At 73.3% G+C, this 57,199-nt stretch carries 48 protein-coding genes (2 of these 48 cut by a window edge); 16 read left to right on the top strand and 32 right to left on the bottom strand.

The window, feature by feature from the left end; translation table 11 throughout:
* Nucleotides 1–248, top strand: partial view of a 1,4-alpha-glucan branching protein GlgB gene (gene glgB, locus J2S44_RS42155; RefSeq protein WP_310429183.1) — the end only. The gene continues 1,858 nt to the left of window position 1, outside the view; 248 of the gene's 2,106 nt are visible here — the last part of the coding sequence; its start codon lies beyond the left edge, outside the window; it ends in the stop codon at nt 246–248.
* Nucleotides 249–509: 261 nt separating this feature from the next.
* Nucleotides 510–980 carry a DUF1877 family protein gene (locus J2S44_RS42150; RefSeq protein ID WP_310429181.1) on the top strand — a complete coding sequence of 157 codons (471 nt, stop codon included), beginning with the start codon at nt 510–512 and terminating at the stop codon, nt 978–980.
* 473 nt (nt 981–1,453) lie between these two features.
* Here J2S44_RS42150 and J2S44_RS42145 read toward each other — a convergent pair whose 3' ends face one another.
* Both J2S44_RS42145 and J2S44_RS42140 read right to left on the bottom strand, forming a co-directional pair.
* Nucleotides 1,454–2,311, bottom strand: coding sequence for a hypothetical protein (locus J2S44_RS42145; protein WP_310429180.1), 858 nt, complete (start codon nt 2,309–2,311; stop codon nt 1,454–1,456).
* 304 nt (nt 2,312–2,615) lie between these two features.
* Nucleotides 2,616–3,005: a YccF domain-containing protein gene (locus tag J2S44_RS42140; RefSeq protein WP_310429178.1), complete on the bottom strand. Its 390-nt coding sequence runs from the start codon at nt 3,003–3,005 to the stop codon at nt 2,616–2,618.
* Nucleotides 3,006–3,219: 214 nt separating this feature from the next.
* Between J2S44_RS42140 and mbhE the strand changes: the two genes are divergently transcribed.
* The 6 genes from mbhE to mnhG are packed head-to-tail and all read left to right on the top strand — an operon-like array spanning nt 3,220 to nt 9,814.
* On the top strand, nt 3,220–6,327 hold the full coding sequence (mbhE, locus tag J2S44_RS42135) for a hydrogen gas-evolving membrane-bound hydrogenase subunit E (RefSeq protein WP_310429176.1): 3,108 nt from the start codon (nt 3,220–3,222) through the stop codon (nt 6,325–6,327).
* A complete protein-coding gene (locus J2S44_RS42130) occupies nt 6,324–6,749 on the top strand; it encodes a Na(+)/H(+) antiporter subunit C (protein WP_310429174.1) in 426 nt (141 codons plus the stop codon). Before mbhE ends, J2S44_RS42130 begins: the two co-directional genes overlap by 4 nt.
* Entirely contained in the window at nt 6,746–8,422 is a 1,677-nt protein-coding gene (locus J2S44_RS42125; RefSeq protein WP_310429172.1) for a Na+/H+ antiporter subunit D, read from the top strand. Before J2S44_RS42130 ends, J2S44_RS42125 begins: the two co-directional genes overlap by 4 nt.
* Complete coding sequence (locus tag J2S44_RS42120) at nt 8,419–9,114, top strand: Na+/H+ antiporter subunit E (RefSeq protein WP_310429170.1); 696 nt, start codon at nt 8,419–8,421, stop codon at nt 9,112–9,114. The genes J2S44_RS42125 and J2S44_RS42120 overlap by 4 nt, the downstream gene beginning before the upstream one ends.
* Nucleotides 9,111–9,455, top strand: a complete 345-nt coding sequence (locus J2S44_RS42115; RefSeq protein ID WP_374727953.1) for an MrpF/PhaF family protein — start codon at nt 9,111–9,113, stop codon at nt 9,453–9,455. The genes J2S44_RS42120 and J2S44_RS42115 overlap by 4 nt, the downstream gene beginning before the upstream one ends.
* A complete protein-coding gene (mnhG, locus tag J2S44_RS42110; protein ID WP_310429168.1) occupies nt 9,452–9,814 on the top strand; it encodes a monovalent cation/H(+) antiporter subunit G in 363 nt (120 codons plus the stop codon). Before J2S44_RS42115 ends, mnhG begins: the two co-directional genes overlap by 4 nt.
* A gap of 224 nt (nt 9,815–10,038) precedes the next feature.
* Here mnhG and J2S44_RS42105 read toward each other — a convergent pair whose 3' ends face one another.
* Both J2S44_RS42105 and J2S44_RS42100 read right to left on the bottom strand, forming a co-directional pair.
* On the bottom strand, nt 10,039–11,931 hold the full coding sequence (locus J2S44_RS42105; RefSeq protein WP_310429166.1) for an NACHT domain-containing protein: 1,893 nt from the start codon (nt 11,929–11,931) through the stop codon (nt 10,039–10,041).
* 88 nt (nt 11,932–12,019) lie between these two features.
* Nucleotides 12,020–12,808: an alpha/beta fold hydrolase gene (locus tag J2S44_RS42100; RefSeq protein ID WP_310429164.1), complete on the bottom strand. Its 789-nt coding sequence runs from the start codon at nt 12,806–12,808 to the stop codon at nt 12,020–12,022.
* Between the two features lie 86 nt (nt 12,809–12,894).
* Between J2S44_RS42100 and J2S44_RS42095 the strand changes: the two genes are divergently transcribed.
* A complete protein-coding gene (locus J2S44_RS42095; protein WP_310429162.1) occupies nt 12,895–13,836 on the top strand; it encodes a sigma-70 family RNA polymerase sigma factor in 942 nt (313 codons plus the stop codon).
* Nucleotides 13,837–14,168: 332 nt separating this feature from the next.
* Here the strand turns inward: J2S44_RS42095 and J2S44_RS42090 are convergent, their stop codons facing one another.
* From J2S44_RS42090 to J2S44_RS42045, 10 genes are all read right to left on the bottom strand, one after another.
* A complete protein-coding gene (locus J2S44_RS42090) occupies nt 14,169–14,891 on the bottom strand; it encodes a ZIP family metal transporter (RefSeq protein ID WP_310429160.1) in 723 nt (240 codons plus the stop codon).
* A 52-nt stretch (nt 14,892–14,943) separates the two neighbouring features.
* Nucleotides 14,944–16,287, bottom strand: coding sequence for a hypothetical protein (locus tag J2S44_RS42085; RefSeq protein WP_310429158.1), 1,344 nt, complete (start codon nt 16,285–16,287; stop codon nt 14,944–14,946).
* 173 nt (nt 16,288–16,460) lie between these two features.
* Complete coding sequence (locus tag J2S44_RS42080) at nt 16,461–18,587, bottom strand: chemotaxis protein CheA (RefSeq protein WP_310429156.1); 2,127 nt, start codon at nt 18,585–18,587, stop codon at nt 16,461–16,463.
* Entirely contained in the window at nt 18,584–18,856 is a 273-nt protein-coding gene (locus J2S44_RS42075; protein WP_310429153.1) for an STAS domain-containing protein, read from the bottom strand. The genes J2S44_RS42080 and J2S44_RS42075 overlap by 4 nt, the downstream gene beginning before the upstream one ends.
* Nucleotides 18,857–18,917: 61 nt before the next feature.
* Nucleotides 18,918–19,286 (bottom strand): response regulator, encoded by a 369-nt coding sequence (locus J2S44_RS42070; protein WP_307248257.1) that lies wholly within the window; start codon nt 19,284–19,286, stop codon nt 18,918–18,920.
* A gap of 9 nt (nt 19,287–19,295) precedes the next feature.
* Nucleotides 19,296–20,339 (bottom strand): methyl-accepting chemotaxis protein, encoded by a 1,044-nt coding sequence (locus tag J2S44_RS42065; protein WP_310429152.1) that lies wholly within the window; start codon nt 20,337–20,339, stop codon nt 19,296–19,298.
* Entirely contained in the window at nt 20,332–21,591 is a 1,260-nt protein-coding gene (locus tag J2S44_RS42060) for a protein-glutamate methylesterase/protein-glutamine glutaminase (RefSeq protein ID WP_310429150.1), read from the bottom strand. Before J2S44_RS42060 ends, J2S44_RS42065 begins: the two co-directional genes overlap by 8 nt.
* 23 nt (nt 21,592–21,614) lie before the next feature.
* Nucleotides 21,615–22,103 (bottom strand): chemotaxis protein CheD, encoded by a 489-nt coding sequence (locus J2S44_RS42055; protein WP_310429148.1) that lies wholly within the window; start codon nt 22,101–22,103, stop codon nt 21,615–21,617.
* Nucleotides 22,096–22,932 carry a CheR family methyltransferase gene (locus J2S44_RS42050; protein WP_310429145.1) on the bottom strand — a complete coding sequence of 279 codons (837 nt, stop codon included), beginning with the start codon at nt 22,930–22,932 and terminating at the stop codon, nt 22,096–22,098. Before J2S44_RS42050 ends, J2S44_RS42055 begins: the two co-directional genes overlap by 8 nt.
* Complete coding sequence (locus tag J2S44_RS42045) at nt 22,932–23,516, bottom strand: chemotaxis protein CheW (protein WP_310429143.1); 585 nt, start codon at nt 23,514–23,516, stop codon at nt 22,932–22,934. Before J2S44_RS42045 ends, J2S44_RS42050 begins: the two co-directional genes overlap by 1 nt.
* A gap of 149 nt (nt 23,517–23,665) precedes the next feature.
* Between J2S44_RS42045 and J2S44_RS42040 the strand changes: the two genes are divergently transcribed.
* Nucleotides 23,666–25,399, top strand: coding sequence for a methyl-accepting chemotaxis protein (locus tag J2S44_RS42040; RefSeq protein ID WP_310429141.1), 1,734 nt, complete (start codon nt 23,666–23,668; stop codon nt 25,397–25,399).
* Between the two features lie 164 nt (nt 25,400–25,563).
* Nucleotides 25,564–26,412 carry a DUF4394 domain-containing protein gene (locus tag J2S44_RS42035; RefSeq protein WP_310429138.1) on the top strand — a complete coding sequence of 283 codons (849 nt, stop codon included), beginning with the start codon at nt 25,564–25,566 and terminating at the stop codon, nt 26,410–26,412.
* 45 nt (nt 26,413–26,457) lie between these two features.
* Here the strand turns inward: J2S44_RS42035 and J2S44_RS42030 are convergent, their stop codons facing one another.
* Complete coding sequence (locus J2S44_RS42030; RefSeq protein WP_310429135.1) at nt 26,458–27,318, bottom strand: sigma-70 family RNA polymerase sigma factor; 861 nt, start codon at nt 27,316–27,318, stop codon at nt 26,458–26,460.
* 200 nt (nt 27,319–27,518) lie between these two features.
* On the opposite strand from J2S44_RS42030, the gene J2S44_RS42025 reads away from it, so the two are divergent.
* The 4 genes from J2S44_RS42025 (at nt 27,519) to J2S44_RS42010 (ending at nt 31,644) form a co-directional block, all read left to right on the top strand.
* Nucleotides 27,519–28,487 carry a lysylphosphatidylglycerol synthase transmembrane domain-containing protein gene (locus tag J2S44_RS42025; RefSeq protein ID WP_310429133.1) on the top strand — a complete coding sequence of 323 codons (969 nt, stop codon included), beginning with the start codon at nt 27,519–27,521 and terminating at the stop codon, nt 28,485–28,487.
* A gap of 86 nt (nt 28,488–28,573) precedes the next feature.
* Entirely contained in the window at nt 28,574–30,040 is a 1,467-nt protein-coding gene (locus J2S44_RS42020; protein ID WP_310429131.1) for a diguanylate cyclase domain-containing protein, read from the top strand.
* Between the two features lie 51 nt (nt 30,041–30,091).
* The gene (locus tag J2S44_RS42015; protein ID WP_310429129.1) at nt 30,092–30,913 is read left to right on the top strand and encodes a hypothetical protein; all 822 of its coding nucleotides are present in this window, start codon (nt 30,092–30,094) and stop codon (nt 30,911–30,913) included.
* Nucleotides 30,910–31,644 carry a hypothetical protein gene (locus tag J2S44_RS42010; RefSeq protein WP_310429127.1) on the top strand — a complete coding sequence of 245 codons (735 nt, stop codon included), beginning with the start codon at nt 30,910–30,912 and terminating at the stop codon, nt 31,642–31,644. Before J2S44_RS42015 ends, J2S44_RS42010 begins: the two co-directional genes overlap by 4 nt.
* Before the next feature lie 159 nt (nt 31,645–31,803).
* On the opposite strand, the gene J2S44_RS42005 is transcribed toward J2S44_RS42010, so the two are convergent.
* From J2S44_RS42005 to J2S44_RS41925, 17 genes are all read right to left on the bottom strand, one after another.
* Nucleotides 31,804–32,385, bottom strand: a complete 582-nt coding sequence (locus J2S44_RS42005) for a DUF6082 family protein (protein ID WP_310429125.1) — start codon at nt 32,383–32,385, stop codon at nt 31,804–31,806.
* A gap of 95 nt (nt 32,386–32,480) precedes the next feature.
* A complete protein-coding gene (locus J2S44_RS42000) occupies nt 32,481–33,173 on the bottom strand; it encodes an endo alpha-1,4 polygalactosaminidase (protein ID WP_310429123.1) in 693 nt (230 codons plus the stop codon).
* Complete coding sequence (locus tag J2S44_RS41995) at nt 33,170–34,135, bottom strand: NAD-dependent epimerase/dehydratase family protein (protein WP_310429121.1); 966 nt, start codon at nt 34,133–34,135, stop codon at nt 33,170–33,172. Before J2S44_RS41995 ends, J2S44_RS42000 begins: the two co-directional genes overlap by 4 nt.
* Nucleotides 34,132–35,442 (bottom strand): nucleotide sugar dehydrogenase, encoded by a 1,311-nt coding sequence (locus tag J2S44_RS41990; protein ID WP_310429118.1) that lies wholly within the window; start codon nt 35,440–35,442, stop codon nt 34,132–34,134. The genes J2S44_RS41995 and J2S44_RS41990 overlap by 4 nt, the downstream gene beginning before the upstream one ends.
* 29 nt (nt 35,443–35,471) lie before the next feature.
* The gene (locus tag J2S44_RS41985; RefSeq protein ID WP_310429116.1) at nt 35,472–36,548 is read right to left on the bottom strand and encodes a glycoside hydrolase family 191 protein; all 1,077 of its coding nucleotides are present in this window, start codon (nt 36,546–36,548) and stop codon (nt 35,472–35,474) included.
* Nucleotides 36,545–37,432, bottom strand: coding sequence for an NAD-dependent epimerase/dehydratase family protein (locus J2S44_RS41980; protein WP_310429115.1), 888 nt, complete (start codon nt 37,430–37,432; stop codon nt 36,545–36,547). The genes J2S44_RS41985 and J2S44_RS41980 overlap by 4 nt, the downstream gene beginning before the upstream one ends.
* A complete protein-coding gene (locus tag J2S44_RS41975) occupies nt 37,429–38,280 on the bottom strand; it encodes a sugar phosphate nucleotidyltransferase (RefSeq protein ID WP_310429113.1) in 852 nt (283 codons plus the stop codon). Before J2S44_RS41975 ends, J2S44_RS41980 begins: the two co-directional genes overlap by 4 nt.
* Nucleotides 38,281–38,313: 33 nt before the next feature.
* Complete coding sequence (locus J2S44_RS41970) at nt 38,314–39,849, bottom strand: hypothetical protein (protein WP_310429111.1); 1,536 nt, start codon at nt 39,847–39,849, stop codon at nt 38,314–38,316.
* A complete protein-coding gene (gene pelF, locus J2S44_RS41965) occupies nt 39,846–41,654 on the bottom strand; it encodes a GT4 family glycosyltransferase PelF (protein WP_310429109.1) in 1,809 nt (602 codons plus the stop codon). The genes J2S44_RS41970 and pelF overlap by 4 nt, the downstream gene beginning before the upstream one ends.
* Nucleotides 41,655–41,740: 86 nt before the next feature.
* Nucleotides 41,741–43,870: an Agd3-related carbohydrate-binding protein gene (locus J2S44_RS41960; protein ID WP_310429107.1), complete on the bottom strand. Its 2,130-nt coding sequence runs from the start codon at nt 43,868–43,870 to the stop codon at nt 41,741–41,743.
* A 748-nt stretch (nt 43,871–44,618) separates the two neighbouring features.
* Nucleotides 44,619–45,611 (bottom strand): FHA domain-containing protein, encoded by a 993-nt coding sequence (locus tag J2S44_RS41955; RefSeq protein WP_310429105.1) that lies wholly within the window; start codon nt 45,609–45,611, stop codon nt 44,619–44,621.
* Between the two features lie 8 nt (nt 45,612–45,619).
* Nucleotides 45,620–46,927, bottom strand: coding sequence for a VWA domain-containing protein (locus J2S44_RS41950; RefSeq protein WP_310429103.1), 1,308 nt, complete (start codon nt 46,925–46,927; stop codon nt 45,620–45,622).
* Nucleotides 46,927–47,970 (bottom strand): PP2C family protein-serine/threonine phosphatase, encoded by a 1,044-nt coding sequence (locus J2S44_RS41945; protein WP_310429101.1) that lies wholly within the window; start codon nt 47,968–47,970, stop codon nt 46,927–46,929. The genes J2S44_RS41950 and J2S44_RS41945 overlap by 1 nt, the downstream gene beginning before the upstream one ends.
* 719 nt (nt 47,971–48,689) lie before the next feature.
* Entirely contained in the window at nt 48,690–51,200 is a 2,511-nt protein-coding gene (locus J2S44_RS41940; protein ID WP_310429099.1) for a serine/threonine-protein kinase, read from the bottom strand.
* Nucleotides 51,197–52,660: a hypothetical protein gene (locus tag J2S44_RS41935; protein ID WP_310429097.1), complete on the bottom strand. Its 1,464-nt coding sequence runs from the start codon at nt 52,658–52,660 to the stop codon at nt 51,197–51,199. Before J2S44_RS41935 ends, J2S44_RS41940 begins: the two co-directional genes overlap by 4 nt.
* Before the next feature lie 8 nt (nt 52,661–52,668).
* The gene (locus J2S44_RS41930) at nt 52,669–53,661 is read right to left on the bottom strand and encodes a glutamate ABC transporter substrate-binding protein (protein ID WP_310429094.1); all 993 of its coding nucleotides are present in this window, start codon (nt 53,659–53,661) and stop codon (nt 52,669–52,671) included.
* The gene (locus J2S44_RS41925; RefSeq protein ID WP_310429092.1) at nt 53,658–54,950 is read right to left on the bottom strand and encodes a GlnX family signal transduction membrane protein; all 1,293 of its coding nucleotides are present in this window, start codon (nt 54,948–54,950) and stop codon (nt 53,658–53,660) included. The genes J2S44_RS41930 and J2S44_RS41925 overlap by 4 nt, the downstream gene beginning before the upstream one ends.
* A 213-nt stretch (nt 54,951–55,163) precedes the next feature.
* Between J2S44_RS41925 and J2S44_RS41920 the strand changes: the two genes are divergently transcribed.
* Nucleotides 55,164–57,199, top strand: the 5' portion of a protein-coding gene (locus J2S44_RS41920; RefSeq protein WP_310429090.1) for a DEAD/DEAH box helicase. It continues 487 nt past the right edge of the window; 2,036 of the gene's 2,523 nt are visible here — the first part of the coding sequence; its start codon is at nt 55,164–55,166; the stop codon falls past the right edge of the window.

Genomic DNA, 57,199 nt, shown 5'->3' with positions numbered 1-57,199 from the left:
CCCCGGACGGCGGCACGCTCGCCTGCGTCGCCAACTTCTCCGGCGGCCCGCTCGACGACTACCGCATCGGCCTGCCCTTCGCCGGCCGCTGGACCGAACTCGTCAACACGGACGCCCACGTCTACGGCGGCTCCGGCGTCGGCAACCTCGGCGGCATCTACACCGACGACATCCCCTGGCACGGCTACCCGGTCTCGGCCGTCCTCCGCGTACCCCCGCTCGGCGTCCTCTGGCTCACACCCGCATAAGGATCCACCCCATCCGCCGGTACGCGCGTCCCGCGCGCACCGGCGAGGGCGCTTCGCGGTCCGGTCGCGCGACGGCTCGGTGGCCGCGGCCTCTCGCCGTGACCGGGTCCGCGGCGCGCGCCACGCCGCGCACCCGGCGCGGCTCCCCGCCGTGGCCACTTCCCCGGCACCGGGGCCGCGGTGGCGCCGCCCCGCTCCGCCGGATCGATGATCGTCCGCACGCCGGATTCTTGTCGTACCTGTGTTCTAAGGTCTGCGGCCATGGGACTCTTTGGAGAGTGGATGCGGGCCGCACCCGCCGACCTGAAACCGTTGCGCGGTGACCTGACCGCGGTCCGCAAGTTCATCGCCGACGGCGAGGGCCCGCGCTGCGGCCTCGAGGGCGACTGGGCCGGCATCGACTTCCTGCTGCGCCGCCGCGACTTCCCGGTCGACATCGTGTTCGGCGAGGAGCCGTTCGCCGCACCGTCCGCGGAGGACAAGGAGTGGGACTCCGACCCGCCCGCCTACCTCACGCCCGCGCAGGTGCGCACGGCCGCCGCCGCGCTGCGCGACCTGACCGCGGAGGAGTTCGTCCACGGCGTCACCGCCGCCGAGCTGCGCCGCGCCGGCCTCTACCACCTCTACACCCCGGCCGCGCTCCCCACGCTCGCCGCCCGCCTCCCGGCCGTCCGCGACTACTTCACCCGCGCCGCCGCCTGCGGCGACGCCATCATCTGCTGGCTCTCGTGACCCACCACCGCCACGGCCGCGTGCGCCCGCACCCCCACCTCCGCGCCCGCCCACCCCCCGGACCCACCCGACTTCAACAGCCACCCCGGCCACCCCGCGCCCCACCCCAGCCGCCGGGCACCATCCCCGAACCCACCGCCACCCCGCGCTGGCGCCGGCTCCGCGTCGATTCGGCGCTGGCGGCTGCTTTCGCGCTGGCGGCTGTTCCCGCGCGGAGGGCCGCTTCCGCGCTGAGTGCCACCCCTGCTGGGCCGCCATCCCCGCTGGGCCGCGACCGCGGTGGCGCCGGCTCCGCGCTGGCGACTGGCGGCTGGCGGTGATCCACGCCCTGGCGCTGCGACGCTGGCTGGCGCTGCGACGCCTGTCGGCGGATGGGGCATTCGGCGGCCTGGCCGGCACCACGACGGGGCTGGGGCTGCGGCCGGACAGCCGCTGGGGTTGCGATGGTGCCAGGGCCGGTGACGCGACGGATGCTAGGGCTGTGACGGTGCTGGGGCCGCGGCTGCGGCCGTCGGCGCGACGAGGACTGGCGCTGCGACGGCGACTGATGGAGCGCCGGCGGCCGACGCCACGACGACGGCCGGAGCCGCGTGGGCCGGCGACGGCGCCGCGGTGACCCGCGCCGTGACGTGGGCTGGTGGTGTGCGCGTGGCGGGCGTCGTGGCGAGGGCTGGCGGTGCCCCGGCGGTTGGCGGTGTCTCAGAAACTGGCGCGGCGGTGGTCCGCGACGTTGCCGGAGCTGGCGGCGCGGCGGGGGACGCCGGTGCGGCGGTGTTCAGCGGTGCCTCGAGGTCCGCCGGCGTGCCTGGATCCGGCGGTGCGGCGAGGGCTGGCGGCGCGGCGGCATCCGGCGGCGCGGCCGGATCCGGCGGCGTGACAGGGTCCGGCGGCGTGACAGGGTCCGGCGGCGTGACAGGGTCCGGCGGTGCGGCGAGGGCCGGTGGTGTGGCGCGGGTCGGTGGTGTGGCCGGGGCCGGGGCCGTGGTGTGGGTGGTCGACGGGCGGGACGGTGGGCGGCCGAACATGGAGTCGTGGAGCCAGGTGAGGTCGTCGTGATCGGGGAAGCGGGCGTGGGCGGCCCGGAGCAGTGCGCGGACCTTGCCGGCGCGTCGGGCGCGGGTGAGGAGGCGCTGGAGGAGGTCGCCGCCGCGTATGTCGATCATGTTGATGCGGACGTCGGCGGCCAGGTCGAGGATGTCCTGGGCGGTGCGGCACGCGTCCGCGAGGCAGTCGTCGAGCACCACCACCCGCAGTTCCGGCGGCAGGTCACGGCGGTCGGCGGCGGGTTCCCGGCGTGGCTGCCGGCCCGACTCGTCAGGCGAGGGGATCATCGGTGCGGGTCCTTCCGGGCGTCACCCGGCGCGTGCGCTGCCGGTGGACGCCCAACGAGCGACACGCGGCACGGTATCGGCCGGGCCCGCCCGGTCCACCGCGCGGGTACCCGGCTCCGGCCGCGGGCGCCCGCCCCGCGGCGGTGCCGGCCCCCGGTGACGCGGTGGCCCGGGACGTGTGTGGTGGTCGCGGCACTGATCGGCCCCCCGCTGGCTCCCGGCTCCGGTCCATCGTGCGCGCAGGCACGGCTGCCGGCCGCGCGAAAGACGGATTGTGCACAGCCCGCGGCGGGCCGACGGTGCGTCAGGCGCGGTCGTCGATGTCGACGATCTCCTGGCCGAGCGGCCAGAACGCGGCCGGCACCAGCTTGAAGTTGGCGATGCCGAACGGGATGCCGATGATGGTGACGCACTGCGCGATGCCGGCCGTGATGTGGGTCAGCGCCAGCCACCAGCCGGCCACGACCACCCAGATCACGTTCGCCACGCCGGACGCGACGCCGGCGCTCGGCTTCGGGACGATCGTGCGGCCGAACGGCCACAGCGAGTAGACGGCGAGGCGGAGCGAGGCCACGCCGAACGGGATCGTCACGATCAGCGCGAAACAGATCAGCGCGGCGATGCCGTAGCCGATGGCGAGCAGGATGCCGCTGCCGAAGATCAGCCACAGGACGTTGAGCAGAAAGCGGATCATGTGGTCGATTGTGGTACCCCGCGTCCAGACCCGCCGCGTTCGGTGAAGCAGGTCTCAGCACCCGGTTTTGATTGTCATGTAACTGACATCTCGCTGAGTGTGTACCGTCAAGCCGTCCGGAAAGGCTTGCCGCTGTCATCGTTCGGCGCCGGGTGGCGCGTTCGCCACCTGCGGCATGGGTGCGGCGCACAGTCGGCACGACCCCGGGGGGCCCGTGCTCGTTCTGCTGGTGATCCACGCCGTTGTGGCTGCCGTCGCGCCGTGGCTGGTGCGCGCGATCGGCGGCCGTGGTCTCTACCTGGTCGCGCTGGCGCCCGCGAGCGCCGCCGTCTGGGCCGCGACGCGGACCGGGCGCCGCACCGCCGAGACGATCGAGTGGATCCCGCAGCTCGGGCTCGACCTGGCATTCCGGCTGGACGCGCTGTCCTGGCTGCTGGTGCTGCTGGTCGGCGGCGTCGGCGCGCTCGTGCTGGCCTACTCCGCCCACTACTTCGACGACCGTGCCGAGCAGGCCCGGCACGCCGGCCTGCTGGTCGCGTTCGCCGGTGCGATGCTCGGCCTGGTGCTCGCGGACGACCTGCTGCTGCTCTACGTGTTCTGGGAGCTGACCAGCGTCCTGTCCTACCTGCTGATCGCGTCCGATCCGGGCCGCCGGGCCGCCCGTCGCGCGGCCATGCAGGCACTGCTGGTCACCACGCTCGGCGGCCTCGCCATGCTGGTCGGCATCGTCATGCTCGGCGCCGGTGCGGGCACGCACCGCTGGTCGCAGCTCGCGCAGGACCCGCCGGCCGGCGCGTGGGGCACGACCGCGGTGGTGCTGATCCTGGCCGGTGCGCTGGCGAAGTCCGCGATCCTGCCGTTCGGCGCGTGGCTGCCGGCCGCGATGGCCGCGCCCACGCCGGTCAGCGCCTACCTGCACGCGGCCGCGATGGTCAAGGCCGGCGTGTTCCTGGTCGCGCTGCTCGCGCCCGCGTTCGCCGGCGTGCTCGCCTGGCAGCTGCTCACGGTCGGCGCGGGCCTGGCCACGACGCTGCTGGCCGGCCTCGCGGCGCTGCGCCAGTACGACCTGAAACTGCTGCTGGCCTACGGTACGGTCAGCCAGCTCGGCCTGCTGGTGGCCGTGCTCGGCGCCGGCACCCGGGCCGCCGCGCTGGCCGGCCTGACGTTGCTGCTCGCGCACGCGCTGTTCAAGTCCGCGCTGTTCCTCACGGTCGGCGCCGTCGACCACGCCACCGGCACCCGCGACCTGCGCGGACTGTCCGGCGTCGGCCGCCGGCTGCCGGTGCTCGCGATCGCGGCCACGCTCGCGGCCGCGTCGATGGCCGGTGTGCCGCCGCTGCTCGGCTTTCTCGGCAAGGAGGCGATGTTCGCCGCGTTCGCCACCGGCGAGCCCGCGGACACGCTCGCGCTCGTCGCCATGGTCGCCGGCGCCACCCTCACGGTCGCCTACAGCCTGCGCTTCCTGTGGGGCGCCTTCGCCACCAAGCCCACCGCCGTCGGCACAGAGCTCGCCACCGCAGGCGGCACCATACCGGCCGTCACCAAGCCCGCCGCCAGCGGCGGCACGACACCGGCCGTCACCGGACCGGCCGTCGACGACGGCACCGCACTCGCCGTCAACGACGGCACCGCATCCGCCGTCAACGACGGCACCGCATCCGCCGTCAACGACGGCACGACACCGGCCGTTACCCGGCCCGCCGCCACCGGGGGCATCGGCCGCACCGGACCGGCCGCCCGGAGCGGCACCGCGACGACCGCCCCGGCCGGTGCCGGCGGTGAACACTTCCACCCGCCCGGCCCCGGTCTGCTCGCCGCTCCCGTGCTGCTCGCCCTGGCCGGGCTGGCCGGCGGCCTGGCGGCCCCGGTCGTGGAGCGCGGGCTCGTCGCGTACCCGCGCGGGCTTGCCGGTGTGGAGGTTCATCTGGCCCTCTGGCACGGGCTGAGCCTGCCGCTGGGGCTGTCCGTGCTGGCGATCGTGGCCGGTGCCGGCCTGTTCCGGCTCACCCGCGACCGCATCCACGCGCCGGGCCGGATCAGCGCCGGTGCCTGGGTCTACGAGCGGGCGCTGCGCGGCGTCGACCGGCTGTCCGTCGAGCTGACCGGTGCGACGCAGCGTGGTTCGCTGCCCGCGTACCTCGGCGTGATCCTGGTCGTGCTCGTCGTGATCGCCGGTACCGCGCTGGTGGCCGGTGCGCCGTGGCCGACCGGCTACCGGGTCTGGGACACGCCGTTGCAGGCGGTCGCGGGCGTCGCGATCGTCGCGGCCGCGATCGGCGCGGTCCGGGCGCAGCGGCGGCTGGCCGCGTTCGTGCTGGCCGGTGTCGCGGGTTATGCCGTGTCGGTGCTGTTCATCCTGCACGGCGCGCCGGATCTGGCGCTCACCCAGGCGCTGGTGGAGACGGCCAGCATCGTGATGGCCGTGCTGGTGCTGCGCCGGCTGCCGGCGAAGTTCTCCGAGCGTCCGCTGCGCGTGTCCCGGCACTGGCGGATCGTGCTCGGCGTGGCGGTCGGGCTGGCCGCGGCCGGGATGGCGTTCGTGGCCGGTGGCGGCCGTGTCGCCGCGCCGATCTCCGAGGGCTTTCCCGAGCTGTCGGTCAGTTACGGCGGCGGCACGAACATCGTGAACGTGATCCTGGTCGACATCCGGGCCTGGGACACGATGGGCGAGATCTCGGTGCTGGTGGTGGCCGCGACCGGCGTCGCCAGCCTGATCTTCCAGCGCACGTCCGCGCTGCGCCGCCGGGCCGAGACGCCCACGCCGAAACGGCCGCCGCCGGCGGTGTGGACCGGCAAGGAGGACAGCGTGATCCTCCAGGTCGTCACCCGGCTGATCTTCCACACGATCGTGCTGTTCTCGGTGTACCTGCTGCTCTCCGGCCACAACGCGCCGGGCGGCGGGTTCGCCGGCGGGCTGGTCGCGGCGCTCGCGCTGACCGTGCGCTACCTGGCCGGCGGCCGTCGCGAGCTGAACCGGGCCGCGCCGGTCGACGCGGGCGCGGTGCTCGGCACCGGGCTGCTGATCGCGGTCGGCACCGGCGTGACCGCGATGTTCCTCGGCGGTCAGGTGCTGCAGACCGCGATCGTGGACGTGCACGCGCCGGTCCTCGGTGACCTGCACGTGGCCACGTCCACGATCTTCGACGTGGGCGTCTACCTGATCGTCATCGGGCTGGTGCTGGACATCCTGCGCAGCCTCGGCGCGGAGCCGCAGGGCGGGCCGGACGAGTCCCCGCCGGAGGACGAGCCGGACCAGCGGCAGGACCGAGACCAGGACCGAGACCGAGACCAAGATCAAGATCGGGAGAAGGTGACCGCGTGACCCCGAACCTCGTGTACATCGTGCTCGTCGGCGTGCTCTTCGCGGCCGGCGTGGTGCTGCTGCTGGAACGCAGCCTGACCCGCATCCTGGTCGGCGTCATCCTGCTCGGCCACGGCGCGAACGTGCTCATCCTCTCCGGTGGCCGGGCCGGCGGCCCGCCGATCGTCGGCACGGTCGCGGACGAGGAGATGAGCGACCCGCTGCCGCAGGCCATGATCCTGACCGCCATCGTGATCACGCTGGCCGTGACCGCGTTCCTGCTCGCGCTCGCCTACCGCAGCCGGGACATCACCGGCCACGACGAGGTCCAGGACGACGCCGAGGACCGCCGGATCGTGGTGCTCGCCGAGCGCGACGACGTCCAGATCGGCGACGACCAGGACCAGGATCAGGACCAGGACTCCCCGGCGGTACGGGCATGACGTTCCTCGTACCGCTGCCGGTCGTCATCCCGCTGCTCGGCGCGGCCGTCACGCTGCTGCTCACCAGGCGCCCGCGCGCCCAGCGCACGGTCAGCCTGACCGCGCTCTCCACCACGCTGATCGTGTCGCTGGCACTGCTGGTGCTGTCCACGCAGGACGGCGCGCTCGCGGTCGCGGTCGGCGGCTGGGGGCCGCTCGGCATCGTGCTGGTCGCGGACCAGCTGGCCGCGCTGATGCTGGTGGTGTCGTCCGCGGTGACGCTGTGCGTGCTGATCTACTCGATCGGCCAGGGCATGGTCGACGGCGTGGAGGACACGCCGCTGTCCGTCTACCACCCGACGTACCTGATCCTGACCGCGGGCGTGACGAACGCGTTCCTGTCCGGGGACCTGTTCAACCTGTACGTCGGCTTCGAGATCCTGCTCGTCGCGTCGTACGTGCTGCTCACGCTGGGCAGCACGGAGAACCGGATCCGCGCCGGTACGACGTACGTGGTGGTCTCGCTGCTCTCCTCGCTGATCTTCCTGACCGCGCTCGGCCTGGTCTACGCCGCGACCGGCACGCTCAACATGGCGCAGCTGGTGACGCGCCTGGACGCGCTGCCGGACAACCTGCGCCTGGTGCTGCAGGGCATGTTGCTGCTCGCGTTCGGCATCAAGGCCGCGGTGTTCCCGCTGTCGTCCTGGCTGCCGGACAGCTACCCGACCGCGCCCGCGCCGGTCACCGCGGTCTTCGCCGGCCTGCTCACCAAGGTCGGCGTCTACGCGATCATCCGGACCGAGACGCTGCTGTTCCCGGAGGGGCGGGTCACCGACCTGCTGCTGATCGTGGCGCTGCTGACCATGGTGGTCGGCATCCTCGGCGCGGTCGCCCAGTCGGACATCAAGCGTCTGCTGTCCTTCACGCTGATCAGCCACATCGGGTACCTGCTGCTCGGGATCGGGCTGTCCACGCCGGCCGGCCTGTCCGCGTCGATCTTCTACACCGCGCACCACATCGTCGTGCAGACCACGCTGTTCCTGGTGGCGGGCCTGATCGAGATGCGCGCCGGGTCGACCGCGCTGGACCGGCTGGGCGGGCTGGCCCGGCTGTCACCGATCCTCGGCGTGCTGTTCCTGGTGCCGGCGCTGAACCTGGCCGGCATCCCGCCGTTCTCCGGCTTCCTCGGCAAGGTCGGGCTGTTCCAGGCCGCGGCCGGGGTGGGCGGCTGGCTGGCCTGGACGCTGGTCGCCGGCGGCGCGGTCACCAGCCTGCTGACGCTGTACGCGATCGCGCGCGTGTGGAACCTCGCGTTCTGGCGCACGCCGAACCCGGCGATGCCCGGTGTCGCACCGGCGGACGTGACCGCGGTCGACTGCGTGCCGGCCGTGTCCGTCCCGGTCACCGGGCCGTCGGTGCCGGTGTCCGCCGGCGACGAGCGCGGCGCGTACGCGTCGGCGCGCGCGGGGCGAGCACCGTCGGCCGTACCGCCGGATGATCATGATCCGGACGAGTCCGCGGTGCGCCTGCCCGCGATGATGGTCGGCCCGACGGTCGCGCTGGTCGCGCTCGGCACGGCGCTGACCGTGGCGGCGGGACCGCTGTTCAGCGTCGCGGCCACGTCCGCCGCGGACCTGATCGGACGCGACGCGTACGTGCGGACCGTCGCCGACCTGCCGGAGGTGGGGGAGTGAGGCGCGCGACGCTGCGCGAACGCGCGGTGGCCGTGGCCGGCATGGTGGCGGTCTGGCTGCTGCTCTGGGGCAACGCCGGCCCGTTCACGATCCTCGGCGGCGTGCTGGTCGCGGTCCTGGCGCTGATGATGTTCCCGCTGCCGTCCGTGCCGTTCGGCGGCCGGGTCAGCCCGGCCGGGACCGTGCTGTTCGCCGTCTGCTTCCTGCGCGACCTGGTGCTGGCCAGCGCGCAGGTCGCGTGGCTGGCGATCCGGCCCGGCCCGGTGCCGGCCAGCGCCATCGTCGCGGTCCCGCTGCGGGCCCGTACCGACCTGCACATCACGCTCACCGCGGCCGCGCTGTCGCTGATCCCGGGCAGCCTGATCGTGGAGGCCGATCGCGCCCGCGCGATCCTCTACGTGCACGTCATCGGCGTGTCCACCCGGGAGGACGTGGAGCGGGCGCGGGCGGCGGTGGTCCGCCTGGAGACCCGTGTCCTGCACGCGACCGGCGTGCCCCGGACCGGCCGCGCGGGCGACCCGGCCACCCCCGCCTCCGTGCCCGGTCACGTCGCGGCCGCCCGGCCGGGACCGGCGGAGAGAGCGGGCCGGCGGTTCACGGCCGGCCGCGACGTGCAGGAGCGGCGCGTCACCCCGGCCGCCGAACCGGTGGTCGACACCGCCGTCCGTACCGACGAGGAGGAGCGCGCATGACCGTGTCCGGCGTGATTCTGACCGTGCTGCTCTGTGCGGCCGCCGGCCTGACGCTCTACCGCATCCTGCGCGGGCCGGCCGTGCTCGACCGGGTCATCGCCACCGACGTGCTGCTCGCGGTCGTGGTGGCCGCGATCGCCGCGGAGGCCGCGTTCAGCCGGGACGCGACCGCGCTGCCGGTGCTGGTGGTGCTGTCGATCCTCGGCTTCGTCGGCTCGGTCGGCGTGGCCCGTCTCGGCTCGTCCACCGCGGAACCGGACACCGCCGCGTCGGCCGCGGCCGGGCAGTCCGACACCGACCCGGCCGCGCTCAACGTCCCCACCCACGGAGGCCGGTCATGATCGACGTCATCGCGGTCGTCCTGATGATCGGCGGCGCACTGCTCTGCCTCGCCGCCGGCATCGCGCTGCTCCGCTTCCCCGACCTGCTCAGCCGCATGCACGCCACCGCGAAACCCCAGGTCCTCGGCCTACTGCTGATCCTGATCGGCTGTGGCCTGCGACTGCGCGACCCGGTCGACGTGACCACACTGGTCCTCGTCGCGGTCTTCCAGCTGGCCACCGCACCGGTGGCCGCGCACATGGTGGCCCGCTCCGCCTACCGCACCCACCGCTTCCGCGCCGACCTGCTCGTCGTGGACGAACTCGCGCCCGCCATCACCCCGGCAGCCGACACCCCGGCCGGCCACGGCCCCCGATGAGCACGATCCCCGCGTCACCGGTGCGGAAGGGGCAACGGCCCGCCCCGCGGACCGTTTCCGCACCACAGGTCCGGGTGCCCGGCACACGTGCACCCGGGTGCCGGGCACCCGGCCCGCGCGGCGCGCTCCTCGCCGGGCTGCGCGAGCCGGGCTGCGCGAGCCGGGCCGCCACGGCGGGCCGACGGGATCGTGAGGATCGACCGGCCCGCGCGTCGACACCGGCGCTAACGCGGGGCCGAGGGCGCGGCGCGGGCCGGGTCCGGCGGCGCGGCGAGGTAGCGGAGCAGCGTGGTGTGGCGGAATTCCAGACCGGCTCCGGAACGGCGCAGGATTCCGCGCCGGTGCGCGTCGTCGAGGAAGTGACGCAGGCGGAACGGGGTCCGGCCGGTGAGGGCCAGCAGCAGCCGCGCCCAGGCGAACCGGAGCCACGGCACGCCCACCCGCGCGATCCCCAGCGCGGTCAGCAGGATGACGGCGGTGCGACCGAACTGCTGGGTGCCCATCCACCAGTTCCACTGCAGACCGGACCGCAGCCCCGTGATCGCCGCGACGGCCAGCACGGCCAGCAGGACGTTCCGGTCGTCGCGGAGCGCCCGGCCGTCGTCGACGCGGTCGTCGTGGACGCGGCCGAACGCGACGCCGGTGAGCAACGCGGTGGTCAGCCCGATGCCCAGCCCGGACAGCGCCGGGACGAGGACGTCCTCGTCCGGCACCACGAGCAGGCCGATCGCGGCCGCCCACGCGCCGCCGACGACCAGCCCCACCGCGGCGTGGGCGGGCCGGAACGCCGTTCTGACCGGCCGGGGCCCGGTCACCGGAGCGCCGACCGCACGGCTGGCGACGACCGCGGTGATCAGGCCGACCGGCAGGCCGAACCGGATGCTCATGAACACCGACCCGAGCACGCCGACCAGGAGGCGAAGGGACCCGGCCGTGGCCGGGTTGAGGTCGGGCAGCTGCCACCAGTGGAGCACCGGCCGGTCCCGCGCGACCATCCGCCGGGCCAGGTATCGCAGCCACCGGCCGGCCCGCGCCGCCGGGTACGGCCCGGCCCGGCGCCCGTAGACGGCCGGGAGGAAGGCGTCCAGCAGCGCGGCCCGCGCCTCGGGGTTGGTCATGGTGAGCAGCTCGCCGGGATCGGTGCGGGGATCGTCGTACGCGACGCGGGCCAGGTAGATCATGAGCGGCGAGGAGAGCAGCACCGCCAGGCGTCCGCGTGGGGTGCGCTCGATGTGGTCGACGACGTCCCGCCAGCGTTCCGTACCCCGGTGCTGGCCGACCGGCAGGTAACGCGCCGCCTCGTCCGGCCGCAGCGGCTGCACGGTGATCTCGGAGGCGCGGGCCAGCGTCACCCCGGACCGCTGCACCGCCTCCCGGAACGGCTTCTCCTGGGAGACCAGCACGAGTGGGCGGCCCGCGGCGAGCTCGGTACGGAGCCGGCGCAGCACCGCCACCCGGTGCGCCGGATGCGCCTCGTCGAAGCCGTCCAGGACCGGCAGCACCCGGCCGGCCGCGACCGTGGCGGCCGACCTGCCGAATCGGCGTCCGTCGCGCAGATCGGGGTGGACCTGCAGGAGCGTCGAGGCGAGCCAGTCGTCCAGGCTCCGCTCCGGATCCCAGGCCGGCACGGACAGCAGCACCGGCACCCGCGTGTCACCGTCGAGCAGGTCGAGGGCCAGCCGGAGCGCCATCGAACTCTTGCCGCTGCCCGGCGCGCCCAGCACGACCAGCTGCCGGACCGGCAGGTCCGCGACGTGCCGGGCGAGATCCTCGATGGTGCCGGACCCGCCCGCGCCGGACCAGCGGGTCGGCTGCAGGTACGGCGGGTGCAAATCCCGGGCGGTCGCCTCCTCCTCCAGGCTTCGCCTCGTCCGACGCACGAGGTGGTCGTGGATCACGTCGGTCGCGTCCGCCGGGGCGGCGGCGCGCCAGGTGACGACCAGGCTGATCACGGAAACCACCAGGCTCAGCACGCCGACCGCGAGGCTGAGCACGCTGGCCCGCTGGTCCGCGTGTTCGAGGCCGGTGCCGGAGAGCAGGCGCGCCCAGTTGACGAACGCCAGCACCGACACCGGGAGAGCCACGATCAGCAGGGTCCGCGTCCACGCTCGCCGCATCGGCACATTGTCCGGCACGGACCCGCCGGAACGCGGTAGGCCGAACGGGTACGCGGTGGCCCCGCACCGCGTACCGCCGGACCGGCCTTCAGGACCTGGCCAGGAAGTCCAGGGTGACCTGGGCGAACAGCGGGGAGTCGACCAGGTTGTAGTGGGTGAGGCCGGGAAGGATCGCCAGCGCGTGACCGCCCTTCGGCCGGCCCGAACCGTCCCACCCGCCGTCCCGCACGCCGCCGTCGAGCAGCGCGAAGACCTCCGCGAAGTGGCTGACCGGGCACATGTCGGCGTCCGCCGCGACGATCAGCGTGGGCACCTGGAGGCCGCGGACCTCCTCGGTGAAGTCGTAGTCGACGGCCATCGACTCGCCGATCTTGTCGAGCAGGCGCGGGAAGTCCTCCGGGCGGGGCGCCACCCGCTGGTACAGCTCGTACATCGGCGTGTCCTTCATGAACTCCACCGCGGCCCCGGTCAACTGGCCCTGCTGGGCGAGGATCTCCGGGTCGGTGGCGTCGCGGCGGATGCCGGCCGACGCGGCGACCAGGCGGCCGACCGCGCCCGGGTGGCGGATCGCGAGCTGCAGCGCGACGCCGCCGCCCAGCGAGTAGCCGGCCACGTCCGGCCGGTCCAGGCCCAGGTGGGCGATGAGCGCGGCGATGTCGTCCGCCATCGTGCGGATGTCGATCGGCCGGTCGATGTCCGCGGTCCGGCCGTGGCCCTGCAGGTCCGGCAGGATCACCCGGTGCCGCGCGGACAGCGCCGGCAGGATCGCCCCGAACATCTCACCGCTGCCGAGCCCGCCGTGCAACAGGACCAGCGGGCTGCCCTCGCCGACCTCTTCGAAGTACAGGTTGATGCCGTTGACCTCGGCGTACGTCATGTGCTGCCTCCTCGTTGATGCTTCTTACCTCCCTAGGACCGGGCGGGTGACGGAAACTCATCGGTCCCCGGATAGATTTTTCGTCCATGACCGACGTGCTGACCGAACTCGAGGCCTACCGGCCGGAGCTGACCGGGTACTGCTACCGCATGCTCGGCTCCGCGTTCGAGGCCGACGACGCGGTCCAGGACACGATGGTCCGGGCCTGGCGCGGCCTCGACCGCTTCGAGGGCCGGTCCGCGCTGCGCTCCTGGCTCTACCGGATCGCCACGAACGTGTGCCTGAGCATGCTGACCGGCGCGCAGCGACGCGTCCGCCCGATGGACCTCGGTCCGGCCGGCTCCGGTCACGCCACGTCACCGGGCACGCCGCTCGAGGACGCCACCTGGCTCGGCCCGATCCCGGACGACCCGGCCGTCGTCGTCGCCGGGCGGGAGACGGTGCGGCTCGCGTTCGTCGCCGCGCTCCAGCACCTGCCGCCCCGCCAGCGTGCCGTGCTGATCCTGCGCGAGGTGCTGTCCTGGTCCGCTGCCGAGGTCGCGGACCTGCTCGACATGACCGTCGCCGGCGTCAACAGCGCGCTCCAGCGGGCCCGCGCCACGCTCGCCACCACCACGCCCGGCGACCTGCGCACGGTCACCGACGCGGCGCAGAACGCGTTGCTCGACCGCTACGTGCGCGCGTTCGAGGCGTACGACATGGACGCGCTCACCGCGCTGCTGCACGAGGACGCGACGCTGTCCATGCCGCCGGTCCCGCTGTGGCTGCGCGGCCGGGCCGACATCCGCGCCTGGATGACCGGCACCGGCGCCGGCTGCCGCGGCTCCCGTCTCGTGCCCATCACGATCAACGGCCTTCCCGGTTACGCGCAGTACCGCACGACCGGCCCGTGGTCGCTGATCGCGCTGGAGATCACCGACGGCCGCATCGCCGCCGTCACGAACTTCCTCGACGCCGCGCGGCTGTTCCCCCGCTTCGGCCTGCCGACGACCCGCCCGGCCGGCTCCGGTGCGGCACCCGCGAGCTGACGTCGAAGAGCGACATTCATCGTCCCGCTTCCGGCGTGGCCGCGTCCCGAGTGCTCCCGCGGGCACCGGTCGGCCGCGGGCGGCCTCCCTGCCGGCCGGCGGGTGGTCACCACGACCCGGCCGCACCTCCCACGCCGCCGAAGCAGCCGAGCGTCCGGGTGACGTGCGGGGCCGGTCGTGTGTTCGCGTGGCGTGCGGGGCCGGTCGTGCTTCCGGGTGGCGTGCGGGGCCGGTCGTGCGTTCGCGTGGCGCGGCCGGGCGGGCGGCCGGGTGGCCGGCGGACAGGCTTGCGACCGGGTGACCGGCAGGCGGCGGTGTGCCGGGGGGACGCCTCAGGCGTGCGTCAGCATGAACGCGAGCAGGAAGCCGGCGCACGTCACGATGCCGACCAGCGGGCCGGAGTACCGGACCGCGACCGGGACCATCGTGTCCGCCAGCATGGTCAGGATCGCACCGGCCGCGAACGCCTGCACCACCGCGACCGTGGCCGGTCCCGCGCCGCCGAGCAGCGCGTAACCCAGCGCGGCCGCGACCGCGGAGACGACCGCGACGCCCGCCCAGAGGCCGAGGATCCAGCGCACCGACCGGCCGGACGCGCGCAACCCGACCGCGGCCGACAGCGACTCCGGCACGTTGGACAGGAACACGCCCGCGACCACCGCGGTGCTGACCGCGCCGCCGCCGAGCAGCGAGACGCCGATCGCGGCCGACTCCGGGATGCCGTCCAGCATCGCGCCGAGCACCAACGCGAACGCGGCACCGCCGGCGTTCGCGGCCGGATGCTTGCGGTCGTCGCCGCCGCGCCGGTCGACGATCGCGTCACCGGCGAAGAACGTGACCGCGCCGGCCAGGATGCCGACACCGACCGGCACCGCGCCGGCCTCGGTGAACGCCTCCTCGACCAGGTCGAACGAGACGGTGGAGATCAGCACGCCGGCACCGAACGCCATCACCGTGCCGACCACCCGGTCCGGCACCGGGCGGACCAGCCCGAGCACGGCACCGACCAACAGCGCGAACCCGCCGACGAAACCCCAGAACGCCGCTTCCAGCATCGGGCCGATGCTAGCCCGCCGCGGGCCGGTCCGCCCGCCGTGCCGCGGAGCCCTATCGGACGGCGAAGACCGCCTGGTCGTCGCCCGGTTTCAGGTCCGGGACCGGTGCGCCACCGAGCGCCCGCCGGTAGAGCACGACCGTCCCCTGTGACGCGGATCCCGCGTCGCGGCGGACGACGAGCAGCAGGCTGCGCTCCTCGCCGGCATCGAGGTCGGCGAGCCGGCACTGCACCGGGAACTGCCCGCCCGGTGTCTCCACGTCCGCCGCCGGGCCCGTCGTGGCCTCCGGCGCCGCCGGCGCACCTGGGGCCGCCGGCGCACCTGGGGCCGCCGGCGCGCCCGAGGTCGTCGGTGTGCCCGGCGTCGCTTCCGGTGCCGCGGCGGACAGCGGGATCGAGCGGCCGGCCTCGGTCGGCACCGCCCAGGGCGCGGCGGTGCGGACCTCCAGGCACGCGTCCCAGCCCTGGACGCGCGCGCTGAGCGGGCTGCCCGGGTCGAGCGTCAGCCAGACGTCGTCCGCCGGGGCCGGCCCGCGATTGCCGACCGTGAGCGAGATCGTGCCCGCACCCTCCGCGTCGTAGGTGAGGTTCCCACTCCGTACCCACAGATCGGCTCTCGGTCTTTCGGACGGGTTCGCCACCGGCGTGAACGACGGCAGGGACCCGGCGAACTGGCCGTTCCCGGTGTACCAGAAGTCCGCGTCCTGGTGGCGGGTCCACTCGGCGCGCTGATCCGCGTACGGCTGTAGGTCACCGAACGACACGGTGACCGCGCCGCCGTCCGCCACCCGGACCGCGGTCAGCCACTGCACGGTCGTCCCGGTCGTCACCGTCACCACGCCGATCGGCACCACGTCCGCGCCGAGCCGGGTGAACGCGACCGCCGCCTCCGGCCCCGCCGACTCCTTCAGCACACACCGCAACACGACCACGGCGTCCGCGGCCCCGTCACCGTCCACGTCGCCGTGCGCGATCGAGGTGGCCCAGACCGCCCCGACGGCCGGCTCCTCGGTGGCCGTGACGCCGCTGACCGGGCACGTCCACCCGGCCGGCACCTGCTGCAGCGCGAAACCGCGCAGTTCGGCCACGGTGATCGGCCCGGACGGCGGCGCGGGCGTGCTCGCGGCCGGTCCCGCCGTCTCCGGCGCGTCCACACCGGCCGGCACCACGCCCGCCGGCCGGTCCCGCGGCCGATCCGGCAGCATGCCGGCGTAGACGATCGCGGGCGACGCTATCAACGCGGCCGTGAGCAGCACCGCCGCCACCATCCCGGTCTGCCGCCCCGCCCTCCGGCGCCGCGGCCGCCGCGGCCGCCGCCCGACGGTCAGGACCTGCGTGTCCAGGTTGTGGAAGACCACGCCCAGCCCGCTGTCCCGCTCATCCTCGCGCTGCGCCATCCCCCGACTCTGCCAGCCCCAGGTTGCGACCCGGCCACACCCACCCGGGAATGTCACGAGAACAACACCTTCGGCGAACCCCGCCTCACCCCCACCGGGCGCCGAAGAAGATGGTGACCAGTGGTGGTCCGGTCGCGGCTCCCCGCGACCGTACGCGTGATGTAGGGCCGGGTTCAGCCGACGCCGACGGCCTGGCGGGCGCGTTCGTGGTCGGTGTGTTCGGAGACCAGGGGGCCGACGTCGAGGATGAGGGCGACGTCGCCGTTGCCGAGGATCGTGGAGCCGCTGACGCCCTTGAGGTTGGCGAACAGCGGGCCGAGCGGCTTGATGACGGTCTGGAACTCGCCGAGCAGCGCGTCGACCACCAGGCCGGTGCGCTGCCCGCTCTGCTCGACCACCACCACGTTCTGGCGCCGGGCCGGCAGGCCGGGGATGCCGAAGATCTGCCGGAGCCGGATGAACGGCAGCACCTCGCCGCGCAGGTTCATGCAGTCGCGGCCCTGTGGGCCCGGCGGCAGTTCGACGCACTCGGTCACCCGGTCCAGCGGCACGATGAACGACGACGGGCCGACGCCGACCAGGAAGCCGTCGATGATGGCGAGCGTCAGTGGCAGCCGGATGCGGATCGTGGCGCCGTGGCCGCGGACCGACTCCACCTCGATGCTGCCGCGCAGCGCGGTCACGTTGCGGCGTACGACGTCCATGCCGACGCCGCGGCCGGACAGGTTGGACACGGTCTCGGCGGTGGAGAAGCCGGGTTCGAAGATGAGGTCGTAGACCTCGGCGTCGGTCAGCGCGGCGGTCGCGGGGACCAGGCCGCGGTCGACGGCCTTGGCGAAGATCCGGTCGCGGTCCAGGCCGCGCCCGTCGTCGGCGACCTCGATGACGATGTTGCCGGCGTCGTGGTAGGCGTGCAGCCGCAGCGTGCCGTCCGCGGGTTTGCCGCAGCGCACCCGTTCGGCCGGCGGTTCGATGCCGTGGTCGAGGGAGTTGCGGACCAGGTGGAGCAGGGGGTCGCTGATCCGTTCGACCAGGGCCTTGTCCATCTCGGCGTCACCGCCGGTGATGGTGAGCTGCACCTGTTTGCCGAGGTCGACGCAGACGTCGCGGACCACGCGTTCGAAGCGGCGCAGCGTCATGCCGATCGGGACCATGCGCAGCGACAGCGCGCTGTGCCGGACCTCGTCGATGAGCCGGGTGACCTCGCCCTGGGCCTCCGCGCCGGCCGCGAGCATGGTGGTGCTGGCCTGCGCGATGACGAGCTCGCCGACGAGGTCGATGAGCCGGTCGAGGCGGGCGGCGTCGATCCGGATCGTCTGGGTGTCGCCGGAGCGGCTGTCCGCGACCTTGCGCTGGCGGCTGAGCGCGGCCTCGACCACGGCCGGGTCGGCGATGCCCTCCTCGATCAGGACCTGGCCGATGGGTACGGACAGCGAGCGCTCGCGCTGGATCCGCAGCGCGGTGTCGATCTCGCTCGGGGTGACCGCGCCGCTCTCCAGGAGTACGTCGCCGAGCCGGTCCCGCTGCGGCATCGCCTCGATGTAGTCCACGTAGGACGCGGCGGCCAGCGGCGTGATCCGGATGTCGCTGTCCTCGCGGACGAACTCGAAGACCGACTCGATCTCCGCCTTCGGCGCGTCCGTGATCAGGTCGATCTCGAACGCGAGGTAGCTGCTCTCCGGGTCCATGTCGGCCGCGTCCGGCAGCGCGGAGTCGTCGACCGCGACCCGGTCGAGCGTGCCGAGCGTGCCGAGGTAGCGCACGAAGGACAGCGGATCCATGCCGTTGCGCAGGCAGTCCGGGCCGAACCGCAGGCTCAGCCGCCAGCCCCGGGCGCCGGGATCGGTGGCCACGTCGGTGACCTCGGCCGCGGGCACGGCGGCCGCGAACGACCCCGGCAGGAACGGCGTGAGCCGGGTCAGCAGCGCCGCGCCGGCGGTCTCCTCCTCGGGGGTGGCCGACATCCGGCCCTCCGCGACCCCGGAGATCACCCCGGCGATGTGGTCCGCGCACGGCAGCAGCGCGCTGATCAGCTCCGGCGTGACCCGGACCTCGCCCTCGCGCACGTGTCCGAGCAGCGTCTCCACCACGTGCGTGAAGCTGACCAGGTGTGACAGTCCGAACAGCCCGGCCGAGCCCTTCAGCGTGTGCGCCGACCGGAACACCGCGTTCACGGTCTCGGTGGCGTCCGGGTCCGTCTCCAGCCCGAGCAGGCCCTCCTCCAGGGACTCCAGCAGCTCCCGGGCCTCGGTGATGAAGATGTCCAGGGCTTCGGTCGCGTCATCGTCGGAGAAACTCACGACAGCGCCTCCAGGGACGGGTCCAGGTGGACGATGGCCAGCGACTCGCGGACGGCCGGGCTCGCGTCCCGGAACTCGACCGTCGACCCGATCCGGGCCGCCTCCCGCCGGGTCAGCAACAGAATCTGCAGCCCGGCCGTGTCGATCTCGGTGACGTCCGCCAGCCGTACCCGCAGCACGCTCTTCTCCTCCAGCGCGGCGAGCAGTCGCGGTGCCTGTTCGGCCGCGGAGTGGATGGTCAGCTCGCCGGCGAGCTCCACGGTGCTCATGCCGCCTCCTCCGCCGCGGTCCGCCGGTGACGTGCGGCGGGCGCCGGGCCCGCGGGCTCGTTCACGGCGCGATCAGCTTGCTCACGGCCGCGAGCATCTGCTCGGGCTGGAACGGTTTCGTCACCCACGCCTTCGCGCCCGCGGCCTGCGCCTGGCGCTTCTTGTCCTCCTGCGACTCGGTGGTCAGCATGATGATCGGCGTGAACTTGTACGCGGGCAGCTTCTTCGCCTCGGTCACGAACGTGATGCCGTCCATGTTCGGCATGTTCACGTCGGAGATGATCAGGTGGACGCGGCGCCCGTCCAGCTTGGCCAGCGCGTCCTTGCCGTCCGTGCCGACCAGCACGTCGTAGCCCGCGCCCTTGAGCGCGATGCTGACCACCTGCCGCACCGACGCGGAGTCGTCGACCACGAGAATGGTCTTCCCCATGTCATCCCCCTAGAAGAACGTGATCTCCGAGTCGCGGACCTGTGCGCCGGATCCGGACCGGTGCGCGTCCACCTCCTCGGCCATGGTGTAACTGGCCTCCATCTCGCCGAGGACCGCGTCCGGGTCGATCGGCGGCGCGTCCGTGCGCGCGCGTTCGCCCGCCTCCTCGACCACGGCCGGCAGCCGGTCGATGCTGGCCTGGAGGTGTTCCAGCACCTGGCACACCCGGTCCTGGAACTGCAGGTTCACCAGGGAGTCGCTGATGTCGCCGCGGATGCCGGTCGCGGCGCGGGACAGCGTGGCGGACGAGTCCCGGAAACCGGCGACCACGGCCTGCAGGTCGTCGAGGACGGCCTGGACCTCCGCGTTCGCGCCGGCCACCGCCTCGTCCTCGCGTTCCGCGGTCTCCTCCGCGTGGGTGAGCAGCGTCCTGATGGTCGACTCGACGTGCCCGACCTTGGAGGCCATCCGCTCGCTGGTGCCGGCGGAACGGTCGGCGAGCTGCCGCACCTCGTCCGCGACCACGCCGAACGCGGCACCGGCCCGGCCGATCCGGGCGGCCTCGATCGACGCGTTCAGCGCCAGCAGGTTCGTCTGCGCCGCGATCGCGGTGACCTCGCCGGACATCTGGCGCAGCTCGTCGTTGAACGCGAGCAGCGTGCGCAGCTCCGCGACGGTCGCCCGCTTGGAGGAGAGCGCGTCGTCGAGCGTGCCGACCACGCCGCCGAGCCGTTCCCGGCTGCGGTCGAACGTGCCGCCCTGACCCTCGTCGAGCACGCCGGTGGACGACTCGAGGACGGTGTCGAGGTTCTCGACGATCTCGGCGAACCGTTCGGTGAGCGTGCCGACCGCGGTCTCCATCTGCGTCCGCGACGACGTGAGCTGCGCGGACCAGACCGGCACCAGCGATCCGGCGAGCCGGCTGACGCTGTGCAGGTGCTGGTGGGCCGGCTGCGAGGCGGCGACGGCCGTGGGGGCGCGACGCCGCCCGAGACCGTAGCCGGCCGCGCCACCCGCGCACACGCCCAGCAGAACCCAGAGCATCTCAGCCATACCGGTGGATCACCTCCGCGATGGATCCGAGCGGCGCCTCCCGGTCGACGGCGCCGAGCGTGACGGCCTCGTGCGGCATGCCGTGCACCACGCACGTCGCCTCGTCCTGCGCGACCGTGAACGCGCCGGCCCGGTGCATCTCCAGCAGGCCGCGGGCGCCGTCGTCGCCCATGCCCGTCATGATCACGCCGAGTGCCGCGTTGCCGGCCGCCCGGGCGACGGACCGGAACAGCACGTCGACCGAGGGCCGGTGCCGGTTGACCGGTGGGGCGTCGAAGACGCGCACCCGGTAACCACTACCCATCCTGATCAACTCCATGTGCCGCCCACCCGGCGCGACCAGCACGTTCCCGGGCAGCACCTCGTCGCCGTCCGCGGCCTCGCGCACGCGCACCCGGCACATCGTGTCCAGTCGCTGCGCGAACGCGGCCGTGAACCGCTCCGGCATGTGCTGCACGATCACCACGCCGGGCACCGACCGCGGCAGCGCCGGCAGCACGACCTCCAGCGCCTTCGTGCCGCCGGTCGACGTCCCGATCGCCACGACCCGTTCCGCGCTGACGACCGCCTTGTTCGCTTTGTGTCCCGGCAGATCGGTCAGGTGGGGCGGGTCGAGCACGACGGCGGGCGCGGCCGGTGGCGACCCGAGCCGCGTGGCCGGCACGGCCGGCGGCGCGAACCGCGGGTCCGGCGGGGTCAGGAACGGCGCGAGCCGGGTGGCCGGGGGCGGTGACCCGAGCCGCGTGGCGGCCACGGCGCGCGTCGGCGCCGGCGCCGCACGACCACCGGCGGGCGCAAGAGCCAGATCAACGTCATGCGGCGGTACGGATGCGCGTCCCCGCTGCCCACCGAGCGCGGCGGCGCGCACCGCCGCCACGATGTCGGAGAACTGCGTCTCGACGAACTGCTTCAGCCCGGTGACCGGCCGTGGGATCACCGCCACCGCGCCGGCCGCGAGCGCCTCCACGGCGGTCTCGGCACCGTGGGCCGTCAGCGCGGAGCAGACGACGACCGGCGTCGGCCGTACCGCCATGATCTTCTTGAGGAACGTCAGCCCGTCCATCCGGGGCATCTCCAGGTCCAGCACCACCACGTCCGGCCACGCCCGGTTCATGTGGGCCATCGCGAAGACCGGGTCGGCGACCGCGCCGATCACCTCGATGCCCGGGCTCGCCGCCAGCCGCGCGGTCAGCGCCTGCCGCACCACCGCGGAGTCGTCGACGATCAGCACGCCGATGGCCCGCCCGGGCACCGTGGGGATCGTGCCGGCCGAGGTCATGGCGCCCGCCGGGACGTCGCGTGCAACTCCACCTCACCGGTGGCCACGTCGAACGAGAGCCGGCGCGCGCCGCGCCCGCCGAGGTGCGTCTCGGCCAGGTGGAAGCCGTGCCGGTCGAGCAGCGCGAGCCCGGCGTCGATGTTGTCCCGGGCGACGTCCGGCGCGCGGCCGCGGCGCTGCGCCGGCGGGAACTGGTTGCCGCCGCCGAACATCCGGGCCACGTACTCCGACGGGCGGGTGCCGTGCCGGCCGATCTCGTGCAGGAACATCCGTACCGCGTGGTCGGCGTACCGTCCGTCGAGCGGGCCGGCCGCGCCGGGCAGCCGGCGCACGGGCAGCATGTAGTGGCACATGCCGCCGACCCGGCGCCGCGGATGCCAGAGCGTGATCGACACGCACGACCCGAGCAGCGTGTGGATCCGGGTCCCGGCGTCGCCGAAGCAGAACTCGCCCGGGTTGAGCACCACCTCCACGAGGCTAGCCACGCTGCTGCCCGGGGATCCGGTAAATCGACGGTTCGACCATGACCAGCTTCGACGGGATCGAGTTCAGTGACTCGGACCGGCCGACGATCAGGTATCCGTCCGGCTGCAGCATCTCCTGCAGGCGCCCGATCAGCTGCCGCTTCGTCTCCGGGTCGAAGTAGATCATGACGTTGCGCAGCATGATGACGTCGAACCGGCCGAGGTGCTCGAGGTTCTCCATCAGGTTGTGCCGGCGGAAGCTGACCTGCTGGCGCAGTGGACGGGCGACCGCCATGCTGCCGTCGTACTCGTCCCGGCCGCGCAGGCAGTACTTCCGCAGCAGCTGACGCGGGATCTTGTCGGCCGCGGTGAGCGGGTAGATGCCGAGTTGCGCGCCCTCGACCACGCGGGTGGAGATGTCCGTGCCGACGATCTCCCAGCGCTGGTCCGGCAGCGACTCGGAGAGCACCATGGCCGCGGTGTACGCCTCCTCGCCGGTGGAGCTGGCCGCGCTCCACAGCCGGAACGGCCGGCTGCGATCCCGGGCCGGCAGCACCGTGTCGCGGATGAAGTCGAAGTGCTGCTGCTCGCGGAAGAAGAACGTCTCGTTCGTGGTGAGCAGGTTGATCAGCTGGCGGAGCTCCGGCCCGTTGTCCGCCTGTCCGCGCAGGTAGCGCACGTACTCGCCGTATCCGCTCAGGCCGAGTGCGCGCAGCCGCTTGTCCAGGCGGCCGGTGACCAGGGATTCCTTGCCGGGCGTCATCCGGATGCCGGTCTCCCGGTAGAGCAGGCCGGTGATGTAGGCGAACTCGTCCGGGCCGATGGGCCGGCTGGTGAGCGACTGCTGCATCAGTTTCCTTCGTCGGCTGGTTCGTCGGACTCGGTGACACGGCCGCGCGCCCGGGCTGCCTCGCCCAAGCTGACCATGTCACTGATCGACAGAACGTTGCCGACATCCAGAAGAATCAGGAAGTCTCCGTCGCGGCGAGCCATGCCGCTGATGTAGTCGGCCCGGATCCCGGAGCCGAAGCTGGGCGCCGGTTCGATGTCGTCCTCGCCGAGCGCGACCACCTTGTTGACCGAGTCGACCAGGATGCCGAGGTCCTGTCCGCCGTCGCCGTCGGTGCCGCCGGGGCCGGGCTCGAGGCCGGTCGCGTCGATGTGCACGATGATGATGCTGGTCCGGCGCCGGACCGTGGTGGTGCCGCGCTCGAACCGGATGGCGAGGTCGATCACCGGCACCGCCCGGCCGCGCAGGTTGATCACGCCGCGGATGAACGACGGCATCATCGGCACCACCGTGAGGTTGCGGTACTCGAGGATCTCCAGCACGTGGAAGATGTTGAGCGCGTACGCCTCGTCGTTGAGCGTGAACGTCAGATAGCGGCCGGACCCGGCCCGCGCCGCCGCCGGCATGGTGGAAACGTCGCTCACCGCCGCTCCTCTCGGTCTGTGGGGGTGAACCACTTCATCCGATCATGTTGTCTCCTCTTGGACAGGCAATATGAGCCTTTGTCGGATAACGACCGATGCGGCCGCCTACGCTGTGTTCTCGAGGCGAAGATCAACCGAGGAGCCCCGCCATGGCGAACGCGTCACATGCTCGGCAACCGTCGACCGGCTTCGGGTTCAAGAACCTGTCGGTCGCCTGGAAGCTGCGCTGGATGGCCCTGATCACCTGCGTCCTGCTGCTGGTGGTCGGCGTGGTCGGCATCGTGCAGCTGGGCAGCGCGCAGGACCGGCTGGCCAGCATGTACACCGTGCACCTGCACAACACGAAGTCGCTGGACGAGGTGGCGATCGCCTACCGCGACGCCCGGCTCTCCACCCGCGTGCTGGGCATGGCGCAGGGCAAGGAGGAGAACGACGCGGCGACGGTCCGGGTCGAGGAGACCCTGGTCGCGCTGACCAGCGCGTGGGGCGTGGTGGACGGCAAGGACATCGCCGGCGACGACGCCGACCGGGACCAGATCGACCAGAGCTTCACCGCCTACCAGACCGTGGTGCGGGACAAGCTGATCCCGGCCGGCGCGTCCAACAGCTACGCCCTCTTCAACGAGGTGGTGGCGGAGGACATCGCCCCGATCACCACCGCGATCGACGAATCGCTGACCCGGCTGCTGGACGCGGAGGACCTGGCCGCGAAGACCACCACCGAGGCCTCGGCCGCGGCGTACGGGACCGCGCGGACCGTGCTGATCAGCCTGATCGTCTTCGCCGTGCTCTTCACGTTCGTGATGGTCCAGGTGATCACCCGCTCGATCGCCCGCCCGCTGGAGCGGACCGTCGCGGTCCTCAGCGGGCTGGCCGCCGGCCGGCTCGACCAGCGGCTCGAGGTCGACAGCCGGGACGAGGTGGGCCGGATGGGCACGGCGCTCAACAGCGCGCTCGACCGGCTCTCCGAGACGGTCAGCACCGTGATCGACTCGTCCGCGCAGATCAACAACGCGGCCAGTCAGATCAGCGGCGCGTCGCAGAACCTCTCCCAGGCCGCGACCGAGCAGGCGTCCAGCATCGAGGAGACCACGTCCAGCCTCGAGCAGATGACCGCGGGCATCGCGCAGAACAGCGACAACGCGCGGGCGACCGAGGAGATGGCCGCACAGGCACGCGCGGAGGCGCTGGAGGGCGGCGAGGCGGTGCAGAAGACCGTGGACGCGATGAAGGAGATCACCAGCAAGATCGGGATCATCGACGACATCGCGTTCCAGACGAACATGCTCGCGCTGAACGCCACCATCGAGGCCGCGCGCGCCGGCGAGCACGGCAAGGGTTTCGCCGTGGTCGCCACCGAGGTCGGCAAGCTGGCCGAGCGCAGCCAGGTCGCGGCGCAGGAGATCAGTGAGCTGGCGTCCGGCAGCGTGCAGACCGCGGAGCGGGCCGGCTCGCTGCTCAACACCATCATCCCGAGCATCATCCGCACCTCCGACCTGGTGCAGGAGATCGCGGCGGCCAGCGGGGAGCAGTCCACCGGCGTGCGTCAGATCAACATCGCGATGAACCAGATCGGCAAGGTCACCGAGCAGACCGCGTCGTCCAGCGAGGAGCTGGCCGCGACCGCGGAGGAGATGTCCGCGCAGACCACGCAGCTGCAGACGATGATGGACTTCTTCCAGGTCGGCGCGCCGGTGCGGCGGGCCCGCACGGACTACGCCGGCGCGGACTACGCCGGGCGCGAGCACGCGGGCCGGATGGGCGGCAACGGCACCGGCTACTACTCCGCGCAGGGCGCGTCGGTCGCCGGCGGGCCGTCCTACTCGCGACGCGACCAGGACGCGTTCGTGCCGGAGATCGAGGCCAAGTTCGACCGGTTCTGAAAATCAGGAGCCAGCGGGGGGTACGGGAGTCGTCCCGTACCCCCCGACGTTCTTCCGGTCGTGTCCGTGACAGCGCCGGCCCGGGCCGCGTCCAGTCGGCGTCCAGCGCGCGTCCCGTACCGCGCCATAGCTTTCCTCCCGTCACTCGATCTGGGGGAGGAATCATGAAGGCGCACCTGAAGAGAGTTCTCGCGGCGGCGGCGCTGAGCGCGGTCGCGACGGTCACGGTCGTGGCGAGCGGGCCGGCGGCCGGCCAGGCGGCGGTGCCGCAGGTCCAGGGCTGGGGCATCACCGCGGACGGCCTCACGATGCTGGCGTTCCAGTCGCAGACGCCGAACGTCAGCCAGTGGGTGCAGGACATCGTCGGGTTCACCGGCCACGACACCTACGCGATCGGTCTCGACACCCGGCCGGCGAACGGGCTGACCTACGTGGTGGCCAACGCCGGCGGCGTCTACACGGTCAACCAGTGGTACCTGACGAAGGTCGGCCAGCTGAGCGTGGGACTCAGCGGCCAGTCGTTCGGCGTGGACTTCAACCCGGTGGCCGACCGGCTGCGGATCATCGGCAACACCGGGCAGAACCTCAGCCACGACGTCGACGGCAACGTCACCACGGCGCAGACCGCGCTGACCGACGGCGCCACCGGCAAGTCCGCGACCGGGGTGACCGCGGCCGCGTACATGAACAACGACACCAGCGGCATGACGCTCACCGCGCTCTACGACGTCGACACCGTCGCGAACCAGCTCTCGCTGCAGAACCCGCCGGCGGCCGGCACGCTCTTCCCGCAGGGCGCGCTCGGCGTCGACCCGGCGCTCAGCGCGAGCCTGGACGTCTACAGCACGATCAGCAACGGCCGGGCCGTGGCGAACACCGCGTTCGCCGCGATCATCAACCCGGTGACGAACCGCAGCACGCTCTACTCGGTGGACGTCACGTCCGGGTTCGCCACCTCGATCGGCACCTTCCCGTCGGTGCTGCAGGTCGGCTCGATCACCTTCGCGCTCTGACGACGCGAGGCCCGCCACCTCGACGGGAGGGTGGCGGGCCTTGTCTCATGCGGCCAGGTGCGTCGGCAGCCCCTGGTGGTTGGTGAACGCGAGCCGGCTGCTCAGGTCGCCCCGGTTCGCGATCTGCGCGAAGTAGGTGGCGCGGCGGCGCGCCACGCACCCGTCCGCGCGGCCGGACGTCTTGACCTGCTCCGGGTCCAGGTGCGTGTTCAGGCCGTCGCGCAGCAGCGTCAGCGCCTCGGCGCGCAGCTGCGAGATGCGCGACTCGGTCACGCCCAGCTCCGCCGCGATGACCGCCATCGGCTCCTCGTTCAGGAAGTACCGGGTGATCACGATCCGCAGCCGCTCCGGCAGCGCCTCGATCGCGTTGTGCAGGTAGCCGATCCGCTCCCGGTGCACCAGCAGCTCCTCCGGGCCCATGGTCGACTCGGTGACCATGTCGTCCGCGCTGCCGGTGGTGAAGCCCTGCAACGACAGCACGACCGCGCGCTGCACGTCGTCCGCGGTCGAGTTGATCTCCGACACCGGGACGCCGAGGTACTCGGCCAGCTCCTGCGGCGTGGGCGTGCGGCCCAGCGTCGCGGTCAGGTGCTGCCGGCCGGTGTCCGCGGCCCGGGCCCGGCTGCGCACCGAGCGGGACGCCCAGTCCAGGCCGCGCAGCTCGTCGAGCAGCGCGCCGCGGATCCGGGTCGCGGCGAACCGGTGGAACGGGATGCCGCGCTCCGGGTCGAAGCCGCGCGCGGCGGTGACCAGCGCGGCCAGGCCGGCCGAGGTCAGGTCGTCGCGGTTGACGTGCGCCGGGACCCGGCCGAGCATGTCCCGGACCAGGTGACCGACCAGAGCCATGTTCGCGCGGATCATGTCCTCGCGCTCGCGGTCACTCAGCGTGGAAGTGGTGGTGCTCATCTGCGGTTCCCCCCGTGGAAGTCAGCACGTCGCTGGCCAGGGAGAACTCTCCGGTCCGCCGGGTGCACCGCCGGTTGCCGAAAGTTGCGATCCGGTTGTACCGAGCCGGGAAAGCCTCAGCCACCGGCACCATGGAGAAACACCGGGAGCTCGGGGGGTACGTCACGGAGCGTTCAGTCGTCCGTCGCTGGGCGCGGCCGGTGCTGCTCGCGACCGTGGGCGTGGTCGCGCTGGTGCTGCTGCGCGACCGGCTGCCGGACGCCGGTGACGTCTGGACCGCGATCACCACGGCCGACCCGTGGTGGCTGCTGCTCGGGCTGGTCGCGGAGTGGGTGTCGCTGACGATGTTCGCCCGCCAGCAACTGTGGCTGCTGCGCGGGCTCGGCGTGCCGGTCGGGCTCGGGCAGGCGCTCGCCATGACGTACAGCCGGTCCGCGATCGCGATCACCATGCCGGCCGGGTCCGCGATGTCGGCCGGGTTCGCGTTCCAGACGTTCCGGCGGTGGGGCGCGAGCCGCGCGGCCGCGACCACGGCGATGCTGCTGTCCGGCGTCTTCTCCGTGCTCGGCCTGCTGGTGCTGTACCTGCTCGGCTACCTGGTGATCGTGCTGGAGGACCCGGCGGCGGAGTGGTCCGCGCACCCGGCCGCGACGGTGGCGGCCGCGGCCGGCGCGCTGGCGCTGCTCACGACGATCACGGCGAGCGTGCTGCACGACCGGCACCGTACGCCCGGGTCCGTGGTGGCCTTCGACCCGCCGGACACCGGGTTCCTCGCCACGGTCCGGGCGGTCTGGCCGGTCGCGGCCGGCATGCACGGGCGGTACCGCCGGCTCGCGCTGCTGTTCGCGGTGGTCAACTGGTTCACCGACCTGTGCTGCCTGGCCGCGGTCGCGTACGCGTTCCACCTGCCGTTGACGTTCGTGCAGCTCGGCACGGTCTACGTGGTGGTGCAGCTGGTGCGGCAGATCCCGATCACGCCCGGCGGCATCGGCGTGATCGAGGCCAGCCTGCTCGCCGCGCTCGTCTCCGCGGGCGCGGGCCAGGCCCCGGCCGCCGCGGCCGTGCTCGGCTACCGCCTCTTCTCCTGCTGGCTGATCATCCCGGCCGGGCTGTTCGCCTGGACGCTGCTGCGCCGCCGCGCGCCCGCCGACCTGTCACCGGCCCGGTGAGACCCGGTTCACGTCCCCTTTCCTCAGACCGATGACGCGGGTGCCGAAGAAGCACCCGAAGCGCGTCTGCGGGGAGGAGGATGGCCATGGTGGCTGCAACGATGAACGGCACGGCACGCCTGCGGGCGCTCGTCGGGATCGCTCGGGCGGCGAACAGTGCGCTCGCCGATCCCGCGCGGCTCGCCGCGGTCGTCGTCGAGGCCGCCACGATCATCGCGGACAGCGCGACCGTGTGGACCCAGTCCAGCACGCACCGCACGCTGACCCGGATCGGGGCCACCCACCGCGACCCGGTCGCCGAGCAGGTCCTGCGGCAGGCGCCGGGCAGCATCACGGTCGGCGACTACGACGGGTTCGTCACCGCGGTCACGGTCAGCGGCGTCGGTGCCGTGCTCGACCCGGCCGAGATCCGCACGAACCTGGACGCGCTCGACCCCGCGCTGGTCGCCGGGCTGACCGCGCGCGGCATCTCGGCCGTGTCGATCCAGCCGCTGCGCGCCGAGGGGCACCCGACCGGCATCCTGGTCGTCACCCGCGACACCGGCGGGGACGCGTTCACCGAGGACGAGCTGTCCTACCTGCAGGCCGTCGCCGAGATGGCCGCGACCAGCCTCTCCACGGTCGACCTGCTCAACGGCTCCGCGGTCGCGTTCGAGGAGATGCGCGCCCAGGCCGAGATCGTCAACCAGGTCTCCGACGTGATCGTCTCCTGGGACGGCGACGGCCGCATCGTCACCTGGAACACCGCGGCCGAGGGCGTGTACCTCTACAGTCTCGCGGACGCGGTCGGCTGCGACGCGCACGCGCTGCTCGACACGCGCTTCCTGGACGAGGACGGCGAGCCGCTCACGTTCGAGGACGTCATCCCGTACATCCGGGAGACCGGCGTGTGGAACGGCGAGCTGCGCCAGCGCCGCGCCGACGGCGAAGAGGTCGAGATCAAGTGCTCGCTGACCGGCCTGCCCGAGCAGTCCGGCAGCTCGTTCGCCGCGATCATGGTCAACCACGACGTGACCGAGCAGCGCCGCAAGGAACGGCTCGCGCTGAACGACGCGCTCACCGGCCTGCCGAACCGCCGGTTCCTCACCCACCACCTGGCCCAGACGCTGAAGCGCTGGCGGCCCGGCACGCCACCGATGGGCGTGTTCTTCCTCGACCTGGACGGCTTCAAGAAGGTCAACGACACGATGGGCCACGACGCCGGCGACGAGGTGCTGCGCGTCACCGCCGGCCGGCTGACCGAGGTGCTGCGCGGCGGCGACGTGGTCGCCCGCCTCGGCGGCGACGAGTTCGTGGTCATCTGCCACGCGGTCGGCGACCGCGACTCGGCCCGCTCGGTCGCCCAGCGCATGATCGACAACTGTGCCGTCCCGATCCCGGTCGGCGGCGAGGAACCCGCCCGCGTCGTCCCGAGCATCGGCATCGCCATGGTCGACGACGACGGCGCCCCCGCCGACGGCCAGGAGTACGAGGCCGACGAGGTCCTCAAGCTCGCCGACGGCGCCATGTACGAGGCCAAGCGCAACAAGGGCACCGGCCCGGTCTTCGCCTGACCGGTCACCTCATGTAGTGACATTGTTGCTGCTAGTGCCTACTGTGACGGCATGGCAGACGGACCCGTGGGCCTGTTCCGCAGATCCTTCGACGAGCGCCTCGCCGCGGCCGGCGTGGCCGGCTCCACGATGCTGGGCGCCGCGCTCAACCTCGTCGACTGGGCCGGCCCCGGCGAGGCGATCATCGTGGCGCTGCTCGGCTCGACGCTCACATTCGTGGTCGGCGCCGCACTCCGGGCGGAACGGCGCGCCGAGACGCACGACCTGGTCGACGCCGTGCCCGCGGTGCGGCCCGAACTCACCCGGATCCTCGCGCTGACCGCGCAGATCTCCGCGCAGTACCGGGACCGCACCGCCCGCGAGGAACTGCGGCGCCGCTGCCGGCGGTTCGTCGACGAGCTGGACGGGCTGTCCCGCGGCCAGCTGCGCACCGCGGCCTGGGACGCCGGGCAGCTGATCGAGCACACGGCCCGGTGCCGGCGCCGCATGCGGGCGGTCACGAACATCACCGCGGTCGGCCCGGACTGGTGGACCGCGCCGCTCGGCCGCGACTACTGGCGGGCCAACACGGCCGCGATCGACCGCGGCGTCCAGATCACCCGGGTCTTCATCGTCGCGGACCGCACCGAGCCCGCGTTCGCCGCGCTGCTGGCCGAACAACGCGCCGCCGGCGTCCGCGCCCTCCTGCTCGACCACGCGGACGCCCCACGCGACCTGCTGGTCAACATGGTCGTCTGGGACGACACGCACGCCTGGCAGGCCGAGATGAACCCGTTCGGCGGGATCAGCGGCAACGTCTTCCACCACGACCCCGGCACGGTACGCCGCCTGCGCGACCTGGCCGAGGCCTGCATCGAGCGGGCCGCCGGGTGACGATCGCGTCCGCGCTGCTGATCGCGGCCGTGGTGGTCGCGGTCCGGCTGGTCCCGTCGATGCGCTGGAAGGCCGTCGTCTACAGCCTGCCCCTGCCGATGACGCTGGCGCTGCTCGCCTCCGGCGGCCCGGTCGACGCCCGCCACCTGATCGGCGTGGTCCTGCTGGTGCTCTTCTTCGTGCTGGCGAGCACGCTGCACCACCGCGCCGGCCTGCACATCCTCCTCGCGGACGCGCTGGCGATCGCCGCGTACCTGCTGGTCGCCTGGCCGCTCACCACGCTCGGCGACCTGCCGTTCGCACCGGTGCTGGCCGCGGTCTGCCTGCTGTGGGCGGCCACCGGCCTGCGCCGCCCCCCGCCCACCCCCGCCACACCCCCACGACGCCCGACCGTGCCGCAGGTGGCGCTCGTGGTCGCCGTCGCGCTGGCGATCGCCCAGTTCGCGGGCGTGCTGCAGGCATTCGTGGTCACGTTCCCGTACTCCGGCGTGCTCGTGGTGATCGAGACCCGCCGCTCGCTGCCCGCCTTCACCCGCCAGTTCACCCGCGCGTCCCTGGCCCTGGTCGCCTTCCTCGCCGCCTTCCACCTCACCACCCCGCTCGGCACGGCCTGGGCCCTGACCGCCGCCTGGACCGCCCACCTGACCACCACAGCCGCCCTGCTCGCCACGGGCACCGGACCCGCCCGTCGCGCCGACCCGGCACCCGGCGTCGTTACACCCGGTCGCTGACGGCGTGCGGGCCCGCGTACCGCGGAAAGGCCGATCTGTCCGCGCCCGCGCCGCTTCCGTCCCCTCCGCCGGTTGCGACGCCACGGCCCCGCAACCGCTCGCCCGGCGTCCGGACGCGCGATGCCTCACCCGATCCCCGGGAAACCGTGACTACCGGAATCAACCGGGATCGTTGCCTGTAACGTCGCGTGTGCGGCTCACGTCGTGCGGCCCCGCCGCGGGCTCATCCGTTCGCGAGGCGGGCGGGCAGTGCCGATCCGCTATCCGCGCGAGTCTGACGGCGGATGGATCACCGGACTCGAGGTAGACGTCGCGGTGATCGTGCCAGAAGTCGCGCCCCACCTTGATGTGGAAGAGATTCGACAGTGACTGGTCGAGCTCCCGCTCCGTCATGCGACCGTTGCGCAAGCCGGCCTCGAAGTAGCTGAACATCATGCCCAGATAGGCGCGCAACGCCATCTCTTCCTGTGGCAGGGATGGCGGGAACCCCCACAGCGGAAGATACTTCTCGTGCTGCAGTGCCAGGATCATGAGGTTGTACCGCATCGCGCGGAGAACCTCTTCCTCGGACGCGTGTGTCTGCCGCCGCTGGAGCTGGAGCGAGCGCATCGCGCCGAGCAGGGCAAGTACCGCGATCACCGTGCCGAAAGCACCGACCGTCTGGCCGATGTCGCCTATCGTCTCCCAGCCGCTCTCCGCCGAGGCGCTGCCGTCGGCGGTCGCTCCTGCGAACAGGATCATCGATTCGCGGGCCGTCCCCATAAGTCGATGTGAACACAGCCGGGCAACCACCCGGTGCGGGACCGGACCGGTCGGCCCGGCCCCGCACCGGGTGGTCAGACGCGGGACAGCGCCCGGTCGCTGACCACGCACTGCATGCCGAACTGGCGGGCGCGGCGGACGGCGAAGTCCGTCAGGCCCTGGGTGTCGGCGTAGTCGAGGGCGATCAGGTCGACTTCGAGCTGGAGCAACTGCTCGGCGATCTGGGCGTGGAACTCCAGCGTGTCGGCGGGCCAGGGGGCGTAGCCCTCGTCGGTCCAGCGGGCCGAGAAGGACTCGAAGACGACGCCGTCGACGATCTCGGCGAGCCGGGGGAGCATGCCGAAGCCGCGATTGGCCAGCAGGTAGGCCGGCTGGGCCTCCTCGCGGATCGCGCCGACCAGCGTGAGCAGGTGCGGCACGTCCTCGGGGTAGGTCAGCTCGACGTTGAGCGTGTCCAGGAACAGGCCGTGGAAGCCCTGTTTCATCGCGGCCTTGGCCTGGCCGACCACGTGCTCGACCCAGAGCGGGTGTCCGACGTGGACGAACGCGCCACCCCAGTCGGGGTTGCGTTCCTGGCGCTGCCACGGTGCCGGCGGGCCGGTGTCCTCGGACAGGGACAGGTAGCCGAGGGTCTGCACGCCGGCGTCGGCCAGGTACGCGAGCTCGGCCGGTTTGTAGAAGTCCGGTTGCAGCACCACGCGCGGGTACTCGGCCAGCTCGACGAGCTTGCCGTTGCCGTAGTAGAAGCAGATCGGGGCCTTGCTCATTGCGGCCGCCCGTGTTCCTTGTACCACGCGAACGTGGTCCTGACCCCTTCCTCCAGCGGTACGGTCGGCTCGTACCCGGTCAGCGAGCGCAGCAGCGTCAGGTCGGGGCAGCGGCGCCGGACCGAGCCGGGTGGCGCGTCCGACGGGGCGAGCATGGCGGTGGCGCCGGCCACCCGGAGGACCAGCTTGGCGAGGTCGCCGATGTTGGTCTCCTCGCGGTCGTTGCCGATGTGCACGATCCGGCCGGCGGCGGCCGGTGCGGCCATCAGCGCCCGGATCGCGGACACCGCGTCGTCCACGTGGCAGAACGCCCGGAACTGGTCGGCGCCCGGCACCGCGAACGACTCGGCGCCGCTGAGTGCCCGCAGCGACATCTCCGGGATGACGTGGTCGGCGCCCATCCGCGGGCCGTACACGTTGTGGAACCGGCCGACCACGGCGTCGAAGCCGCGCGCCCGGGACGTGTGGATGAACGCGGCCTCGCCGAGCAGCTTGCTGACCGCGTACGCGAAGCGCGGCGCGGTCACGTCGGAGATCAGCGCGGGGATGTCCTCCGGCGTCGGCACCGGCACGACCCCGGCGTCCACGCCACCGGCGTAGACCTCGCTGGTGGACGCGAAGAACACCTTCGCGCCGGGTGCGACCCAGTCGAGCAGGTGCATCGCGGAGAGTGTGTTGACCCGCACCACGCGTGCCGGGTCCTGCTCCACGTTGCGCACGCCGACCACGGCCGCGAGCAGGTAGATCTCGTCCCAGCCGGTGGACGGCAGCGCGGCCCACACGGCGGGGTCGGTCAGGTCGCCGGAGACGAGCTCGATGGACGGCCGCAGCTCGTCCAGGAACGCGTCCCGCCGGCCGCGGGAGAAGTCGTCCACGACGGTCACGTCGTGACCGTCGCGCACGAGCCGCCGGGCCAGGTGCAGGCCGATGAAGCCGGCACCGCCGAGGAGAAGAGCCTTCACGCCGAAACCGCCTCAACCGAAGGAAGGTAACCGAGACCCGCGTACCGGATGCCCGCGGCGCGGACCGCGGACTCGTCCAGCACCCGCCACGAGTCGTAGATGAACGCCGGCTTCGCGCCGCCGAGGATGTCCGGGATCTGGATCGCCCGGTAGTCAGGGTGGTCGTTGATGATCAGCACGGCGTCCGCGTCGGTGAACGCCTTGTCCAGCGACACCGGCTCGCCGCCGTACTGCCGGATGACGTCGTCGCTGACCAGCGGGTCGTGCCCGATGACCGTGACGCCGGCGGCGGAGAACACGCGCATCATGGTGGCGATCGGCGTGCCGCGCATGTCGTCGGTGGCCGGCCAGCCCTTGTAGGCCCAGCCGAGCACGGCCAGGCGCGCGCCGAGGCTGCGGCCGCGCGCCTCCTTGAGCATCTTCACGATGGTCTCGCCGACGTGGATCGGCAGGTACTCGTTGAGCTCGCGCGCCTTGCCGACCAGGAACGGCGGCCGGTCGCCGGCCGAGTCGATCAGGATGTACGGGTCCTTGGACAGGCAGCCGCCGCCGACGTACCCCGGCTTGGCGATGTCCGGCCGCGGGTAGTCCACGTTCGTGGCCCGGATGACCTCCAGCGGGTCCAGCCCGTGCCGCTCCGCGATCAGCGCGATCTCGTTGCCGAACGAGTAGATCAGGTCGGTGTGGCAGTTGTTGGTCAGCTTGACCAGCTCCGCCGCCTCCAGGCTGGACACGGTCTGGATGGTCTGCGCCAGCCCGGCGAAGAACTCCACGCCGGCCTCCAGCGACGCGGCGTCCAGGCCGCCGATGACCTGCGGCAGCTCGACCAGCTCGCGCAGCGCCTGGCCCTGGATGGTGCGCTCCGGCGCCATCACCAGCTTGACGTCGTCACCCCAGGCGGCCTGCAGCTCCGGCAGCACCACGTTGCGGGACGTGCCGACCGGTACGGTGCTGCGCACCACGACCAGCGTGCCCGGCCGGCAGGACGCGGCCACGCCGCGGGCGGCCGAGGCCAGGTTGGCCAGGTTCGGGCGGCGGGTGATGTCGTCGACCGGCGTCGACACGCTGATCACGGCGACCTCGACGTCGGACGGCAGCTCCGTGGAGACGAAGATGTCCTTGCCGATCCGGTTCGCGAAGATGTCGTCGATGCCGGGCTCGAAGATGTGCGGCCGGCCGCGCGACAGCGAGTCAAGGATCGCCGGCGACACGTCCGCGCCGTACACGGTGAAGCCCTTCTCGGCGAGGGCGGCGGTGAGCGTGAGGCCCACGTAGCCGAGGCCCACGACCCCGATCTTGCTTGGCATTGCGTTGTGCTCCTCTCGGATGTGAGCGGTCAGCCGCAGATCGCGGCGGGCCGGTCGAGATCGCGTACGGTGACCGTGCCGGCGAAGCGCTCGGCCCGATAGCGGCCGCAGGCGGACGACACCGCGTCCCTGCGGACCGCGTAGTCGACGGCGAGCACGAACTTGCCCGCGTCGCGCAGTGCCCGGGTGTTCGCCAGGTTCTCCGTGCACCAGTCCTCGGTGCACGGTTCGTCGGTGGCCAGGTAGAACAGCTCCTCCATCGCGATCCCGTCGATGGCGGCCGTGTAGCCGGGGTGCTCGCGCAGCTCCGGCGAGTTCTGCGGAACGATCAGGAAGCCGGGTTTGCGCTCCTTCGCGTACTTGCTGATCCGCACGATCAGGTTGGTCATCTCCCGGCCGAGCGCGTCCCGGTCCCGGCCCTGCGCGGCGCCGAGGTCGATCTCCTCGTACGCGAGCGGGGTGTCCAGGTAGACGCCGTCGAACCCGGACGCGATGGCCTGGTCGACGCGCGGCTTGATCACCCGGTCCCACCAGCGCGGGTCCCAGTAACGCACGAAGTACTCGCCCGGCCAGTCGCCCCACTCGTTGGCGAACATCTCCGGGGCGTCCTTGCGCAGGCCCGGGTACTCCGGCCGGAAGTCCTCGAGGCTGCCGATCTCGAAGTAGGACAGCACCCGCTTGCCGGTCCGCTGCACCGCACCGATCTCGTCCTTGCGGAAGAAGTCGCTGTGCGCGTCGCGGGCGAGATCGATGACCACCATCTGGTACGGCCCGGCCGCCAGGTGCTGCAGCCCGCCGGACGGATAGTCCTGCAGCTGGTACGCCCAAGTAGTGATCTTGCCGGGCGCCGGGGGTGCCGGCGCCGACGCGGACGCGGACGCGGACGGGGTGGCGGACGGCGACCCCGGAGGTGCCGAGCCGACGCCCGCGTCCGCGGACGGGCCGGCCGACGCCGGCGCCGACGGGGTGGGCGACCCCTGGGAGAGACCCGGCGGGGTGGTGCGGGGGCCCTCGGCAACGAGCCCCCACACCCCGGCCACGAGCAGCACCAGGACCACGGCCGTGACCGGGATCCACCAGCGCCGCCGCCACCAGTCCTGGTTCACCGGCGCTCCCCGGCGTTCCAGACGTCCTTGATCGTTGTCTCCAGGTCGCGCACCGGCGTCCATCCCAGCTCGTTCCGTGCGCGGGTCACGTCCGCGCGGATCCACGTCACCGCGGCCGACCGGGACGGGCCGGCCCCGGCCTCGCGGATCGTCCCGGTCCAGCCGGCCTCGGCCGCGAGCAGCCGGACCGCCTCCCGCGCGGTCACCGCCCGGCCGCTGCCCGCGTTGTAGACCCGGCTCGGTACGTCCCGGGCCAGGACCACGCTGCCGACCAGCGCGGCCAGGTCCCGCACGTCCACGAAGTCGCGGTGCGCGCCGAGCGGGCCGAGCTGGATCTCGTCGGTGCCCTCGGCCAGCGCGGTGCGGATCCGCGCGGCGGCACGGCCGAGCAGCGTCTCCTCGCTCATCCCGGGCCCGATCGGGTTGAACACGCGCAGCGAGACCGCGTCCAGCCCGTCCGCGATCGAGAACAGCCGGGTGCCGGCGACGTGGCTGACGCCGTAGGCGCCGACCGGCACCAGCGGGTCGTCCTCGCGCACCGACCGGCCCGGGTCGGTCACGCCGTACTCACCGGCCGAGCCCATCCGCACCAGGCGGGCCCGCGGCGCCGCGACCGCGGCCGCCTCCAGCAGCTTCGCCGCGACCAGCGTGTTCGCGGCGAGCAGCTCGGTGGCGGTGCCGCCGAGCGCGCCCACGCAGCTGACGACCGCGTCCGGTGCGGTCGCGCGCAGCAGCGCGGTCAGCCCGTCCACGTCGCCCGCGATCAGGTCGTGCTGGGCCCGGCCCGGGGTGACCAGCTCGGCGACGCGCGGGTCCGCGGCGAGCACGGACCGCACGTAGCCGCCGATGAAGCCGGACGCCCCGAACAGCAGAACTCGCGTCACACCGGCTCCCCGGTGACGGCCTCGGGCGACGCCGAGGCCGGCAGCGGCACCGACGGCGGCGCGATGATCGCCTCCGGTGCGTGGGCTCCCGGACCCGGTGCGGCCAGGATCTCCTCCGGCGAGGCGGGCACGACGATCCGTTCGCGCAGCAGGATCGGCTTCAGCTCCGCGAAGTTCCGGTTCGCCTCGTCGTAGTCCTCGGGCCGGCCGATGTCCAGCCAGAACCCCTCGAACGGGTAGATCGCCGCGTGCTCGTTCTTCGCCAGCAGGTCCAGGACCAGCTGGTCGAAGCCGAACGGCTGACCGGCCGGGTACGGCGCGATCGTCTTCCGGGACATGCCGTAGACCCCCATGCTGACCGAGTACGTCAGCGACGGCTTCTCCCGGAACCCGGTGATCCGCCCGTCCGCGTTGTCCAGCACCCCGAAGTCGATCCGGTGCACCCGCTCGGACGTGGCCACGGTGACCGCCGCACCGGAGTCCGCGTGCGTGCGCAGCAGGTGGCCGTAGTCGAGGTCGGTGAGCACGTCGCCGTTCATCACCAGGAACTCGTCCGGCAGGCTGTCCTTCAGCCCGAACAGCGGTCCGACGGTGTTGAGCGGTTTCTCCTCCTCCACGTAGTCGATCGTCAGTCCCCACTCGCTGCCGTCGCCGACGAAGGCGCGGATCAGCGGGCCGAGATGGTTGATCGCGAGGGTCACCGAGGTGAACCCGCACGACGCGAGCTGCTCCAGCACGATCTGCAGGATCGAGTGGCTGTCCCCGATGGGCATCAGGGGTTTCGGCAGGGCCGTCGTGTACGGACGGAGCCGTACACCCTTGCCCCCGGCGAGGATCACCGCGTGCATCCAGACCTCCCCACGGTCGGTTGAGCTCGGGTCTTACCGGTAGTGCCGGGCCTGCCCGATGACCGGGACCAGGCCTGCGGCGAAGAGACCGAGCAGCGTGAGGACGCTGCCCAGGTAGAGCGAGGTGTCCAGGACCGGCCCGGCACGCAGCACCAGGGCGGGCACCAGGTGCAGCGCGACCGCGACCGTCATGGTCACGCACAGCCAGCCGAAGCGAGAACGCCCGGCCAGCAGGAACGCCAGGTAGTACGCGCCGGCCAGCACCACGTGCGCGGCCGTCATCAGCACGCCGGCCGCGGTGAGCAGGCCGGTCAGCCACAGGCAGGCCAGCAGCAGCAGCGCGGCCGCGGCCGGCACCGCGAGGCAGGTCAGCACCTCACGGCCGATCGACCGCCAGACGCCCGCGACGAACTCGGCCGGGCGGTGCACCCGCCGGGTCAGCGCCACGGTCTCGGCCCAGAACCGGTTCGCCCGCCACTCCACCAACCCCATGCACAGGATCAGCGGTACGGCCGCGACCGCGACGTCCAGCCGGCCGAGCAGGTACGGCGCCTGCGCGTGGAACAGCAGCGCGGCCGAGGCCAGCCCGTACCCGGTGACGCCGATCAGCCCGCGGCGCTCCGGGCGCAGCGACGCCAGCAGCGGTGGCTCCGGCTTCGCCTCCTCGCCGTGCCGGCGGGTGGTCGCCATCAGGCCGAACGCGTACGCGGCCGCGACGCCGAGCACGGTCACCGCGACCGACGCCAGTCGCAGCCCGGTGCCGCCGAGGATCAGGTAGAGCGCGCCGAGCACGAACGCGGGCACCATGGACAGCGCCAGCCACAGCTCGCGGCGGTAGAAGACCAGCAGCGTCGAGGCCATCTGGTACGCGAGCTGGCCGGTCATCATCGCGACCAGCTCCGGCCCGCCGCCCCAGCCGAGCGCGACCACCACGCCGAGCAGCAGGCCGAGCGGCGGCCCGGCGACCGCGGACCAGAACAGGATCCGCGCGGCCGAGCGTTCCCGGCCCAGACCCAGCATGCGGTACGCGCCGTGCGCGGCCGTGCCGGACAGCACCCAGCCGAGCGTGCCGGCCGCGACCAGGCCGATGACCAACGCGCGCAACCCGACCACGGCCAGCACGGCCGGGAACGCGGCGGACGGCAGCACGTACAGCGGGCCGTGCGCGAGCGTGCGCAGCGCGTCCTTGCGGCCCTGGGTGAGCACGACCGGGTTCGGTTCGTCCGGCGCCACCGGCGACGGCGGGCCCATCCGCTTGTAGACCTCGAGCGCGAGCGCGAAGACGTCGGTGTAGCCGTACTCGACGCGGGCCGCGCGGTCGGTGTGCCCGTCCGACTCCAGCAGCGCCGCGACCTGCAGCGCGTCCACGGCCTTGCCGAGCTTCGGCCGGACCTTCTCGACCAGGTCGTCGACCGGGTCGGTGGAGATCTTCGGCAGCAGCACCGTGATGTCGGTGGCCGGCGCCTCGTCCTCGCTGGCCGCGCGGGCCGCGGCCATGATGCCGCCACCGGCCCGGGGCCGCCGTTTCCTCGTCGGCACCTCGTCGCCGACGTCGCTGGAGAGCGTCATCGCGCCTCACCGTCCAGCTTCGTGGTGTCGTCGGAGTCGAACGTCAGCCGGGGGAGCAGCGTGGTCTCGTCGGAGCCGGCCGGCGCGTGCGGCGTGCGCGGCAGCACCGTGGTCTCGTCCGTGCCGGTCGTCTCCACGGTCTCGTCGACGACCGCGGTGACCGGGACCGGCGGCAGCGGGGGCCACGCCGGGCGTACCCCCGGATCTCGGCGCGGCACCGCGGCCATGCCCTTGCGGGCGCGCTGCCTCGGCACCGGCGCCACGCCGGGACGGGTGCGCTTCTCCGGCACCGGGACCCGGCCCTTGGTCTGACCGCGCAGGTGACGCGGCGGAGCGGTCTGCTCGGCCGGCTTGGCCAGGCCCTCGTAGACGTTCCGGTACGCCTCCAGCGAGCGGCGCAGCGTGAAGTGCTCCAGCACCCGGGCGCGGGCCGCGGCACCCAGCCGCAGCCGCCGCTCGCGGTCCCTGAGCAGCGTGATCGCGGCCTCGGCGACGGCCTCGAAGTCGCGCGGCGCCACCACGATGCCGGTGTCCGCGACCGCCTCCGCGACGCCGCCGACGTTCGTGCAGACCGTGGGCCGGCCGCACGCCATCGCCTCCACCACGGTGTACGGGAAGCCCTCGGAGATGCTGGTCAGAGCCACTATGTTGCCCGCGTGGTACGCCTCGACCGCGTTGCCGACCCGGCCCTCCAGGGTGGCGCAGTCGCTCAGCCCCAGCTCGTCGATCAGCTCCTGGCAGGACGCGTGGTAGACCCGGTTCGCCACCGGCGTGCCCCCGAAGATCCGCAGCCGGGCGTCCGGTATCTCCTTGCGGACGATGGCGAACGCGCGGATCAGGGTGTGCAGGTCCTTGAGCGGGTCGACGCGGCCCATGAACGAGATGGTCGGCGCGTCCGGCTCACCGGTCGCGGCCGGGAACTCGTCCGGCTCGACGCCGTTGTACATCGTCCACATGCGATCCGGGTCCGCGCCGTTGTGCAGCTGCCACCGCCGGTTGTACGCGGAGTGCGGCGCGAGCACGTCGGAGATCAGGTAGGCCGCGCCGGCCAGCGACCGGAAGAAGCTGAGCACCAGCACCCGGACCGCGTGCGGCGCGCCGTCGTGCAGGTACGCGATGTACCGCTCGCGCAGGTAGATGCCGTGCTCGGACATGACGATCGGGGTCCCGTAGGCCCACTTCGACGCCATCCCGGTCAGCGTGGCCAGCCCGTTCATCGAGGCGTGCACGATGTCGGCCCGGACCGGGGGAGCGGACAGCGGCCGCATCATGTGCGAGACCAGCCAGGCCGCCTCCAGCGCGTCCGCGACCGTGGGCGCCGGCCCGGTCTCGTCGACCCGCAGCGTGTGCCAGGCCGCCAGCATCATGTCCAGCGCCTCGTTGGAGACCAGCGCGGCGCTCAGGTCGCCGCCGTCGTTGGCGTACTCGAACAGGCCGCGCAGCGCCAGCAGGAACATGCTGCGGTTGACCGCGCCCTCCTCGGAACGGGTCGACTCCAGCGGGGTGACCAGCGCGCGCAGGAACACCTCGTACGACTCGACGAAGCCGGCGCCGGGCCGGCGGGCCGGCACGAGCGCCCGCCCGAGGGGGCGGCGGCGCTCCGGCCGCGCGCCCCACAGCGGGATGTTGTGCACCCGGTCCAGGTTCTCCGGGTAGGCGAACGCCGGTTTCTCGGTGCCGTCGACGGTGAGCGCGACGACCTCCCACCGGTAGTCGGGCATGCCGCGGATGAGTTGCTCGCACCAGACGCTGACGCCACCCATCGCATAGGGGTAGGTGCCTTCCGACACCAGCGCGACTCTCATCCGCGGCCCCCGATTCCTCTCGCCTTGTTCCGTTGTTCCGTTGTTCCGGTCGTGCGGTGTTACCGGTCGTGCGGTGTCACCGGTCGTTACAGGCGCGGTGCGGCCGCGACCACGACCGGCGTGCCGGTCACGGTGACGGGCGCGGTGACCGCGGTGCCGTACGTGGTGGCGTTCGCGACCGTGGCGGCCACGCCGCCGACCTGGACGGTGCCGCCGTTCGGGACCGACACCGTGATGGTCCCGGCGACCCGGTCGTAGACGGCGTTCGCGCCGGCGGTCAGCGCCGCGAAGTGCGTGTTCCGGGCGTCGGTGTAGGACGCGATCCCGGTCCACGACGAGTTGATCAGCGGCACGTTGAACGTGGCCTCGTACTTGTCCATGATGTTGTCGACCCAGTCGGTGACCAGCGTGTTGCCGCTGCCGTAGTCACGCACGTTCGCGATGTGGAACGTGTGCGAGTAGATCGAGCCGGTGGCGACGTGCTGGAAGCCGATGACGCCGGCCTCGTAGTCGAGGATCTGCTGGTACGTCCGGTCGGTCGGCCAGTACGGGAACAGGCCGTTCGGGCCGTAGAAGGAGTTGTAGAAGTGCGCCTCCTCCGGCGGCGTGGTGGTGTGGTACGCGATGTTCGTCGGCCAGTCCGGCACCACCTTGATGCTGTTCTTCAGCGGGTGCACGATGCTGGTGTTGAAGTTCGCCGGCTTGTGGCTGTTGAACGACATGTTGCCGTGCACGTGCGTGACCCCGGCGAACGCGGCCGCGTCCAGGAACGCCTGGTTCGAGCCGGCCAGGCCGTAGTCGGTGGGCGGGCCGGTGTCGTCGTCCGGGTTCGGGTTGTAGACGCCCAGGCCGGAGTACTCCGGCGTCTTCAGGATCGTCGCCGGCACGTTGAGGCCGATGTTCGCACCGCGGGTGGCGTTGTCCTGGATCTCGAACAGCGAGGTGTTGTAGTCCGTCTGGTTCAGCTCCGGGTGGTTCGTGGTGTGGTTGATCCACCGGAAGCTGTCCTTGAGGCACTTCGTGGTCGAGGTCAGCGTGGTCTCGTCGCCGTTCGGGTAGCAGGTGTCACCCGCGAACGTGTCGATGTCCGAGCCGTTGTAGGCCAGGTTGAACTTGAAGTCCCCGACCTTCGGGTGCGCGGTGCTCAGCGCGGTCTGCTGCGCGGCCAGGTTGACCGTGTCGTGGCCGCTGACCCGGAAGCCCGGGTCGTACTCGACGGTGCCGTCCTCCTTGTAGTGGTCCGCGCTGTTGAACCAGTCGTCGATGTCGACGTTCAGGTGGTGCTTGCGCTCGCCGAGGAACAGGCCCTTGGTCGCCCACTCGAACAGGCCGTAGACCAGCAGGTCCGACTGGATCAGGTTGACGTTGGAGGTGAACGTCAGCGCGATCTTCTCGCGGCCGCTGGTGGTCGCCTTCACCGCGAGCACGTTGCCGGTCGCGTCCTGCAGCAGCGCCTGGCCGTTGCAGCCGGCGACGAGCGAGGTCTTGTAGACCCACGACTCCTGGACCGGGATCTGCGCCGACGGGTTCAGGTAGTCGAAGACGCCCGCGCCCGCGGTGGTCAGCGACGCCGGCAGCACCGTGTCACCGGTGACACCACCCTCGGACACGCCGTTCAGGCAGTACGTCTCCGGCCAGCTGCCGTAGCTGGTGTAGAGCGCGGCCTGCCGGACGCCGAAGTTCAGCTCGTAGTTCCAGAGCAGGTTCCACTCGGTGGCGTCGAGCGCCGACGAGAAGTTCGGCAGCAGCAGCATGCTGTTGGTCAGCAGGATCGCGTTGTAGTTGCCGACGCCACCGGTGGTCAGCGTGCCGGTGGTGACGGTCGTGGTCGCCGCGTCGAGCACGTCGTACTTGGCGCCGACCCGGTCCAGCGTGGCCTTCCAGGTCGCGATGCCGAAGTCGTTCGTGCCGACGCCGATGATCAGCGCCTTCAGGTTGACCTGGTCGTTGACCAGCGCGGCGCGGGCGGCGGCGGAGCCGGCCTTCGGCGCGACCTGGGGGATGCTGCCCGAGCGCTTCGGCAGCGGGCCCGGCACCTGGAACGCCGGAGTGTCGACCTGGCCGAGCCCGGGAACGGACGGCGGCTGCGCGCTGGGCGCGGCCGGGAGCTGCGCGCTACCCGGCGTCTGACCGCCGAGCACGACCGCGAGCGCGGTCAGCCCGGCGAGTGCGATGCGCGCCGCGACACGGCGGCGCGAGGGTCCGGTGAGGACCATGTGGTGAACCTCCGATGAGGAGCCGATTGAGTAGTCCATCCAGGACTGTCCGGCCTGGCCGGGCCCGGGACGGCGGTGCCCGGCGAAAACAATGGTGAACGCTAGCAATGATCGCAAGGGGCCTTCGGACCGCGAATTGCGCATTGACGCAGGCGTGCGTGAGTGGTAGCGGAAATGGCTGAAAAATCGTTTGCAGCCATCGAGATCAATCCAGGTCTTGATGAACACGAACCCTCTTCACGGCCCTGACGTGGGCTTTCCGGGTGGGTGTCGAACGGCGGGTGGCGTCTCGGGCGTGGGCGGGCTGCAACTTCCGGCGCGTCCTGACTTCCGGAGCGCATCCGCCAAACGTCGCTAGATCGCTACGCAGAGCGTTCACGGCGGCCGCACGGAGTGACGAAAACGACCGTCCGGGTCGGCAACCTAGTCCGTACGGTGGATGCCCGAGTCATCCGGATGGCCACCCCCGGGTCGGCGCGCGTGAATCGGGCCCAACCGGTCCCGATCATCTCATGTGGAGCGATCGGGTCTTGTCGTCCAAATCGCGCGCGGATGTTCCCGCGGCACCGCGCTGACCACGGGAATCGCCGGAAACCGTGGGGAACTGGGACTCGAAATTGAAACAGCCGTGTTGTCGGGAATTCATCGCGCAGACGCCCAATGGCGTGCGATCGCGATTCCGGCGGCCATTTCCGGAGAAAGGTGCCGTCAGATATCCGGCACTACTGGCCGGGCGGCCGGGGGAGGGCTATTGTGTGTTCCTCACGGTCAGCGACGTCCACGCTCCGACGTAGACACGGTCACCGGCCCGCAACGCGACCGGGGTCTGCGGCGGGATCGCCGTTCCCGCCGGATCGTTGACGTACGTGCCGTTCGCCGAGCCGAGGTCCACGATGGACCAGGCACCGCCGTCGTGCAGCAGCAACGCATGCGTGTGCGAGACACCGGGGTCCTCCGGCGGGCTCGCCAGGTCGATGTCCGGGTGGATGCCGCGGGACCGGCTGCGACGGCCGATCAGCAGCCGGTCACCGGCCAGCGGGAACCGGCGCTCCGCGGCGAAGCGCGGATAGACCATGCCGGCCGCGTCCGCCCCGCCCTGCGCGACGACACCGTCGAAGTAGGCCCGGTCCGCGCCCACCACGACCTCCAGCCGGCCGGTCGTGCCCCCGGCCGGCTCCGCGGCCCGGAAACCGTCCCCCGCACCGGGTTCCGCCCGCGGCCCGGAGCCGGCCCGCGGCCCGGGATCCGTCCGCGTGCCGGGACCCGCCTGCGGTCCGGGGCCGCCCTGCGGGCCAAGGCCACCCTGCGGGCCGAAGCCGGCCTGCGGGTCGGGGCCACCCTGCGGGTCGGGGCCACCCTGCGGGTCGGGGCCGCTCTGCCGGCCGAGGCCGAGGATGGTGCCGGTTGCCGCGTCGGCGGGCGGGACCGGCGGCGCCAGGAGGAAGTCGTAGCCGTCCTCCTCGCAGAACCGCCCGGCCTGCGGAGTCCCGCATCGCCGGCATCCCGGACGCACCGGCTGGGTGATCTCCGCGGCCGAGCCGTCCCAGCCCTCCGCGCCGTCCCATCCGCCCTGCGCCTCCCGGATGCCCGGCGCCTCCCGGATGCCCGGCAGCGCCGCGCCGGCCGGGGTTCCCACCGGCTCCGCATCCCGCGGGACGCCGTGCATCGGCGCGCCGCACGTGTCGCAGTAGTCGAGGGTCGCGGAGTGGTGCCCCTTCGGGCAGGTCGCCGTCGTCGTCATGGCCGTCCTCAGTCCTCCCGCTGCCGCTGCACCCGGACCGTCTTCGTGGACCGGACGTTGATGATCTCGACGTTCTCGTCCGCGGCGCGCCGCTTCAGCCGTACCGTGCCGGTCCGCGCGTCCTCCACGTCGACGACGCGGGCGAGCAGCTTCGCGGTGTCCGTGTGCCCGCTCTCCGTGGCCAGCCGCACGGCCCGGCCCAGCTTCGCGGTCGCGGTCTCCTCGTCACCCGCGTCCCGTGCCCGCAGCCCCTCCTGGATCGCCGTGGCCAGTTCCGCCTGCCCGGTGTAGTGCGCCACCCGCCGGTTGATCCGGGTCGACCGCGCGGTGTCGTCCGTCCACTTCGCCAGGATCAGCCGCTCCGTGAGCACCTGCCCGCCGGCGACCAGGCTGACCCGGCCGGCCAGGATCTCCTCGCCGACCGCGTCCGGCTCCACGTCGACCGTGATGTGGTAGTCCCGGCTCTCCGCGCCCCACGCGCCGGTCGGGTACTCCCCGATCCGCGCGCTCACCTCCGTACGCCGCCCGGTCAGGTCCTCGACCCGCGGGAACACCTGCTTGACCGATCTGACCACCGAGTTCGCCGGGGTCCACAGCCGCAGCGCCACGTCCGCCGTCGACTTGCCCTGCGCGGCCCGCGTCATCGCGGTGAACGACGCGGCCAGCTCGGACGGCGACTCCAGCCCGTCCGCGGTGCCGAGCAGCGCCGACGAGATCAGCCGCAGCTCCTCCGCGACCCAGCCGTGCCCGACACCGCGCGCGTCACAGATGAACTTTCCGTCGCACGCGGCCAGCACCCGCTCCAGCTGCTCCCGCGACTCGTGCTGGTTCTCGCCGTCGGTCAGCAGGATCGCGTGCTTGATCTCCGCCCGGGTGCCGGCGAACACCGCGTTGGCGAGGTCCAGCCAGCGGCCGATCGCGGTGCCGCCGTTGGCCCACAGCTGGTGCACCGCGGCGCGGGCCTCGGCGCGGGTCCGCGCGTCCGCCACGACCGTGCCCCGCTCCCGCGGATACACCATGGCCGCGGTGCCGTTGCCGGCGATCACCGCGAACGGCGTACCGTCCGGCATGGTGTCGACCGCGGTGGCGGTCGCCTTCTTCGCCTCGGCCAGCTTCGTGGCCGGCGCGGCCATCGAGCCGGACACGTCCACGATGATGATCTGCGCGATCCGCCCGCCGGCCGTCGTCCCACCGGTCGTTGTTCCACCGGTCGCGGTCACGGTGAGGATCGCGTCCACGGTCCGGCCGCCCGCAGGCAGGAACTCGTTCTGATCCACCTCCGCCTCGAACCGCGCCCGCCCGTTCTCCGCCACCATCACGCACTCCTCGCTACTTGCGCCGACGCCGTCCCCGTGCCACCGACCGTCCCCGTGCCACCGACCGTCCCCGTGCCACCGACCGGTTCCGTGCCGCCTACCGCTCCCGTGCCGCTCACCGGTTCCGGGCCGACGGGTTCCGGGTTTGCCGTTCTTCGGCTCGCTTCCGCGTGGGACGCTGCCGGTCCGGCCGCGTTCGGGCCGGCTGTCGTCGCGTTCGCCGCTTCCGGGCGTGCCGCCGACGGGATGTCCGCCTCCGGGACGGCCGGTTCCGGCGGGCCGCCGACGGGCAGGACCGCCACCGCGATGTTGTCGTCGCCGCCCGCGTCGACGGCCAGCGCGGTCAGCGCCCGGGCCAGCGTCGCCGGGTCCGCGCCGGGAACCAGCGCCGCGGCCAGCGCCGCCGGGGTCGGCAGGTAGCGGGAGAGCCCGTCCGAGCACGCGACCAGGTGCCCGGCCCGCACCGGCCGGAAGTGCCGGACCTGCGGTACCACCTCGCCCGCGTCGGCGCCGAGCCAGCGCACCAGTGCCCGGGACCGCGGATCCACGTCTGCCAGCCCGGCCGGCACCGGCCGTCCCGCCTCCCGGATCGCCGCGATCGAGTCGTCCACGGTCAGCTGCTGCGCATCGCCGTCCGCGCCCACCCAGTAGACGCGGCTGTCACCCACCCAGCCCACGGTCACGCCGTCCGCCGCCACCACCACGGACGCGTAGGTGCAGCCCGGCGGCGCGTCCCGGTCCTCGCCCCGCCCGGTCCGCGCGGCGGCGCCGGCCGCGGCGGACGCGGCACGCCGGGTCGCCCCGGTGCCGTCCGCGCCGTCCGCCAGCGCCGCCAGCAGCGCGGACACGCCCGCCTCGGCCGCACCGACCGCGGCCACGTCGGCGTGCCGGGCACTGGAGATCCCGTCACAGACCACCGCCACGACCGCGTCGCCCGCGCGCCCGATCGCGACCGCGTCCTCGTTGTGCCGCCGCCGGCCCCGGTCGGTCACCGCCGCGACGCCGTCCAGCACCAGCTCAGCCCGTTCCGCCGCGACGCTCACCCGCCGCCCGCACTCGCCGCACCACCCACCCGCGGCATCCGCGGCGGCGCCGCACGCGCCACAGACCCCACGACTCGCCCGCGCCGACCGCCACACCCCACCCAAACCCCGCAAATCCCACGACGGTACGGTCGCCACCCGCCCGCCGCTCCTGACGGGTTGCCGGGCGACACCGTCCCCCACGGGCGCGGCGTTCCCCCCACCACGCCCGACGACGCCCACCGGGCGCGTCCCTCCGCCGCGACCGTCCTCCGGCGTCCGCCGGCCGCGACCGTCCTCCGGCGTCCGTTGGCCGTGATCGTGTTCCGGCGTCCGCCGGACGCGACTGTCCTCCGGCGTCCGTTGGCCGTGATCGTGTTCCGGCGTCTGCCGGCCGCGATCGTCCTCCGGGGCCGACCGGCCGTCCAGGTGTCCAGGATCAGTCCGTTTCGTCACCACCCCGACCACCTCCCGGGTGCGGGCAGCGTGCGCACCGGCTGCGGGTGTGTGGGCGGCGCGTGCGCCGGCCGGTGGGGTGCCGGTGGCGTGCGGATCGGTTGGCCGGGCCGCGTCGGTCGCATGCGTGGCGGACGCGGGCGGGTGGGGTGGGCGGGTGCGGTCGGCGGGTGGGTGTGGACGCGGCGGCGGAAGCGCGCCGGTGTGCAGGTGGCGGCCGCAGACCTCGCAGAACGTGGCGTCGTCACCGGCCGGGCCGTGCTCCGGGCAGGCCGGGGGCGCGGTCACACCAGCGTCCTCGGGCGGACCGCGTTCGCGCGGTCGACCAGTGCGTACCGTTCCTCGCGGGTCCGCGCCCGCTGGGCCAGCATGCGGTAGGCGCGTTCCAGCCCGAACCGCACGCCGCGCTCGGTCAGTTCGGTGCCGAGGATCCGCTCCCGGGCCGGTGGTGCGGCGCCGCCGCCGAGCCACGCCAGCGCGGCCTCCAGGAGCTCGACCGTCAGGCGCGACTGCCGTTCCGTGTCCAGGGTGAGTCGTTCCAGGCGGCGTGCCGCACCGAGCAGGTCGTCGACCGGGCCGCCGTCGGCCAGCCCGGCGCGGGTCGCGGCGACCTGGGCGGTCAGGTAGAGCGCGGAGCTCTCCGGCACCTGGTCCAGCACCGCGAGCGCGCCGGCCCGGTCACCGGCCGCGAGCCGCAGCCGGGCCAGCCCGAACGCGGCGCTGAGGAACCCGCGGTCGACCGCCCAGACCCGCGCGTAGTGACCGGCCGCCGCCTCGGTGTCGCCCGCGCACTCGCAGGCGGCCGCGAGCGCGAGCCGGGCCGCCCGCTCACCGGGCAGCGCGTGGTGGACCGCCTCGAACGCGTCCCGGGCCGACGCCGCGTCACCGGCGGCGAGCGCGGCCAGGCCCCGGTGCCAGTCGACCCGCCAGTCCAGCGGGTCCGCCGCGGCCAGCCGGTCCAGCTCCGCGGCCGCCCGGTCCGGGCCGCCGCCGTCGATGTGCGCCCGGACCAGCCGGAACGCGACCTCCGGGCTGTCCACCGGCGCGGCGGTCAGCGCGGCGATCACCTCGGCGGGCGTGCCGGTCCCGATCGAGGCGAGAAAGCCCGCACCCGGGTCGAGCACGTCCACCAGCGGGGTCGGCAGCGCCGCCGCGACCTCACGCGGATCCGGGGCCGCGTCGCCGCCCACACCTGTCCCGGCGATGCCTCGGCTCACGGCGGCTGCGTCGGCTCCCTGACTCCCGGCCGCTCCGGCGGGGCCCCCACGCACGCCCACCCCGGTGGTGTCCGGGCTCACGCCCGCCCCGCCGGTGCCTCGGCCCACCACAGCCCCGCCGGCGCCTGGGCCCACGGCAGCCCCGGACGCGCCTCGGCCTACGGCAACCCCGGCGGCGCCTCGGCCCACGGCGAACCTGGCGGCGCGCCGGCTCAGGGCAGCCCCGGCGGTGTGCCGGCCGATGGCAGCTCCGGCGGTGTGCTGGTGCACGGGCGCCGGGTCCGTGCCGAACGTGCGGCGTTCCGGGGTGAAGCGCAGTGACGTGCTCGGGCGTGGCGTGCCGTCGGTGACGGCGAGGACCTCGCGGAGGACGCCGAGCAGCTGCTCGCTGAACTCGCCCGCGGTCGCGAAGCGGCGCTCCGGGCGCGGGTGGGTGGCCCGGCGCAGCACCCGGTGGAACGCGTCGTGTTCGGCCAGCAGCGGCGCCTCGGCCGGTGTCGGGAGGCGGTGCGCGTGCGTGCTGGTGAAGCCGTGGACGCCGAGCGCGAGCACGGCGAGCGTGCGGCCGACCGTGTACAGGTCGGACGCGACCGACGGGCCCTCCTCGGCGATCTCCGGCGCCTGGTAGCCGGGCGTGCCGTAGATCGCGGACTCCATGTCGGACACGTGCCGGACCGCACCCAGGTCGATGAGTTTCAGCTGCTCCTCGGCCAGGATCACGTTGTCCGGCTTGAAGTCGCAGTAGAGCAGGTCCCGGCTGTGCAGGTAGTCGAGCGCGGGCAGGATCTCCACGCCGTACGCGATCACCTCGGGCAGCGGCACGGCGGCCGCACCGGTCTGCTCGCGCCGGGTGACCAGCAGTTCCCTGAGCGACTGCCCGCCGATGTACTCCATCACCAGGTAGCCGGCCGGCTCGCCGGTCACCGGGTCCGGGTGCTGCGCGAAGTCGTGGATCTTGACGATGTTCGGGTGGTCGAGCTCGACCAGGTAGCGGCGTTCGGCCACCGCGGCCGCGGCCGCGTCCGGGTCGGACGTGTCGATCAGGCCCTTGAGCACCACCCACCGGTCCGCCACCGCGTCGGACACGTGCCGGTCCCGGGCCAGATAGATCCAGCCCAGGCCACCGTACGCGAGCGCGCCGAGCACCTCGTAGCGTGCCTGCACGACGTCGCCGGCCTCGAGCCGGGGCCGGAACGAGTAGGGCGTGCCGCAGTGCGGGCAGAAGCCCTCGGTGCGGCCCGGCTGCCCGTCCCGGCCGCGTCCGACCGGCTTGTCGCAGGCGGTGCAGTAGCGCTTCGGCTCGGCCACGACCGGTTCGGCCAGCACCGCGGCGGCCGGGTCGCGCGGCGGCACCCGGGGCATCTCGACCAGCCCGGCGCCGAGCCGGCCGCGCCCGCCGGTGCGCGACGACCGGGAGCCGCGGGTACCGCCGGTGCCGCTCCGCGCGGACCCGCGCGTACCGGCGGCGGTGGCCTCCGATCGTGGTTCCTCGGCCGGCGCCCGGCGGCCGCACTCGTCGCAGTAGCCGTCCGGGCTGTACGCCCCGGTGCAGCCCGGTCGCCGGCAGTCCGCGCTCATCGCGGTCGCTCCCCTCGCGGAGGTTCGGTGTTCCGGGCCGGGACGGCGGTGGGTTCCGGCCCGGCGCCGGCCAGCGCGCGCTGGTAGGCCACCACCGCGACGGTCGCGGCGGGCAGGTCGCACGGTGACGTGTAGAGCAGTGTCTCCGCGGCCTCGTGCAGCGTGGCCGCGTGGCCGTCCTCGAGCAGGCCGAGCCGCGCCGCCTTCGCCCGGTACGCCGACAGCCGGCCGCGCAGCTCGGTGCGGCGGCGCAGCAGCCCGTCCGCGGCCTCGAACAGGTGACCGGCCCGGTCCAGTGCGGCGGCGGCGCCGCGCTCGGCCGCGTCCAGTTCGGCGCCGAGTCGCGCCCAGCGCCGCTCCCGCCGGATCTCCGCGATCTGCCGCAGGTGGGCACGCAGCGACGCGGCCGCGGCCGGCGGCTCCGGCAGACCCGGCTCGTGGATCTTGTCGTGCACGGTCCGGAACGCCTCGGCGGTCCGGGCCTCGGCGGCCGCGACCGCGTCCACGTCCCGGGTCAGCCGGTCCAGCCGGCCGGCCGCGGCGTCGCGCAGCCGCGCCAGCCCGGCCAGGTCCGCCGCGACGCGGTTGACCTCCTCGGCCAGGTCGCGCAGCCGGGCCACGGCACGCCGGTCCGCGCCGGCACCGACCGCGCCGAGCGGGTCGGCGAGCGCGGCGAGATGCTCCTCGGCCAGCCGCGCCTCGACGTCCGCGAGCCGTTCACCGGCCCCACCGTCTCGCGCGGCGGTCTCCCGCGCCGCGCTCGAGGTGCCGTCCACGCCGGGCCCCCGGCCGGTTCCGGCACCGGTGGCCGGGCTGGTGGCCGGGCCGGGGCCGGAACCGGTGAACGGGCCGGGGCCGGTGGACGGGCCGGGGCCGGTGGACGGGCCGGGGCCGGTGGACGGGCCGGGGCCGGTGGACGGGCCGGGGCCGGTGGACGGGCCGGGTTCGGTGTCGCCGAGGCCGGCGGCGGTGGTGCGGGCGCGGTCGAGCGCGACGGTCAGCGGCGTGATCCGGTCCGCGATCGCGGCCAGTGCGCTCCGCACCCGGGCGCACTCGGCCCGCACCTCGGCGGCCTGCCGTTCCAGGTCGTCGGCGAGTGCGGGCAGCGTCAGCGACGGCGGGGCGGCCTCGGCGACCGTGCCGTCCGGGCCGATCGCCACGGACGGGCCGCGCAGCAGCGTGGTCAGCCGGCGCAGGTCCGCCGCGGTCGGCCGGGAGCCGGCCGCGGCGCGGGCCCGGCGCGCGTCGTCGAGCCGGGCGCCGAGCGCGGCGAACCGGGACCAGAGCACGCCGGTACGGTGCAGCGTCTCGGTCGCCACCCGCGCGGTCCGGCCGGTCAGCCCGGTGCGGCGCAGCGCGGCCAGGCCCGGGTGGTCGTCCAGCCAGTACATGGCGGCGGAGATCCGGTCGTGCGCCGCGATGAGGCCGACCAGCACGGCGTCGGCCTCGTCCCGGCTCATCGGCGGCGTCACCGGTACCTCGCGGCCGGCGGCGCCGGGGTGTCGTCGCTCAGCGCGGACAGCCAGGTGCCGTAGGCGCGCGTCCAGGTGCCGTCCGCGCGGATCGTCTCCAGCACGCCGTTGACGAACCGGACCAGGTCGTCACTGCCCTGCCGGATCGCGATGCCGTACGGCTCGTCGCTGAACGCCGGGCCGGTCACCTCGGTGTGCGGGTCCTGCGCGGCCATCCCGGCGAGGATGCCGTCGTCGGTGGAGACCGCGTCGACCTGGTTCTGCTGCAGCATGACCAGGCAGTCGGTCCAGCCGGACACCGCGACCGGGAGCGGGCGTGCCGGATGGGCCGCGAGGTTCCGGATCGACGTGCTGCCCGCGGCCGCGCACACCTTGCGGCCGGCGAGGTCGTCCATGCCGGTGATCCCGGAGCCGCGCTCGACCAGCACGCGCTGACCGGCGGTGAAGTATTCGGTGGAGAAGCTGACCTGCTGCCAGCGCTCGCAGGTCATCGTCATGGTCGCGATCACCAGGTCGACCTCGCCGCCGCGGATCGCGTCGATCCGGGTGCTGGACGTGACGGTCCGGAACCGGATCTTGTTCGGGTCGCCGAGGATCGCCGCCGCGATCCGCCGCGCGATGTCGATGTCGAACCCGGACAGGTCACCGGTCAGCGGGTCCCGGAAGCCGAACCGGTAGCTGTTCTGGTCCACGCCCGCGATCAGCGTGCCGCGCGCCTGGATGGCCGCCATCGTGCTGCCGGCCGGCATCCGCCCCGGAGCCGGGAGCGCGCCGGACGGCCGGAGACTGGCCCGGGGGTCGCAGTCGCGGGCGCCGGCCGGGGGAGCGGACACCGGCGGCGCCGGGTCCTGCGCGCCGGCCGGCATCGGCACGCCCGCGTCGGTCTCCACGTCCGGCAGGCCCGCGCCGCCGGTGGCACACCCGGCGAGCACCGCGGCGGTCAGCAGCGCCGCGACGAGCGCGGTGGTGGGACGACGGTGACGGGTCATCGGTACTCCGCCCTTCGGCGCTGCACGCCGATCACACTGCCGACGATCATGAGTACGGTGAGCGCGCCCGCGCCCAGGTCGGCGAGGCGCAGCGCGGTGCCGGCCCGGCGGGCCTCGGCCGCGAAGACGTCACCGTCCGCCGCGATCGCGGCGCCGAGCGCGGCGTCGAGCGCGGCCGAGTACGTGGCCGCGTCGCCGAGTGCGACCGTCACCGCGCCGGCGTGGTCGCCGCCGTCGTCGTCCGCGCGCAGGTCCCGGTGCGCGGTCACCCACCGGTCCGCGGCCTCGCCGGCCCGGGTCAGGTGCGGCGCGTCCGCGCCGGTGGCCGGCCGGCGGGCGGAGTCCAGCGCGCCGCCGTCGCGGGTGATCGACTCCATCGTCTCCGTCCAGTGCTGCTCGAACGCGCCGCCGGAGCCGCGTGCGACCAGCGTCAGCGCCTCGTCCGTGCGGGCCCGGAGCGCGGCGATCCGGATGTCCGCCAGCAGTTCCATCCGGTCGGAGCCGTCGTCCCCGCCGGCGGTGAGGTGGGCGCCGGACACGGCCGCGGAGACCACCAGCCAGAGCGTGAGCAGCCCGGCCGCGCCGGTCGCGACCAGCAGGCCGGGGTTGAGCACCCGGCGGGTCAGCCGGGTCAGCCGCCGTTGCACGACGATCAGCGCGCCGACGGTGAGCAGGCAGAGGAGCGTGGCCGGCCAGGGGACCGCGCCGCCGCCGTCGCGGGACGCGCGCAGGTCGCGGGCCGCGTCGTCGTAGGCGCCGCGCGCGGCCGGGAGCAGCTCCGCGCGCATCAGGCCGTTCGCCTCGCGCAGGTAGGCGGCGCCGACCGGCAGACCCTGCCGGTTCAGGCTGCGCGCGGTCTCGATCAGCCCGGTGTAGACCGGCAGCCGCGCGCCGATCACGGCCAGGTGTGCCGCGCCGGCGTCGTCCGCGCCGGTCAGGCCGGCGCCGAGCACGGTCAGCGCGCGGCCGGCCTCGGCCACGTCGGCGAGGTAGCGGTCGCGCAGCGCGGGTGGTTCGAGGCCGCCGGTGAGGAACGCGGACGCGGCGGTGGCGTCCGCGTCGGAGAGCGCCCGGTAGAGGTCGAGCGCGGCGATGGTGAGCGGGCCGTGCCGGGTGGCGAGCGTGTCGATGTGGGCGGCGCGCTGCCGGATCCCGGTGACCGCGGCCAGGCCGGTCAGCAGCGCGAGCGCGACCAGGACGGTCATCCAGAGCGCGAGCCGGCCGGGCGTGTGCCGCAGGCCGGCGGTGAGCCGTTCCCGGGCCCGGGGTGGACTCTCCGTCATCACCATGGCCTCAGCCCTCTCCGCTCCCGGGTGCCGACCTCGATCTCACGGTAGGAATCTCACGGTAGGCGTCGTGTTCAACAGTGAACGGAGCGTGATCGGACGCGTGGGTGGTGGACGGGCTCGGAGCGGGCCGGGGGCCGCGATCCGTACCGGAGGCGGGGTGTTGATCTTCTGGGGTGGTGAAGCCCGGTTGGCGCGGGCGTGACCGGACCAGGCATGATCGGTGACACCATGACCACGCTGACCGACCGGCTGCCCGGCACCGCGGACCCCGACTCGCTCTACGAGATCTTCAGTCTCTGGGCGCAGGAGCGGGGCCTGAGCCTCTATCCGCATCAGGAGGAGGCGCTGATCGAGATCGTCTCCGGCGCCAACGTCATCCTGAACACGCCGACCGGGTCGGGGAAGAGCCTGGTCGCGACGGCCGCGCACTTCGCGGCGCTGGCCCGCAACGGCACCACGTTCTACACCGCCCCGATCAAGGCGCTGGTCTCGGAGAAGTTCTTCGCGCTGATCGAGGTCTTCGGTGCGGAGAACGTGGGCATGCTGACCGGCGACGCCTCGGTCAACGAGGACGCGCCGATCATCTGCTGTACGGCCGAGATCCTGGCGAACATCGCGCTGCGCGAGGGCGCGGACGCGGACGTCGGTCAGGTGGTGATGGACGAGTTCCACTTCTACGCGGAGCCGGACCGGGGCTGGGCGTGGCAGGTGCCGCTGCTGGAGCTGACGAACGCGCAGTTCATCCTGATGTCCGCCACGCTCGGTGACGTCTCCCGCTTCGAGAAGGACCTGACGCGGCGGACCGGGCGGCCGACGTCCGTGGTGCGCTCGGTCGAGCGGCCGGTGCCGCTGCTGTTCAGCTACGTCACCACGCCGATGCACGAGACCATCGAGGAGCTGCTGACCACCCACCAGGCCCCGGTGTACGTCGTGCACTTCACCCAGGCCGCCGCGCTGGAACGCGCGCAGTCGCTGATGTCGGTGAACGTCTCCACGCGGGCCGAGAAGGACGCCATCGCGGAGATGATCGGCAACTTCCGGTTCGCGGCCGGCTTCGGGCGGACGCTGTCCCGGCTGGTGCGGCACGGCATCGGCGTGCACCACGCGGGAATGCTGCCGAAGTACCGCCGGCTGGTGGAGACGCTCGCCCAGGCCGGGCTCCTGAAGATCATCTGCGGGACGGACACGCTCGGCGTCGGCATCAACGTGCCGATCCGCACCGTGCTGTTCACCGGGCTGTCCAAGTACGACGGTGTCCGCACCCGGCTGCTGCGCGCCCGCGAGTTCCACCAGATCGCCGGCCGGGCCGGCCGGGCCGGCTTCGACACCATCGGCCGCGTCGTGGTGCAGGCGCCGGAGCACGTGATCGACAACGAGCGCGCGCTGGCCAAGGCCGGTGACGACCCGAAGAAGCGCCGCAAGGTGGTCAAGAAGAAGCCGCCGGAGGGCACGATCGGCTGGGGCAAGCCCACGTTCGACCGGCTGGTCGAGGCCGAGCCGGAGCCGCTCACGTCGTCGTTCCAGGTGTCGCACGCGATGCTGCTGAACGTCCTCGCGCGGCGCGGCGACCTGTTCGCGCACATGCGCCGGCTGCTGACCGAGAACGACGAGGACCGCGCGTCGCAGCGCCGCCTCGTGCACCGCGGGATTCTCATCTACCGCGCGCTGCTGGCCGGTGGCGTGATCGAGCGCCTCCCGTCGCCGGACGAGGAGGGCCGCACGGTCCGGTTGACCATGGACCTGCAGCTGGACTTCGCGCTGAACCAGCCGCTGTCACCGTTCGCGGTCGCGTCGCTGGAACTGCTCGACCGGGAGGCGCCGTCCTACGCGCTGGACGTCGTCTCGGTGATCGAGTCCACGCTGGAGAACCCGCGGCAGATCCTGTCCGCGCAGCAGTTCAAGGCGCGCGGCGAGGCCGTCAACGCGATGAAGGCCGAGGGCATCGAGTACGACCAGCGGATGGAACTGCTCGAACAGGTCACCCACCCGCGCCCGCTCGCGGAACTGCTCGAGGCCGCGTACGAGACCTACCGGCAGGGCCACCCGTACGTCGCCGACTACGAGCTGGCGCCGAAGTCCGTGGTCCGCGACCTGTACGAGCGTGCGATGACGTTCGGCGAGTTCGTCTCGTTCTACAGCCTGTCCCGCTCCGAGGGCCTGGTGCTGCGCTACCTCGCGGACGCGTACCGGGCACTGCGCCAGACCGTCCCGGAGGACGCGAAGACCGAGGAACTCGTCGACCTGATCGA

The organism is Catenuloplanes niger (assembly GCF_031458255.1).
GTDB lineage: Bacteria > Actinomycetota > Actinomycetes > Mycobacteriales > Micromonosporaceae > Catenuloplanes > Catenuloplanes niger.
The sequence above is the reverse complement of the archived record's forward strand: the minus strand, read 5'-3'. Positions and strand labels throughout refer to the sequence as shown.

What these genes read in the sequence shown, in the direction of transcription:
- J2S44_RS42150 (WP_310429181.1), top strand. Translation starts at nt 510, where the DNA reads ATGGGACTCTTTGGAGAGTGGATGCGGGCCGCACCCGCCGACCTGAAA.
- J2S44_RS42145 (WP_310429180.1), bottom strand. Translation starts at nt 2,311, where the DNA reads ATGATCCCCTCGCCTGACGAGTCGGGCCGGCAGCCACGCCGGGAACCC.
- J2S44_RS42140 (WP_310429178.1), bottom strand. Translation starts at nt 3,005, where the DNA reads ATGATCCGCTTTCTGCTCAACGTCCTGTGGCTGATCTTCGGCAGCGGC.
- J2S44_RS42125 (WP_310429172.1), top strand. Translation starts at nt 6,746, where the DNA reads ATGACGTTCCTCGTACCGCTGCCGGTCGTCATCCCGCTGCTCGGCGCG.
- J2S44_RS42115 (WP_374727953.1), top strand. Translation starts at nt 9,111, where the DNA reads ATGACCGTGTCCGGCGTGATTCTGACCGTGCTGCTCTGTGCGGCCGCC.
- mnhG (WP_310429168.1), top strand. Translation starts at nt 9,452, where the DNA reads ATGATCGACGTCATCGCGGTCGTCCTGATGATCGGCGGCGCACTGCTC.
- J2S44_RS42105 (WP_310429166.1), bottom strand. Translation starts at nt 11,931, where the DNA reads ATGCGGCGAGCGTGGACGCGGACCCTGCTGATCGTGGCTCTCCCGGTG.
- J2S44_RS42100 (WP_310429164.1), bottom strand. Translation starts at nt 12,808, where the DNA reads ATGACGTACGCCGAGGTCAACGGCATCAACCTGTACTTCGAAGAGGTC.
- J2S44_RS42095 (WP_310429162.1), top strand. Translation starts at nt 12,895, where the DNA reads ATGACCGACGTGCTGACCGAACTCGAGGCCTACCGGCCGGAGCTGACC.
- J2S44_RS42090 (WP_310429160.1), bottom strand. Translation starts at nt 14,891, where the DNA reads ATGCTGGAAGCGGCGTTCTGGGGTTTCGTCGGCGGGTTCGCGCTGTTG.
- J2S44_RS42085 (WP_310429158.1), bottom strand. Translation starts at nt 16,287, where the DNA reads ATGGCGCAGCGCGAGGATGAGCGGGACAGCGGGCTGGGCGTGGTCTTC.
- J2S44_RS42075 (WP_310429153.1), bottom strand. Translation starts at nt 18,856, where the DNA reads ATGAGCACCGTGGAGCTCGCCGGCGAGCTGACCATCCACTCCGCGGCC.
- J2S44_RS42070 (WP_307248257.1), bottom strand. Translation starts at nt 19,286, where the DNA reads ATGGGGAAGACCATTCTCGTGGTCGACGACTCCGCGTCGGTGCGGCAG.
- J2S44_RS42065 (WP_310429152.1), bottom strand. Translation starts at nt 20,339, where the DNA reads ATGGCTGAGATGCTCTGGGTTCTGCTGGGCGTGTGCGCGGGTGGCGCG.
- J2S44_RS42050 (WP_310429145.1), bottom strand. Translation starts at nt 22,932, where the DNA reads ATGCAGCAGTCGCTCACCAGCCGGCCCATCGGCCCGGACGAGTTCGCC.
- J2S44_RS42040 (WP_310429141.1), top strand. Translation starts at nt 23,666, where the DNA reads ATGGCGAACGCGTCACATGCTCGGCAACCGTCGACCGGCTTCGGGTTC.
- J2S44_RS42035 (WP_310429138.1), top strand. Translation starts at nt 25,564, where the DNA reads ATGAAGGCGCACCTGAAGAGAGTTCTCGCGGCGGCGGCGCTGAGCGCG.
- J2S44_RS42030 (WP_310429135.1), bottom strand. Translation starts at nt 27,318, where the DNA reads ATGAGCACCACCACTTCCACGCTGAGTGACCGCGAGCGCGAGGACATG.
- J2S44_RS42020 (WP_310429131.1), top strand. Translation starts at nt 28,574, where the DNA reads ATGGTGGCTGCAACGATGAACGGCACGGCACGCCTGCGGGCGCTCGTC.
- J2S44_RS42015 (WP_310429129.1), top strand. Translation starts at nt 30,092, where the DNA reads ATGGCAGACGGACCCGTGGGCCTGTTCCGCAGATCCTTCGACGAGCGC.
- J2S44_RS42005 (WP_310429125.1), bottom strand. Translation starts at nt 32,385, where the DNA reads ATGATCCTGTTCGCAGGAGCGACCGCCGACGGCAGCGCCTCGGCGGAG.
- J2S44_RS42000 (WP_310429123.1), bottom strand. Translation starts at nt 33,173, where the DNA reads ATGAGCAAGGCCCCGATCTGCTTCTACTACGGCAACGGCAAGCTCGTC.
- J2S44_RS41990 (WP_310429118.1), bottom strand. Translation starts at nt 35,442, where the DNA reads ATGCCAAGCAAGATCGGGGTCGTGGGCCTCGGCTACGTGGGCCTCACG.
- J2S44_RS41975 (WP_310429113.1), bottom strand. Translation starts at nt 38,280, where the DNA reads ATGCACGCGGTGATCCTCGCCGGGGGCAAGGGTGTACGGCTCCGTCCG.
- J2S44_RS41970 (WP_310429111.1), bottom strand. Translation starts at nt 39,849, where the DNA reads ATGACGCTCTCCAGCGACGTCGGCGACGAGGTGCCGACGAGGAAACGG.
- pelF (WP_310429109.1), bottom strand. Translation starts at nt 41,654, where the DNA reads ATGAGAGTCGCGCTGGTGTCGGAAGGCACCTACCCCTATGCGATGGGT.
- J2S44_RS41960 (WP_310429107.1), bottom strand. Translation starts at nt 43,870, where the DNA reads ATGGTCCTCACCGGACCCTCGCGCCGCCGTGTCGCGGCGCGCATCGCA.
- J2S44_RS41955 (WP_310429105.1), bottom strand. Translation starts at nt 45,611, where the DNA reads ATGACGACGACGGCGACCTGCCCGAAGGGGCACCACTCCGCGACCCTC.
- J2S44_RS41950 (WP_310429103.1), bottom strand. Translation starts at nt 46,927, where the DNA reads ATGGTGGCGGAGAACGGGCGGGCGCGGTTCGAGGCGGAGGTGGATCAG.
- J2S44_RS41940 (WP_310429099.1), bottom strand. Translation starts at nt 51,200, where the DNA reads ATGAGCGCGGACTGCCGGCGACCGGGCTGCACCGGGGCGTACAGCCCG.
- J2S44_RS41935 (WP_310429097.1), bottom strand. Translation starts at nt 52,660, where the DNA reads ATGAGCCGGGACGAGGCCGACGCCGTGCTGGTCGGCCTCATCGCGGCG.
- J2S44_RS41930 (WP_310429094.1), bottom strand. Translation starts at nt 53,661, where the DNA reads ATGACCCGTCACCGTCGTCCCACCACCGCGCTCGTCGCGGCGCTGCTG.
- J2S44_RS41925 (WP_310429092.1), bottom strand. Translation starts at nt 54,950, where the DNA reads ATGGTGATGACGGAGAGTCCACCCCGGGCCCGGGAACGGCTCACCGCC.